Source organism: Kribbella swartbergensis (assembly GCF_054784135.1).
In genome coordinates this window covers 1-54,044 of the sequence record NZ_BAAGPM010000008.1, presented here as the reverse complement: position 1 = coordinate 54,044, position 54,044 = coordinate 1, and the positions used below count along the sequence as shown (strand labels likewise).

Genomic DNA, 54,044 nt, shown 5'->3' with positions numbered 1-54,044 from the left:
CGCATACAGCCGCGCTGCGTCCACACTCCTGTGATACCGACTCGTGGACTTTCCGTCACTGCACTCACCGCGGACGACTACGACGTTGGGGCATTCAGCGGTGGTCACGGAATCGTCGGGTTCTCAGTACGTCAGGTATCCGTGCTCGCCGTCGTCGCGGCGGTTCTCGTCTTGGGTCACGCCCCATGATGTAGGGGGCTCGGTGTTGCGCTGGGTGTGAATGTCGCTGTCCATCGTTCTGCCCGACATCTCACGCCACCGCTCGACCAGCTGCTGGAGCGCGCGCCCGTGGGACTCGTCGAGGCCGAGGTCATACTCGTGGCCGAACGGCTGCCTCACGTAGGACGGCTGCTGGAACTGCGATGGTTCGCCTCGGACGTCCTGGCAGATCTGGAGGGCTTCAAGCGTGAACTCCAGGCGCCCCCCGGATCGGCCGGTCCGGCGCGCCTCGGCAAGGACCTCCAGCGCGAGCCTCGCCGCCCCTTCCAACACGTGGTTCGCGTCGTGGTCCTTGCCCAGTTCTATGACGCGTTGTAGGTGCCTGGCTGCGTCATCGACAAGGGCGACGGGAACAGAGAAGCGTGAGTACTTTTCTGCCAACTGCGACACCTGGTGTTGTGCGATCGCCAGGTGAGCGGCGATCGCTTCGTCTGGTGTCGTCAGTGTGCTGTCGGCGGTGTCTTCCGCGGCTGGCGGGCTGAGCAGCAACGTGTCGCCGATGGCGGTGGCAGTAGCCCAGTCCGCCGCGCGTTGCGCCAACTCCTCGACGCTCTTCACGCCCGCTTTCTCAATCATGTTCTCCAAGGCGCGAGAGAAGCCTGACCCGAGCAGGTACCCACCACTGATCCAGTGGCCGGACGGAAGGAGCGCCTCCAAGGCGGTGCCTGCTGCTATGCCCGCAACAATCGGGATGGTTTTCCGCGCAACTCGGCAGATTCGTCGGCCGAGCGCTTCGGGTGCCGCAGCGGGAGTGTCGCCGGTGAGTTCCAGTTGCCGCCGGGTTCGCATCAGGAAAAGGATCAGGTGGCGCTGAGCCTGGTGCACCCGGTCGGGTCGCGGTCCTTCGACGAGGGCGTTGGCGATCGCGTAGCGGGTGTCGGAGATCAACTCGTCGACCGGTGGCGGTGGTGGACTGTGGTAGCCGCATGCGGTGAGCAGAGCGCCGAAAGCGTCATCGTTGAACCAGCCGAGGGCGACGATCTCGTGTTGGGCGAGGACGTGTGCACGATCGCTGAGGTCGTTCCAGAATGCCTCGTCAGCAGCGATGAATTCCAGCGTCTCCACGAGGCCCTCGACGCTGCGGCGGACCTGCCGAACGGCGTCCAGGTCGTACCGGTTGCGGCTGTGACGGTCGAGGGCACGTCGAGCCCGTTCCTCATCCCTGATGAGCGCTGTCGCTCGACGTAGGTTGTTGTCCATTGCGACCTCCCCCGCTATGTCCGTCGACTACAACGTCGCGAACTGACGGGTGTCAAGGGAGCGAGGATCGTCCATGGCTGGGGAACGATGGTCGTCAGAGAGATCTGCTGGTCTTCGAACCCGACCTTGCCGGTCGGCACGACGCGCGACCGTTGGTTCGGCTGCCCGTCGCGTCTCCAGGGTCACGATTCAGCCTGCGGCATGCTGGTGGTGTGGCCGGCCGTGGCGCCGCAGGAATACGACGGGGCGGATGTTCCCGAGCATCATCGGTTCTGCCCGCACCGTGACCCGAGGCTCACCATGAAACCCGTGCTGATCGTGGTGTGGCCACCGCAGCGGGGCGCGGAAACCGTGGCGCGGCGGCGCTCATGCTCATAGGTCCACGGCTATTTCGCTGGGCTCAGCTTCGGGTCGGTCGCTTTGCGTTGTACTGGTTGAGGGCCGCGACGAGGGCGAGCCCGGCGGCCTCCACGACATCGGTGGACGACGCCCGGACTGCAAGCCTGCGGCCCGGCAGCTCCACCTCGAGCTCGACCTCTCCGACCGCGTCGCTGCCCGGGCCGACTGAGTACGCCCGGAACCCGACTACCCGCGCCTCCACGCCCGTCGCCTGCGAGATCGAATGGCACACCGCGTCGATGAGCCCGGTGCCAGAACCCTCGGCGTGCACCGGTTCCCCAGCCCGGGAGAGCGTCACGTTGGCGCGCGGCCCGTCCTTCGTGCCCCCCGAGTACGTTATAGCGTCGAGCTGCCAGCCGGTGGATGGCTCCGTCATGCGATCCCCCTTGATGTCCAGCAAATCCAGGGTCGTACGGTTCTCGACAGGATATTGCGCCCGGTGCGAGCCCTCGGTATGAGCCCCGGCGTGCGCCGCGCTGGTCAGGGTTCGCAGCTATCAGGGGGCGCGGCAGGTGTGGGCATGGGTCTCGGCTGGCCCATCCGCTGACAAGATCACCGGGTACCGGAGATCGGCCTTCTGGATACGGTCGGCATGCTGGGCGACCATTCGGCAGGTGGCCGGTCCGCCACCGAACCAGCAGTCCTCGTCGAACTCCCGGATGGTGTCGATCCGCACCGGCTCGACTGGAAGATCTTCCGCCAACTTCAACAGGCGTTCGGTCAAGTCAGCTCCCCGCGCCGTCCGTGGTGCGGGTTGTGGTGCGACTGTTCAGCAGCTCATCGGCCGGCGCGTTTACCGGCAGCCCGGGCCCGCTGCGGCATCGAGGGCGGGTGGACCGGCGAGGTCCTTCGGCACGCAGGGGACGTTGGTCCGGCCCGAGACAACGTCCTGGCGGAGCTGCTCCAGCCGTGCGGCGTACGGGGTGAGGAAGCCCCCAGACCGGGTGAGTTCGATGCCGCCGTTGGACAGGTCGTACTCACGCCGGCCGGGTGACAGGGTTCCGTCGAGCCAGGCGCGCAGGCCGTCGTAGATCGCCACATCGAAGCGGACGACCATCGAGGTCAGCACGTGCTCCCGATTTTCTGCCCTCGTCATCCAGTCGCCGTTGGCATAGACGTCGTCATCGACTCCGATTCCCCAGATTTTCCGATCAAGCTGAGTGGAGAGTACGGCGACCTCGTCCAGTGCTCCGTACTGCGCACCACCGGCAGCCGGAAAGATGACGTCTGCGCCGGCACGGACCATTTCACGGGTGGTCCGGCGCGCCTCGAGTTGGTCGAAGAAGCCGTCGTAGTCGGGAACGCGACTGAGGTACGTCGACAGCACCCGTGCATCCGGCGTGACCGCGCGTACCCCGGCGACGAACCCGGCCTCGATCCTGTGGAGCTCGGGAGTGTCGGCGCCGCCGATGAAGCCGACTGTCCCCGATGTGCTGGCCAACGCGGCCGCTGCCCCGACGAGAAACGCGCCGTCCTGGTGGGCGAAGCCGATCGACGTCACGTTCGGCTCGTCGACGACACCGGTGAACATCAGGAAGTCGACGTCCCGATGACGGCGGGCGACTGGTACCAGGTCGGTGTCGTTGGTGGTGACGATGACCAGGTCTTCGCCTTGCGCCGCGAAGCGGTCTGCCGCCGATTCGGCCGAGGTGGCATCGATCTCCGCCTTGGCCAGCGCGAAGCGGTTCTCGTCCGCGGCGCGGTCCAGGCCAACCTCGAAAAACCGGTCGATGTACCCGGTACGGTGATAGACCCAGCCGACCCTGGGAGTGTGCTCCTCGCCCGGTGAGAGCAGGCCGAGCGCGGCTGAAGCGCTGCCGATCAGCAAGGCTGCCACTGCTGTCAGCAGCCAGCGGCGTGACCGCCGCTCGAGACGCCTTCGGGTTTCGGCCAGCGCGGCTTCACGTGCGATCTCGTCGTCGGCCAGGGCCTGCGAGGCGTCGAGAAAGCGTGTCTCAGCCGCGGTCAACCGCAGAACACCCTCGGCGCGCCAGGTCTGGAACTGCTTGAGCCGCGCCCCGTGTAGCAGGTAGCCGGCATCGTGTTCCGCGGCGTGCCACTCCTCGAGCGCGGCCCGCAGCACACCGTGCCGCTCCAACGCGGTGCGGTGCCTCCGTACCAGATCTGCCAGCCAGGGCCATTGCTCGAACAATGCGTCGTGAGCCACCTCGACGGTGGCGTGTCCTGTCTGCTCGTCCCGGTCGAAGGTAACCAGGTGATGGCGACCGACGTCCCGACCTCCGAGACGGCGGCGGGGTCAACCCCGGTAAGTGCCGCGAGTTCTCGGGCCGGTGTGCGACGCCGAACGATCTGGCCGCCTTCGATGCGGACCAGCCGAAGGAAGATCTGGGTGGCCGCGGTGGCGACCTCGTCCGACCAGCCACGCCGAATCTGCTCTGCACGGCGGGTCAAGGCCGCCTGCAGGCCACCGATCGCCTGGTAGCCGGCCAGGTCCAGCGCCGACGGGCTGCGGTCGAACAGTTCGGTGAGGGCGAATTGCAGGAGCGGCAGTTGTGCTGGTTGGTCGGCTGTGGCGGCAACGAGTTCGGCGAGCAGCGCAGGCTCGACCGCGACACCGACCTGGGTTGCCGGGGCGACCACGGCGGCTTCGACTTCCGCGGGAGTCATCGGCAGCACGTTCACCACCCCAGTGGCGAACATCTCGGCGAACCCCCGATGCCGTAGAGGCCGGTCGTAGAGGTCGGCTCGAAGCGCGAGTAGGACGCTCACCCCGGCCTGGCCTGACACACGCGCCAGTCTGTCGAGAAAGACGCGCACGTCCGCCTCGTCCAGCGCCAGCAGATGTTCCTCGAACTGGTCCATCACCACGAGCACGGGCAGTCCGGCGGACCGGTGTGGTCCGGCCTCGCCGCCGGCGTGCGCGGCCGCCACCCGCGACTCGATCTCGTCAGGGTCGTGGAAGTCCGGCGGTATCTCGACGACGGCCGGCGGCCGCTCTTGGTCCGCCAGCAACCGCGCCAGAACTCCAGCTGCCAGGACACTCGACTTTCCGGACCCGGACGGTCCGACCACGGCGACCAGTGGGTGGCCTTGGCCAAGGCGCGACAAGATCTCATCGGTCAGAACCTCGCGCCCGAAATAGTCGTCGGAGTCCGCGACCTCGAAGGGCCGGAGGCCCTTGTAAGGGTTCCGATGGGGCACTGAGACGGCGGCCGCTGCTCGCCCTGGCTCAAGCGTTGGATCGTGGAGAAGGATGCGTTCCTGCAAGCCTGCCAGCGAAGGTGTGGGGTCGAGGCCGAGCTCGTCGCGCAGGCTCTCCCGGTACACGGAGTAGGTCCTCAACGCCTCCCGATGCCGGCCGGCCCGGTACAGCGCCAGCATGAGCAGTTCCCGGCTGCGCTCGCGGTACGGGTCCTCGCGGCAGGCACGTTGGGCCCAGGTGACTGCTCGGGCTGGATCGCCGGACGACAGCCAGGCCTGGGTGAGATCCTCGAGGACCCGCAGCCGCAGGTCCTGCCACCGTCGGACTTCCGGCTGAGCGATGGTCTCGAGCGCTGTGTCGGCGAGCGGTTCCCCCTGCCACAACTCGAGTGCGGCGGTGAGCAGATCCGCCGCTGTCGGGCTCATCTCCGTGACGGAGTGGTGTCCTTCCTCGGCCAACCGCTCGAACCGGACGACGTCGACCGCCTCGGCGGGCAGATCCAGAAGGTAGCCCGGTTTCTGCGTGACGATGACCCCCGGACCATGGGTGCCGAGCGCTCGCCTCAGGTTCGAGATGTAGAGCTGAACAGAGTGTTCGGCGGTTCGAGGAGGGTGGTCGCCCCAGAGCAGGTCGATGATTCGGGCGGTGCTGACCACGTCGCCACGGTGCAGAAGCAGGATGCCGAGGACGCTGCGCTGCTTGGGTGGTCCCAGGTCGACCTGCCTGCCGTCGACAGTGACGCGGAGCGAGCCGAGCATTCGCACGCGAATGCGGTCATCCGGTTCTCCGATCGGGCTGGGGAACCGTCCGCCGACCACGTCACCCACGGGGCACCTCCCTCCAGGGCAATGTACGACGAGGGCGGAGTGGACGCTCCGCCCTCGGACCTCCTTTTCAGTTGAGCGCGACCATTCCGCGCAGAGCGTCGACGATGCCGACGGCCTCGTCACACGGCCCTGGGTAGTAGGTGCCAACCAGTTGCCCGTGACCGGACAGGTCGGCGTACGCACCTGTGCCTGAGACGACGCTCCACGTGCCGCGGTCGGCCGGGTCGCACGGTGACCAGCGGGCGAGGATGTGGACGACGAAGGTCCCGGATCCGTCGTCGCAAGTGAACACCTTGTCGACGTCGAACGTGAACATGTTGCGACGTTCCGTGATCTGTTGCCGGATCAGCGCTGTGGTGCCGCTCGGGCACAGCCCGCCTCCGCTCGCCTGGAATGTGCCAGTGCCGGCGTCGAACGACTCGGTGTTGAGAATCTCGACGTACCCCTCCCGCGGCGCCGCGGCCGACGCCGGAACCGACGCCGACAAACCGGCTGCCGTGATGACCGTTGCGACCGCGATCCGCACAGTCCACCCAAGATGCCGCATGACCAGACCTCCTCACGATGGGCGGTGTCCATCGCCGCCCCCTATGGGAGGAGAAACTTCCAGGCGGCTCTCTACGGATGCTCTATCCCAGGGCCGGCAGTCGGCGCCGCAGGAGCTGAGAAGGCACGCGAGCACGCGCCGTCATTCTCGCGGCAGGTCGAGGGAGCTGACGGGGCCCGCGCCGACGAACTCGGAGGGAGCTGCCATGAGCGGTGTCAGCAGCCGGTCGACCTCTGGCACAAGGCGGGAGAACGCCGCCTTGCTGTCCTCCTCGCTGTGCCAGAGATTGATCATGAAGCGGCGTCCGGCTCCCAGGTCTACGACGATGCTGCCCTCATAGCCGGGCTGGGCGGCATGGATTCGATCGAACTCCTCCACCTGGGCACTCGACACCGCCAGCTTGTCCTGGTCGAACGAGTTGAGTCGGAGTACGGCGTACATCGTGTCCTCCTCGCGTGGATCGGTGGACGGTCACGCCGCGAGAGCGAGCACGTGACCGTCGGCAGCCGGCGCGTTGTCGAGCGCCTCTTTGAGCACCTCGGCCAGGGCGGCGACCAGCTCTGGGTCCGGCCGCCCCTCGCTGAGACGCTGATGAGCCCTGGCGACACTGAGCCCCTGAGGAGCGACGTCAGCGCCAATGTGGCCGAGCACGGTGCGCAGGTGCGTGGCGGCGCGGATGCCGCCGTACCTGCTGGGCGATGCGGACAGCACCACCACGCGCTTGCCGCGCAGTACCGAGTCGTGGGGTGGCCGTGACAGCCAGTCCACGGCGTTGCCCAGCAGGCCAGGCACGCTGCCGTTGTACTCCGGTGTCACGACTACCAGGGCGTCGGCCTCGGCCACCGCCTCACGTAGCTCCAGCACGGGAGTCGGAACGCCCGCTGCCTCCAGGTCTCCGTCGTAGTAGGGCAGTCGGTCCAGGTCACTCACCACGGTCACGGTGTCGCTGTCGCGCGTGGTAGCCGCCAGACGCGCGAGTCGGGTGTTCAGGGACTCCCGCCGCGTGGACCCGGAGATCATCAGGATCCTCATCGTGGGCCTCCTCGGACGATGATTTATATGCGTGAGCATACATCTAAATCTATGCGTGCGCAAGCATCAGTTGTACGATGACCCGCATGCCACCCAAGCGTCAGCGGGCTGATCGAGGCGAACTCGGGCCGGCCTTTCGCGCCGCCCGTGAAGGGATCAGGTATCCGGCGCCTACCTATGCCGCGGCGTTCCTGGGTCTTGTTCGCGCGGCGGAGTATCTGGAGCGGACCTTGGACGCAGAGTTGCGCCGGGTCCACGGCATCGGGCTTCGCGGGTTCGAGGTGCTGCTGCATCTGGGAGCGTTCTCGCCCGACGGCTCTCTGCCCTTGACCCAACTGGTCCGGCAGGCCCCGCTGAGCCAAAGCCGGATGTCACGACTCGTCGCAGAGTTGGAGAGGGAGGGGTTCGTCAGCCGCGAGGTCGACGAGCGCGACACCCGTGCAGTGATCGTCGCGATCACTCAGAAAGGGCTCGCCATGCTGCGGGAGGCTCAAGAGACTCACTACACCGGCCTCGAGAGTCATCTGTTCTCCCGGTTGACTCGAGCCGAGATTTCGCAGCTTGCCGCGGTCACCAGGAAGCTGCTGGACGGCGTGCCGGACAACGAGCTTTCGGCGGGGTAACGCATCGAAATGCGCAGCTCGCCGTCTTGCCTGCAGTCGTCCCGCGGGTCGATCGGGCCGGTGAACACGGCAGGTGTACCGGGCGCCGTTCGGGTCCCGCGGTACGGCGCTTTCGGTGGGGTCAATCGAGGTGGGTGCTGCTCACCAGGCCGAGGGTGAGGCCGGTGGGGATCAGGATGGCTGCGAGGAAGAGGCGCTCTCGGACGGCCGAGATGAGGCCCCAGATGGTGAGGACCAGGGCGATCGACCAGAGCAGCAATCCCAGTGACACTCACGCACCTTAGCGGCTGGTCAGTGTTCCAGCGGCTGTTCTTGCAGGTCTCTAACAGGCACCGTCAGGTGAGGTTGGCTACCTGTTCGACTTCGGTGGTTTTGCCGGCCACGATGAGGACGTCGCCGCGGTGGACGACGGTTTCGGCGGTGGCGTAGGTGAAGCCTTCGCCGGGTCGCTTGATGCCGACGACGGTCACGCCGTACTTGCTGCGCAGCCGGCTCTGACCCAGTGGCAGGTCGTGGGCTTCGGCCGGTGCGGTGGTCTTGACGATCGCGTAATCGTCCTCGAACTGGATGAAGTCGAGCATCCTGCCGGTGACCAGGTGCGCGACCCGCTCTCCCATGTCGTGCTCCGGCAGTACGACGTGATGGGCGCCGATACGTTCGAGGATTCTGCCTTGTTGCCGGTTGATCGCCTTGGCCCAGATGTTGGAGATGCCGAAGTCGACGAGTAACGAGGTGGTCAGGATGCTGGCCTCGAGATTGGTGCCGATCGCCACGACCGCGCGGTCGAAATCGGGTACGCCGAGTTGACGCATCGCCTGCTCGTCGGTGGTGTCGGCCACCACGGCGTGGGTGAGGTCGTCGGCCAGTGACTGCACACGGCGGGGATCCGCGTCGATGCCGAGGATCTCGTAGTTGCGGCGGGCCAGCTCTCGTGCGAGGGAGCTGCCGAACCGGCCGAGGCCGATCACGACGACGCGAGTGGGGCGCTGTTTGTCAGCCAACGACGGGTCGCTCCTCTGGTAGTTCGTAGCGGCGGGGACGCTCGCGCAGCGCCAGCGCCGAGGCCATGGTGATCGGTCCGAGCCGGCCGACGAACATCAGCGCCACGAGCACGAGTTGGCCGGCCTCGGGGATTTTGGCGGTGATACCGGTGGACAGCCCCACGGTACCGAAGGCGGAGACGGTCTCGAACAACACGTCATCGAGCCGGAACGAGGTCATGGCCAGCAGAATCAAGGTCGCGGTCATCACGGCGCCGACCCCGAGCAACGCGACGGTGAGGGCTTGGCGTTGCACCTGGCCCGGCAGGCGCCTGTCGAGTACGTGCACGCTCGGCTCGCCGCGGATCTCGGCGAGGATGACGAACGCCAGTAGCGCGAAGGTGGTGACCTTGATTCCGCCGGCCGTTCCACCGCTGCCACCGCCGATGAACATCAGCACGTCGTTCACCAGCAGTGTCGTGGGCTCGAAGTGGGCCAGGTCGAGACTGTTGAACCCGGCGGTGCGGGGCATCACACCATGGAAGAACCCGACAAGCAGCTTGTGGTGCAGGTCCATCCTGCCCAGCGTCTCAGGGTTGCGCCATTCGCTCAGCGTGACGCCGACGAAACCGACGATGAGCAGTACGCCGTAGGTGAGGAGAGTGATGCGGGTGTGCAGCGACCAGCGCCGGCCGCGGCGGAGATGTCGTCGCAGGATCTCGTGGATGACCGGATAGCCGAGTCCGCCGATGATCACCGCTGCCATGATCGGAACGCAGATCCACGGGTCCGTCGCGAAACCGATCAGGTTGTCGCTGAACAGGGCGAAACCGGCGTTGTTGTACGCCGACACCGCATGAAAGAGCCCCAGGTACGCGGCATCGCCCAGCGACTCGTGATAGCCGAAGCTGAAACGAGCCGTCAGCAGAACGGCGACGACCAGTTCCACGGCCAGGCTCAGTTTGATCACGCCGATGATCACCTGCCGCACATCGCCCAGTCCGAGCGCCTTGGTCTCGGTCAGCGCAGACAACTGCAGCCGCAGCCCAAGGCGCCGTGCGACGAGCAGGGCCAGCAAGGACGCCAGGACCATCACGCCCAGTCCGCCGATCTGAATCAGTCCGAGGATGACGGCCTCGCCGAATCCTGACCAATGCGTCGGGGTGTCGACGACTACCAGGCCGGTGACGCAGACCGCCGACACGGCCGTGAACAACGCCGGTATCAGTGCCGTCGGTTCACCGCTGTGCGCGGAGATGGGCAGCATCAGCAACACACAGCCGATCGCCGTCACCGCCGCGAAGCCGACCACCACGAGCCGACCGGGATGTCTCCAGGACGCAGAAAGCGGCCGCCTGCTGACCGGTCGGGCCACCATCGGAGTCGTCGGGTCCATCGCCACCGCCAATCGGATGCGCTCGCTCGACCGAGCAGCCTACGTGGCCCACGGAGTCCCTCGACGGACCGGCTTCGCCTGCCGGCAGATCACCCAGGTGCCGGCAACGGCGTCCGGTCAGGACCGCGATCAGCTGGTGTAGCGGCATGAGGCGGCCTCGCGCGCTGTGTCCTCAACGCGCGAGGCCTGAGCGCCCGCTGGTCTCGAGCTCAGCGGACGTCGATACCTCAAGTGCCCGCCATTCAAACGCTGGTATCACCCAGTCCGTTGTCGTCGCGCGGGCGGCACCGCCGGGCGTCAGTTGTCGAGAGCTGTGATGGTGGCGGTGATGGAGCCGTCGATATTCGCGATGCGCTCGGCCGCGTCATCGTGCATACGGCCCAGGACGACGATGCCGTTGTAGTAGGACTGGTCGCCGTAGTAGAGGACCAGGTCGTTGCCAGGTGCGTAGTAGCCGACGTCGCCGACGTCGGGATCCGCGCCGTCGGGCTGACCGTCCAGGGACAAGGGCGAAGGCAGAGGTCCTGTCTTCTCTACCGAGCCGTGGTCGCTCATCTCGACGCTGAGCGGCAGTTGCGCAGCCAGATCCCGGGTGGCCGGGCTGTCGTCGAGGGTGGCTTGGAACTGCTGATCACCGATGCTGATGCGAATTCTCATTCCATCCTCTTGCGTACTGCGTGGGGCTTGCGAGCTTGGCGGAGTCGTTTGCCGGCGGCCCGCGTCGCCGGGGCCGGCGGTGGGTCCGCAGGCGGCCAGGGCCAACGCGACGCCGGCGGTCAGCACGATGGTGGCGGTACGGCGGACGGCTTTCATTGATCCTCTCCGCAGGGTTGGGACCGACATGTCACGCACGGCCCCTCAGGCAGGCGCGGACCTACTGAAGAGGCCCACGTGTCGAGTGAACCGGGTGTGCTCGTCGCGTGGAAGTTCCTGCCAATGGGTGCACTCACAGGGCACCCTTCACCGCTCTCCCAGCGCTGCTGGCGGACTACTCTCGTGGTCGGGGACAACCGCCAGGCACACGGACGAAGAACACGCAGAGGGACCTGATGCAGATCACCCGCAGCTCACTCGACACCACCAAAGGGCCCGCCGACTGGTTCACTGGCGATGTCTACATCGACGCCGTCGCCGCGTCCCCGCCACCCTCGCGGATCATCGCGAACCTGGTCCACTTCATGCCCGGCGCCCGTACCCACTGGCATCGCCACCCGCTGAGTCAGACGGTCTTCGTCACTGAAGGCATTGGGCTGTGCCAGCGACGCGGCGGCCCCATCGAGGTCATCCGCCCCGGCGACCGCGTCCTCTTCGAGGCCGACGAGGAACACTGGCACGGCGCGGCTCCGAACCGCCTGATGGTCCACCTCGCCATCAATGAGGCCGACACCGACCACGACTCCGTCCACTGGCTCGACCCGGTCACCGACGAGGAGTACCGAAGCGCGCCGCCCATCGGATCGTGAGCCGGCACGTCAGCCGTGGCGATCAAGGTGCCGTTGGTGATTCGGGCGCCTCCTGGGTCGGGGCGGTCCTACAACGTGATTCCGGGGGCTTGCGCTCTGCACGGTGTCAGGGGCGCGGCGGGATCGTCGTGGTCGATCTCGTACTGACACTCGCCGCAGCCCTCCTCGTGGGTGTGTTCACGCCAGTCGTGACCGCAGGCCGTGCAGTTGCCGTAGTGGGCATTGCGTGCGCGGCGAGCTCGGTAGTCGCCCCACCGAGCACCCAGCCACTGGATCGGATTCACGGGTTCAGCGAACCACAGGTTGTCAAAGCGGGGGACGCCATCAAAGGGGGTGTAGGCGGGGGTCGATGTGGCCGTTGAGCCAGGTAAGGATCATCGTGTCGAAGAGGTGGGGGTTTTCGATGTTCCAGATGTGGTGCATGCGTGGGGCGAGGCGGGTCTCGGCGTGGGGTACGACGGGGGCGACGGCTCGGAGCGAACGGCGTACCACCCTGGGTTCCCGTTCCCCGGCCACGAGGAGCATCGGACCGTCGTACGCACCGAGGTTGTCGGGCACCCCACCGGTGTGGACGTCGTCGAGCATCCGCCGGGCTGTCTCACGCTGAACCGATAGGCCGTGGCTGACATACAGATCGCGCGAGTCGACGGGCAGTCTGAAGCCGGCCGCCAGCGCCTTCCAGAACCAAGGCGACTCCCAGAACGTCAACTGCATCCGCGCCAAGAGCCGTGAAAACCCCCTGACCGGCAGGAGCGGCGCACCCGTGACAAGAACCGACGTGGCAACGTCCGGATGGCGAGCCGCGAGGTGGAGCGCGACGGCTCCGCCCAAGGAAAGGCCGACGACATGGAAGCGCCGGCGCCCGGTCAATTGCTCGACGCGTACGACGACATCGTCAGCCGCGCCACCGAGTCCGGGCCAGGGCTCGCCGGTACGGCGTCCGAAACCTGGCAGATCTGGCGTGACCACGGTGCGATGCTTCAACGCCTCGAGCTGCGGCTCCCACATCCAGTTCGCCACGTTCCCACCGTGCAGGAGGACAACGGGGTCGTCGTCGTGCGCAACAACCGGCGCCGGTGGGTGGATCTCGGGGAAGGCCGTGGTCATCGCAGCGTCTCCTCGAGGCTCTCGAGCCACTCCAGTTCGGTGCGGGTATGGCGGAGTCCGTTGTCGAGCGTGGCGAGTCGAAGGCGCCCGGCGCGATCGGTGGGTTCGGGGCTGTTGGCGCGGATCGCTTCCAGGGTGGCGAGCGTGGTGCGGGCCGCATGCCGCCGCCGCTCGAGCAGCGCCGACGTCTCCGAAGGGTCCAGGTCGCCTGCGAAGAAGACACGTGCCAGGAAGGCGTCTCGTTCGGGTTGCCGGTCCAGGTCGGAGGTCAACCATTCGTGCAGTGTCGCCCGCCCGGCCGCCGTCAGGCGGTGCACCTGGCGGTCCGGTCCGGCCTCGCCCGGCACCTTCTCCACTTCGACGAGACCGTCGGTCACGAGGGTCGCAAGCGTGCGGTAGATCTGCGCCTTGTCGGCCGACCAGAAGTAGTTGATGGTCGAGTCGAAGTGGCGCTTGAGGTCGTAGCCGGACATCGGGGCGATCGAGAGCAACCCCAGGATGATGCGCTGCAGAATCACCCTGCTAGTAGACAATACAACTAGATGACTTGTCCACTAGCTGCGGGACCATGGTCGAGCGAGTCGGACAGCCAGGTCCAGTCTGTGGTGTCGGAGAGGGTGAAGGACCAGGCCGTGGGGCTGGAGGTCTGGAGGTAGGCGAGGGCCGGGACCGTGATCGGTGGGTAGGCGAGTTGGTGCAGGAGTCGTACGGCGTCCTGCGGGGTGAACCAGGCTGCGTCGGTGACGGAGTCGTCGGGGTCGTCGATCTGGAGCGTCGGGTCTGTGGCGGTGGTGATGTAGTTCCAGGCGGCGCCCCAGGGCTCGTAGTGCTCACGAACCAACGCGATCTTGCCGTCGTACTGGGCAAGCACTCCGGCATATCGATGCATCCGCCGAGCATAGGCGCGTCATCCGCTACGTGTGACGCGCCCGGACATCACGCCTAGACGATTCGGAAGCCGCGGGACTGGTAGTTGGGGAGGGCGTGCGGGTGTTCGTCCGGGGTGGTGTGGAGGTAGACGCGGGTGGTGGGTGTGTTGAGGCGCCACGCGGTTTCGGTGGCGAGAGTGAGGAACGCGCCGCCGAACCCCTGCGACTGGAATTCGGGGACGAGGCCGAAGACGACGATGCCGACGTCGCCGGTCGGTTCCGCGGAGAGTTCGACGAAGCCGGCGACCTCGTCGGCGATCACCGCCAGCCAGGTGTGCACTTCCGGCGACGACAGCTCGGCGGTCCACTGCTCGTCGGTCCACGCGGTCCGGCCGCTGGGGCCGAGTGGGCCCCAGATCCGGTTGTAGAGCGTGCGGATGAGAGGTGCCGAGTCCGGGCCCACCTCCTCGAGGTTCAGCCGGGCAGCCGGTTCGCTGGGGACGAGCTGGTCCGGGGAAGTCATCTCTAGGCGGATCACCGGATCAGACTATTCCGGAAGGGGAGTGTCCGGAATGGGGTTTACCGTGGCCGGTATGAGTGAAACTCCTTGGGAACCGCCGGTGGCGGGGGATGAGGTTGCCCACCTGGTCGGGATGCTCGAACGATTGCGTACGACGTTCCGCTGGAAGGCCGACGAGTTGGACGCGGACGGGTTGCAAACGCGGATCGGAGCGTCGTCGTTGACGCTGGGCGGATTGCTCAAGCATCTGGCAGCGAACGAGGACTACCTGTTCAGGGTGAAGTTCCGCGGCCAAACGATCGGCGAGCCGTGGGAGAGCAACGGGTGGAACGGCGACAACGACTGGGAGCTGACTTCCGCGGCCGACGACTCACCCGAAGAGCTCTACGCCCTCTGGGATGGCGCGGTCGAACGCTCACGGGCCTGCCTGGCCGAAGCGATCGCCGACGGCGGACTCGACCAGCCGTCGGCGGTCAGCTGGCCGGACGGCCGCCACGCCAGCCTTCGTCGCCTGGTCTGCGACCTGATCGAGGAGTACGGGCGCCACACCGGCCACGCCGACCTCCTCCGCGAAGCCGTCGACGGCCGAGTCGGCGAAGATCCGCCTCCCGGTTGGCACCCCGTAGGAGCCAAGGCCTAAACCTTCGTCGAAGCGGCCCCGGGTGACTACTTCACTCGCTGCAGCGTCCCGTCCGGGGCGACCGCGATCGTGGTCTTCACGCTGTCCACGACCAGATGGACCAGCATTCGGCCGCCTCGCCAATCGGTGGTGTAGGTGACGGCGGCGTTGGTTCGCGTGGGGACGATGACCGACAGGATCGTCGCCGACCGGCCGGAGCGGTTGAACTTGACCACCGGCGAGGGCTTGCGGGTGTTGATGGTCTGGTAGTGCCACCCCTGGACGGGGTCGGTGGCACCCGTCACGACCTGCAGCCCGTCGTCCGGGATGTCTTGCTGGAAGGGGATCTGTAGCAACGTGGTCTTCACCCGGTCACCGGGGGCCTGCGCGACCGCCGCCTTGTCGCCGTTCACCGTCACCTTCTGGTCCGACGGCAGGTGCCACAACGTCTGGTACTCCTCGCTCGACACCGACCTGCCGCGATCCAGCACCACCATGAGGTCCGGGTCCTTCAGCACCAGCACACCCCGGGTCCGATCGATCCCCGCGCCCGGCGAGTCCTTCAACTCGTAGAACTCCGACGTCGCACCGATCGACGACCGGGTCAAGCGGGTCACCGGGTGTTCCGCCGCCGTCGAGAGCACGGTCATCTGGTTGTGCGAGAACTGGCTCTTCGCCCAACTCCGCCAGTCGTCCCACTTGTAGCCGGAGTGACCGCCGTCGATCAGGATGTCGCGACCGCGTGAGGTGTACGTGACCGACGTGTGGTCCTCGTGCCCGTGCAGCTTGCGCGAGGGACCGAACCGGATGCTGTACGTCGACTCCTGGGTGAACGGCCGGGTTTCACCCCACCCGGTCCGGCCGAAGATGTACCCGGCGTCGAACACCCCGATCCGCTGGGTCGGGCGGATCCCTTGCGCACCGAGCGTCCCGGCGTACTCGAGCACCGTCCCGGGGACCGGCACCGTGCGGACCACCTCGGAGTCGCCGATCTGGTGCAGGTTGCCGAGTGAATTGGTGGCGAGCGCGAGCCACTTGGCGAGTTCGCGCCGGCGGGCCCTGATCGTCGTACCCGGGTCGACCCCACACTTCTGCAGTACGTCGATCGCCCGTCCCCATAGCGAGTAGTTGAACTGTGCGTACGCCGTCGACTGCTCGTTGGTGGAGCCTTGGGTGTCGATCGACGTTTTGATCGCACCGGTCAACCGGTCGGCGGCGATCTTCTTCAGGTCCGGCCGGTCGAGTGTGCAGCCGATGCCGAAGAGGGCGAGGCTCTCGTCGGTGCCGTGGTTCCAGTCACCGCTCCAGTTCTTCTGCAGGAACCAGGCGTGCTCCTGCAGCGCCTTGTCCAGCCAGGTGTACGACATCGGCAGCTTCGCCACCTTCAGCGCGCTCAACGTTGCCTGCCGCAAACAGATGAGGACGTTCGTCCGGTGCATCGTCGACTCGTACGCCCCGACGTTCGATTTCCACGTGTACGGGTTGTCCTTCACCCAGTCACGGGTGATCGCGCTCACCCGGGCCAGCGCCCGCTTGTCACCCTTGCCGGCTGCAGCGATTCCCTTCCCCAGCCAGCGCAGCGAGTGCAACCACATGTACCAGCTCGGATTCTGATACGGGTTCAGGCTCCAGTCCACGTCACCCTTGCCGTTGCCCACCTGGTACGGCGCCGAAGTCCCCCACGCGAACGTGTCCCGGTAGAGGTTGGCCAGCGGGTTCGTCCGATCGATCCCGCTGTACGCCGGGCAGGTGTAGACGTCCCGCCTCGGCGCCTGAGTGACCGTCGGCGTCGGCGGTTCAGGAGTGCGGGCAACGGTCGGATCCGGTGCGGCCTCCGGCGTCGAGCCACCCCAAGGGATCACCAACGACGTCACGACGGCGAGCGCGGCCAGCAACAGGGCGACACTGAGTCGCAGGGTGGTGCCGGCCTTGCGCAGACGGTGCACAGGCATCGTTTGTTCCTCACCGCAGTCCTCAGGGCCTGCTCATTTGTGGTATAGACCTGAATTTGAGACAAGGAGATCCCTGGGACAGGTCAGGTGGTTTTCGTCGCGATGTCCGAGTGACGGCTCAGGACGGGTACTGCTGTGTCAACGCGCGTCGGCCGCCAAGTGGTTGCATCCGGCATCGAGTTGGTGCCGCGGCCGAGGCGTCGTACCGCTGGTCACTCCAGCTTGGTGTTCGCCGTCATCGGTTCCCCCCGGAGTCGAATGAGTTCCTCTGCCCCTACTGATGTCCGCAGAGACCACAAAGTTGTCCGGACTCCGTACTCCGGTTCCCTCGTTGCCCGTACGGGCACGGCCGGTGGGCCGGAACCCGCGGTATCAGCGCGAGTCCTCCAGCGCCCCGGCGATCAGCTCGTTGCGAGCGTTCTGGCCGAGCGGCTCCGAGGTGTGAACGCCGTCCCGCAGGTAGCTTGCCGGCCCGCCCGGCTGCGCGGCGAGGTACTCGGCCCAACGGATGATCCGCAGGTTCGGGTGGCGTACGGCGGCCTGCTCCAACTGCTGGTTGATCCACGCGCTGTTGGCCTGGTCGGCAGCCCGGACCTCGGCCGGCTGACGGGTCCGGCCGACGTACACGTTGACCCAGTAGACCGTCCGGGACGGGCCGGCGATGTGCAGCGCCCGCTCGACCTGCGCGGCGAACCCGGGCGGGTCGAAGATGTCGTTGGAGCCCACTGCCATCACGATCCGGCTGGGCAGGCCGAACCGGTGTTCCCAGTCCTCCAGCGCGTCGACGGCCGCCGACGTCGGCTGCCCCGACCAGTCGTGGACGGCGATGGCGTCACCGGTCCGGTTCCGGAGCAGGTGTTCGAGGGCCGGGCCGTCCTGGACGGCGATGCTGTCGCCGAACATGAACACCCCGTTGAACATCAGCGCGTCCTGGATCTCGTCGTCGGACGAGATGTGCTTGCGCAGGTTCTGCCACGGCCCGAGCGTCCCGGAGCCGAACTTGCCCGGATGCACCGACCGTGCCCCGGTGTCGGGAACGCTGCTGCTGATCGGCGCGGTGACGTCAGGTTTGCTGGGCTCGAGCAGCACCAGCAGCCCGCCCACCAGCGCGAGGACGGCCAGCGACACGGTCATGGCGACGAACGGGGCGACGACGACCTCGCGGAATCCGCGCCGACGAGTCAACGGCCCCACCCCCACAGTCGATTGCCTACCCCTCTACATGTCTCGACGTGTCGAACGGTTCCATCCGTTGCATCACGGAGGAATTCGCACGCACCGGGCTGTCCGCGCACCACAGAGTCAACCAAGCCGCACAAGGGACTTGCCAACGGTCGTTCCACAACATGATGACGCCCGGGTGGGGAAAGTTGCTGCATCGCCCGATCAATCGCGCAACGTGCACACCTCCACGCTCTCCGTGAAAAACGCATGCGAATCGCCCGGTTGCGGGATACGTTCCCCGCGTGACGGAGTTGGCTGCGCTCGTACGACGTACCGACGGATTCCTGCTCGACTTCGACGGACCGGTCTGCGACCTGTTTCCTCCCGGCAGCGGTACGACGATCGCGGACGCTGCCCGTGAACCACTCCACGCCGCCGGAGTCGCCGTACCCCATCCGGTCGCGAGCACGAACGAGCATCTGGTCGTGCTCCAGTTCGCGGCTCAGCACGCACCCGCAGTACTCGAAGACGTGGAACGCGCGGCGATCAAGGGCGAGACCGAGGCAGCCGAGACCGCGCCCGCCACCCCCGGTGCCCGCGAGTTCCTCGCCGCTTGTGCGCGCACCGACCGGCCGGTCGTCATCGTCAGCAACAACGCGGCTGCTGCCGTCGAGTTGTTCCTCGACCGGTACGGACTGACGGATCAGGTCCGCGCGGTTCTCGGCCGGCCGTACGCGCGTCCCGACCTGATGAAGCCGAACCCGCATCTGGCGCGGCGAGCGGTGGAGCTGGCTGACCGGGACCGGTGGTGCATGGTCGGTGACTCGGCGAGCGACATCGAGTTCAGCCGCCGCGCCGGGCTGATGTCGATCACCTACGCGAAGTCGGCGCGGCACGAGGCGCGGCTGGGCGGGGCGGATGTCGTCATCAGGACGATGAGGGCACTCGCGGACTGTGTGTGAAGGTCAGCTGGTGCGTTCGGAAGGACTGCGTTCTACGCAGAACTCGTTGTGTTCGGGGTCGTGCATCGTGACCCAGCCGCGGCCGTCGGGCTGGCGGTGGTCCTCGTAGATGTCGGCGCCGAGGGCGAGCAGCCGGTCGACCTCCTCGTCGCGGGTGCGCTGGTCCGGGACCCAGTCGAGGTGGACCCGGTTCTTACCCGACTTCGCCTCGGGTACGGCGATGAACAGCAGCCCGGGGACCGGAGCCGGCGCGACCACCAGCACCTCGTCGTCACCGGGCTCGTCGCCGTCCGCGATCGGCCAGCCGGTGACCGCGCTCCAGAACTGCGCGAGCTCGTACGGGTTGCCGGCGTCGACCGTGATGTGTCGCAGGATCATGTCGAGACCCTAGCCGCGTTCCTGGGTCTCGCGGACTGTCGGTGGCCGGGTCTAGTGTGCGGCCAAGAGTGGTTTCACCGAGGGGGAAGGGGAGTCAGATGGCGTCTCGCCTCAATCCGTACATCCAGTTCGACGGCAATGCCCGGGAGGCGATGGAGTTCTACCAGAGCGTCTTCGGCGGGGACCTGGCGACCAACACGTTCGCCGAGTACGGCGCCAGCAGCGGTCCGGACGACGAGGACAAGCTGATGCACGCCCAGCTGGAGACGCCGGCCGGGTTCACGTTGATGGCCTCGGACACACCGCAGGGCATGTCGTACAACCCGGGTCAGAACATCGCGGTCAGTCTCAGCGGCGACGACGAGGACCTGCGCGGTTACTACGAGAAGCTGTCCGAGGGCGGCACCGTGACGATGCCGCTGGAGAAGCAGATGTGGGGTGACGAGTTCGGCATGGTCACCGACCGGTTCGGCATCAACTGGATGGTCAACATCAGCGGCCAGAGCTGAACACCGAACCGACCACCGGGTTGATGCGCCTGCCGGACCGACGGCTGGCGCAGTACTGGCACGGCGGCGCGGCCGGCGGGATGCCCGTGTTCTTCCTGCACGGGTGCCCTGACACGCGGCACGCGGCGTTCGCCGGTGACACGGCGGCTCGGCGTGCCGGCGTGCGGCTGGTCGCGGTGAACCGGCCGGGCTACGGCCTGTCCGACGCTTGCCGGTCGACCCACCTGTCGGTGGCGGACGACGTCGCGGCGGTGGCCGATGTGCTCCGGATCGACCACTACGCCGTACTCGGCATGTCGATCGGCGGCCCGTACGCGCTCGCCTGCGCCGCACGCCATCCGGACCGGGTGACTGCGGTCGGTGTGGCGGCGAGCCCGGCGATCGTTCCGGAGCTGGATCCGCCGTACCACCGAGACGACCTCGGTCCCGAGCAACAGACGTTCTTCAGCCGCCTGGCCGAGCTCGCGCCGGACGAGGCGGTCGAGCTGATGCGTCCCGATTTCGCGGCGTACGTCGACGAGCTGAACCCCGGCGACCCGGACGATGCTGCGCTCGTACGACGCTTCCTCTCCCGACTCGACCCGCGTGACGCCGAACTGACCACCAGACCCGGGCCCACGGTCGAGGGCCGCATCCTCGGCTCTGACAGGGCGGTCGCGGCCGCTGTGCGCGAGGCGCTCGCGAACCCGGACGGCTACCTTCGGGATGCCGCGATCTCGTTCCGTAGCTGGGATTTCCGGCCCGAGCTGGTCGGATGCCCGGCGTACCTCTGGTACGGCGAGCTGGACGCGAACGTCTCCGTTCGCAACGGCCGCCGGCTCGCCGAGCGGATCCCGCACTCGACCCTGGTGATCCGCGAGCAGACCACGCACCTCGCCGTCCTGCACGATCACTGGGACGACATCCTCACCACGCTGACGTCCGGAAATTGAGTACCGCGACCGGGGGGCCACGGGGCTACCGTGAAGGGCATGGGACTCAACGACGTGTTGTACGACCCGATCCGGCACAACAACTGGGCGACGAAGAGCCTGATCAAGTTCTGCCGCGACCAGAACCTGACCGCCGAACAGCTGGAAGTCACCGGTGTCGGCACGTACGGCGGGATCCTCGCCACCCTCGACCACATCGTCCGGTGCGACGCCGGCTACCTGCGCCGGCTCGCGGACAGTCCGCTCGACTACGTGGACGGTCCGGCGGCGACCGACTTCGACACGCTCGAAGCCTGGAACGACGAGGCCGGCGCGCTGTGGGAGGAGTTCCTCTCCAAGCCGATCGACGTCGAACGCGTGATCATCGTCGACAACAACACCCGGGGCACCCGCGCCGGCATCTTCATCGCCCAGGCGCTCAACCACGCGAACCACCACCGCGAGCAGGTCTGCGCCATCCTCACCGGCCTCGGCATCCAGCCGCCGGACATCCAGGCCTGGGAGTATGCCTGGACCCACAACCGCATCTGGGACCTCCCCGAATCCGAGCCCCCCACGCCCTGAACCAGCTCGAGTCAGGCTGGGGGCTTCAGCAGCGGCGCGGACTCGGGGACCGGGGTGACCGGGGTGCCGTAGGCGAACCAGTTGACGAGGTTTTCGACCACCAGGTCGGCCATGGCTGTGCGGGTGGGGATGGTGGCGGATCCGACGTGGGGGAGGAGTACGGCGTTCGGGAGGTCGAGAAGTCCCGGGTGGACGTTGGGCTCGTCCTCGTAGACGTCGAGTCCGGCGCTGAGGATCGTGCCGGCGCTGAGGGCCTCGACCAGGGCCGCCTCGTCGACCACGGTGCCGCGGGCGACGTTGATCAGGACTCCGTCAGGGCCGAGCGCTTCGAGCACTTCGGCGTCGACGAGGTGGCGGGTGTCGTCGCCACCGGGGATCACGATCATCAGGATGTCGACGTTGCGGGCCATCTCGAGCAGGGACGGGTAGTAGCGGTAGGCGATGTCCTTGCGGCGGCGGTTGTGGTAGGCAACGGAAACTCCGAACGGTTCGACCCGGTCGGCGATCGCCTGACCGATCCGGCCCAGCCCGAGGATGCCCAGCCGGCGGCCGTGTAACGTTGCCTTGGTCAACGGATATGGTCCGTCCTGCCACTTCCCGGCGCGGAGGTACCGCTCGGCCTGCGGCAGTTCGCGAACCGTCATCAGCAGCAGCCCGAGCGCCGTGTCCGCGACCTCGTCGTCCAGTACGCCGGGGGTGTTCGTCACCACGACACCGCGTTCGGCCGCGGCAGTCGCGTCGATCTGGTCGTACCCGACCCCGAAGCTCGCCACGATCCGCACCGCGGGCAGCCTGTCCAGGAACTCACCGTCGATCCGCGTCCCGCCCGCCGCGACGGCGACGATCTCGTCCCGTCGCTCGGTCAGGACGGCCTCCGGGTCCGCCTCCTCCCACAGCCGGATCAACTCGACCTTCCCGTCCAGCCCCTCCGCCACCGCGGGATTCATCGGGCCCGGCATCAACACCACTGGCAGTCCCATAGCTCTCCTCACCCAGGTCTTCACCGGTCCCCTCGAATCCTATTTCCTCCAGGTAGCGGCCAGAGGCCGACCGCTACGTCGGCGAGGCTGGGGGTATGACCGAGAAGAACAGCAGCAGTACGACAGCCACCTTTCATGCGTACTTCGCTTACCGCGACGCGGTTGGCGCGTTGCGGTGGTTGGAGAAGGCGTTCGGGTTCGAGACCACGACGGAGGTGCCGGACGACAAGGGCGGCATCATGCACGCCGAGATGCGGTACGGCGGTGTCGCGTTCACGGTGTTCACCGACGAGGAGGGCTACGACAGGCCGATCCGCAAGGGCGAGACGGTCGGCCACGGCAGCTACATCGCGTTCGACACCCGGGACGAGGTCGACGCAGTCCACCAGACCGCGGTCGCGGCCGGTGCCGAGTCGGTCTGGGAGCCGGCCGAGACCCCGTGGGGCAACTACCGCTGCCGGGTCGCCGACCCCGAAGGCTACGAGTGGACCTTCGGCACCCACCGCCCAGGCGTCCCCGCCTCCTGGTAGACAACACGGGTGGATCCGCGGCTGATCGTCATCAGGGGCAACTCGGCTCAGGCAAGAGTTCCGGCATCCTGCCGAAGGTCCGGTACGGCGGCATGCTCGCGCGACTGCCGGGACGAGTACGGCGGGTCGTCGTACTTCTACTAGCTGGAAATCCCGTTCGAGGAGACGATCCGTCGGCATGTGACTCGGGCGAAGGCCGGCGCCTCAGGACCAGCCGCCGAGCTTCAGGTCGGCGATTGTGACGGGTTGTCCTGACTCCAGCGACTGGTTGGCGGCGATGCCCACGGCCACGGCCCGGACGCCGTCGTGGACGTCGGCGGCGCGGCCGAGTGGATCGTTGCCCGCGCCTTGGAACAGGTCGCCGTACAGCAGCCGGTCCCCGCCGCCGTGACCGCCGACGCCGCGGGGGATCTCGACCTCGACCGCCGGCGCCCAGTGCTTCTGCAGCACCAGCCGCTCACCGTCGGACCGAACCTCCCCGGCGACCACGCGCTCGGACGGGTAACTCGGGTCGATCTGGTCGTCGATCACGGCAGCGCGCTCCACGACCTCCAGCTCGGCGCGGCCCTCGGTGCCGTTGACGCTGACCCGGTAGCCCTCCCAGGGCGAGTGGGCGTTCAGCGAGTAGCTCAGGCGGGCCCCGTTCGCGTACTCCGCGATCACCGCCAGGTTGTCCTCGATCGTGATCCCCGGCCCGAACACGTCCTGGTCGCGGATGTACCCGTCGTACTGCTCGCACTCCAGGTACAGCTGCCGGTTCACCTCGTCCTTGCGCAGGTCGAGCAGCCACGGGTCGTTCTCCGAACCGTCCACCGTGCCCCGCGCAGGTCGTTGCCCAAGGCCACGAGCCGCCGCGTTGGCGTCGCCGTAGAAGAACAGGCCGCCGGAGGCGAAGACGCGGGTCGGCGTGGAGGCGATCCACCAGTTCACCAGGTCGAAGTGGTGGGACGCCTTGTGCACCAGCAGGCCGCCGGAGAACCGCTTCTCCCGGTGCCAGCGGCGGAAGTAGTCCGCGCCGTGCCGGGTGTCCAGCACCCACTGGAACTCGACGCTGGTGACGGCGCCGATCTCCCCGTCGGCGATCAGCTGCCGCAGCGCGCTGTTGCGGGGCGAGTAGCGGTAGTTGAAAGTGACTACGACGGACCTGCCGGACTCGTTCATCGCATCGACGATCTGCCGGGTGCCGTCGGCGTCGATGGTCAGCGGCTTCTCCACGATCACGTCCGCGCCGGCCCGCAGCACCCGGGAGACGACGGCCGCGTGGGTGTAGTCCGGGCTGGTCACGATCACCCGATCGACGGACTGCTCCTTGATCATCCGCTCCAGGTCGTCGGCGCCGTACTGCGGCAGCTCCGGCCCGCCGAGCTCCTTCACCCACCGGTCGTGGAACGCGAGCCGGCCCGGGTTCGGGTCGAGCAGCGCGACCAGCTCGGCGTCCTCGGGGTGCTCCTGGAAGATCGCGCGGACGTACTCCCGCGCCCGCGATCCGGTTCCGGCCACTGCATAGCGTCTGGGCACGACGGACCCTTTCTACTCGTGTAGACACGCACGCTAGCAACCGCTTTCCGGAGCGGTCAACCGTCGTACCATCGGCTCATGCCCAAGGTTCCGGTCACCCGCAACGACGTGGCGGTGTACGCCGGAGTCAGTACGGCGGTGGTCAGCTACGTGGTCAACGAGGGACCGCGGAAGGTGGCACCGGAGACCCGCGACCGCGTCCTGGAGGCGATCCGTGTCCTCGGCTACCGGCCGAACGCGACCGCCCGTGCGCTCCGGATCGGGACCACGCGCACCCTCGGCCTGATCACCCCGGACGGCGGGAACCCGTTGTTCGCCGAACTCGCGAAGGCGATCGACAAGGAGGCGTCGGCCCGCGGGTACGTCGTCCTGCAGACCAGCGCCGACGGGGATCCGGCGACCGAGCAGGCCAAGATCGCGGAACTGCTGATCCGCCAGGTGAGCGGTCTGCTGCTGGTCGCGCCGACCGAGGATCCGGACCTGACCGAGGTCGGGATCCCGGTGGTGGCGATCAATCGCGTGCTGCCGAGTGCCTCCTCGGTCCGCCCGCAGTACCGGGAGGGTGCCCGCCGGGGCGTCGAGCACCTGATCGCACACGGCCACCGCCGCATCGGCCTGGTCATCGGCGGCGGGCGCCGCAGGACCGGTCCGTCGGAACGCGAGCTGGGCTGGCGGGATGCACTGCGCCAGGCGGGGTTCGAGGACGGCCCGATCGCCCGCACGACCTTCAGTCGCCAGGGTGGTCACGACGCGGGCGGAGAGTTGCTCAAGGCAACGAAGCCGCCGACGGCGATCTTCGCCAGCTCGGACCTGCAGGCGGTCGGTGTGTTGCGGGCGATCCACGAGGCCGGGCTCAGAGTTCCCGAGGACGTGGCGGTGGTCGCATTCGATGGGACCGCCGAGACCGAGTACAGCTGGCCGCCGCTGACGGTCGTCCGGCAGCCATTGGAACAGATGGCACGCGACGCCGTCGGCCGGCTGATCGACGGACAGCAGGCCGTCGAGGCGGTCACGTATCCGGCCGACCTGATCCTCAGAAGGTCCTGCGGCTGCCCCTAGAGCGTGCCGAGATCCTCGAAGATCAACGCGGTGCGGGTGGCGAGCACCTCGGGGATCGCCTGCAGCTTCTCGAGGACGACGCGGCGCAGGCCCTCGTTGTCGGCCGCGCGGACCAGCAGGATCGCGTCGAAGTCGCCGCCGACCAGGGCCATGTGCTTGACCTCGGGAATCGCCTGCAGTTGTTCCCGCAAGGTCCGCCACGAGCTCTGACGGAGACTCAGAGTGACGTACGCCGACGTGGCGAGGCCGAGCTTCAACGGGTCGACCGTGGCCGTGAAACCCGTGATCACCCCGGTCGTGGTGAGCCGCTCGAACCGGGCGTAGGCGTTGGCGCGGGAGATGTGCACCTGGTCCGCGAGGGCGCGGATCGAGAGCCGTCCGTCCCGGCCGAGCGCCTCGACGATCTGCCGGTCGACCTCGTCCAGCGCCGGTGCGACGACCATCTGTCCAGGTAGCGCGGGGTTGACCGTCACGTCGTCGGACATTTTGCTCCTTGTGCGGCGGCTTCAGAGACCAAGTGTCTCGCGATTTTCCCAGGTCTGGATCCGATTGGCCAGAAGTATGACGATGAGGCCACCGTCCGTCTCCTGCGCAGGAGGGTCACATGACTACCGTCGCGGAGCGTTTGCTCCCCTCCGCCGAACCCGTCCGGTTGATCGACCAGGACGGAGTACCGCACGACCATCCGTCGTACCGGCTGCCCACCAAGGAAGCTCTGGTCGACGGTTACGTTCAGTTGATCAAGGGGCGCCGGATCAACGACCAGGCCGGCGCACTCGTCCGGCAGGGCCGCCTCGCCGTCTACCCGTCGTCGCACGGGCAGGAGGCGTGCCAGGTCGCGGCCACGATGGTGCTGCGTGAGGACGACTGGCTGTTCCCGACGTACCGCGACACCGTCTCCATCGTCAACCGGGGCGTCGACCCGATCGAGACCCTGACCCTGCTCCGCGGCGACTGGCACTCCGGCTACGACCCGTACGCGCACAAGGTCGCGCCGCAGTCCACTCCGCTCGCGACTCAACTGATCCACGCGGTCGGTGTCGCGCACGCCGCTCGGCTGAAGGGCGAGGACACCGTGGTGATGGCGCTCTGCGGTGACGGCGCCACCAGTGAGGGCGACTTCCACGAGGCGCTGAACTTCGCCGCCGTCTTCCACACGCCTGTCGTCTTCTTCATCCAGAACAACGGGTACGCGATCTCCGTCCCGCTCGCTCGGCAGAGCGTCGCGCCGTCCCTGGCCCACAAGGGGATCGGGTACGGCGTCCCCGGAGAACGGGCCGACGGCAACGACCTCGCCGGGCTCCTCGCCATACTCGGAAGGGCCGTGGACAGGGCGCGCGCCGGTGAAGGTCCGCAGCTCGTGGAGGCACACACGTACCGCGTGCACGCGCACACCAACGCCGACGACGCGACCCGGTACCGCAACGACGACGAGGTCAAGCCATGGCTGGAGCGCGACCCGATCAAGCGGCTGGAGACCTACCTCACCCACGAGGGGCTGCTTGACGACACCGTCAGGCAGCGGGCGGAGTCCGCGGCGGCGGAGGTTGCCGACGTACTGCGCGAAGGGCTGATGCCGGAGCCCGAGGTGGACCCGGCGGAGCTGTTCGAGCACCTCTACACGTCGCAGACCGGGCAGTTGAGGGAACAGGCCGCGTTCCTGCGGGACGAGCTCGCGCGAGAGGAGGGCTGAGCCGTGACGCACGTGAAGATCACCATGGCGCAGGCCCTGAATCAGGCTCTGCGGGACGCGATGAAGGCCGACGACAGCGTGCTGATGTTCGGTGAGGACGTCGGCGCGCTCGGCGGGGTCTTCCGGATCACCGACGGGCTGACCGCGGAGTTCGGCGAGGATCGTTGCTTCGACACCCCGCTGGCCGAGTCCGGCATCGTCGGGATGGCGGTCGGGCTGGCGATGAACGGGATGCGGCCGGTGGTCGAGATGCAGTTCGACGCGTTCGGGTACCCGGCGTTCGAGCAGATCGTCTCCCATGTCGCCAAGATGCGGAACCGGACCCGCGGCCGGATCACGCTGCCGATGGTGATCCGGATGCCGTACGCCGGTGGCATCGGGGGCGTCGAGCACCACTGCGACTCGTCCGAGAGCTACTACGCGCACACCCCGGGGCTCACCGTGGTCGCGCCGGCCACGGTGGCGGACGCGTACGCGTTGTTGCGCAAGGCAATCGAGTTCCCGGATCCGGTGGTGTTCATGGAGCCGAAGAAGCTCTACTGGGCCAAGGAGGAGGTCGACCTCACCGAGGACCAGCCGGGGATCGGGACGGCCGTCGTACGGCGGGAGGGCGCGGACGCGACGCTGATCGCGTACGGGCCGACGGTGCCGGTCGCGCTGGAGGCCGCCGAGGTCGCGGCGGCGGAGGGGCGGCAGTTGGCGGTGGTGGATCTGCGGTCGCTCGTGCCGTTCGACGACGAGACGGTGTGTGCGGCGGTACGTCGTACCGGCCGGGCTGTCGTGGTCGCGGAGGCGAGCGGGTTCGCGAGTGTGTCGTCGGAGATCGTTACCCGCGTGACCGAACGGTGCTTCCACTCGCTGGCCGCGCCGATCCGGCGGGTGACCGGGTTCGACATCCCGTACCCGCCGCCGAAGCTGGAGAAGTACCAGCTGCCCAGTGTGGACCGGATCCTCGACGCGGTCGACGACCTTCAGTGGGAGGACTCGTGAACACCTTCCTGCTGCCCGATCTGGGGGAGGGGCTCACCGAGGCGGAGATCGTCCGCTGGCTGGTGAAGGTCGGCGACGTGGTCACCGTCGACGCCCCAGTCGCCGAGGTCGAAACCGCCAAGTCGATCGTCGAACTCCCGTCTCCGTACGCCGGCGTCGTCGAACAACTCCACGCCGACCCAGGCACAGTCCTCCCCGTCGGCAAACCCCTCATCACCATCGCGGAGACCGACGCGGGTGCCGTCTACCGTGAGGAGGAGAAGGCCGGCTCGGGCAACGTACTGATCGGCTATGGAACCGGTGACGGAGCGGCTTCAGGGCGGCGTCGCAAACCGCGCACCGAGGTGCGCACAACCGAGCAGACCGGTAGCGACCCGAAGGTTCCGTTGGTGATTTCGCCGTTGGTGCGGCGGATGGCTCGGGATGCGGGGGTGGATTTGAAGAGCCTGGTGGGGTCGGGTGCCAACGGGTTGATCGTGCGGCGGGATGTGGAGGAGGCGATCGCGCGGCGGGTGAAGAGGCCGGAGTCGACGGCCGATTCGCGGACTGGGTTGCCGGAGCTCAAGCGGGTGCCGATGAGTGGGTTCCGGAAGGCGGTGGCGGCGACGTTGAGCCGGAGCCGGGCCGAGATCCCGGAGGCGACGACCTGGGTGGATGTCGACGCGACCGCGCTGGTGGAGCTGCGGGAGTCGTTGCGCTCGGCAAAGGACCCGGGACCGGGCCTGCTCGCGTTGATGGCCCGGTTCGTGGTGGCCGGGCTGCAGAAGTACCCGGAGCTGAACGGTTTCGTCGACACCGAGCGCGAGGAACTCGTCCAGTACGACGGGATCAACCTCGGCCTGGCCGCCCAGACCGACCGCGGTCTCGTCGTACCGGCGGTGCCGAACGCGCACCGGCTGACCACCCGCGCCCTGGACGCCGAGATCAAGCGGCTCACCGAGGCCGCGCGCGCCGGCCGACTGACACCGTACGAGCTCAGCTCCGGGACGTTCACGCTGAACAACTACGGCAGCTTCGGCGTGGACGGCAGCGCCGCAATCATCAACCATCCGCAGGTCGCGATCCTCGGCGTCGGCCGGATCATCGACCGCCCGTGGGTGGTCAACGGTGAACTCGCGATCCGCAAGCTCACCCAGCTGTCACTCGTCTTCGACCACCGTGTCTGCGACGGCGGTACCGCAGCCGCCTTCCTCCGTTTCGTCGCCGACGCGTTCGAGAACCCTGCGTCGGTCTTCGCGGATCTCTAGGACAGCTGCCGCGGCCGCAACCCGATCAGAATGGCCCGGAGCCCGCTGGTGAAGCGGGCTTCCGGGCCGGCCAGGTTCTCCCGGCTCAGGTACGCCGCCAGGCTCGCTGCCCCGATACCGAGTTGGTCGCCGGCCGCCGTCGCCCATTCGTCTTCTTTCAGACCACTCCGCCGTACCGTCGCCGTCCACGCCGCGTCGGTGACGGCCGCGCCGATCAGATAGTGGAACACCGCCGACACCGCCGCATCCAGGTGCGCGCCCTTGAAACCGGCTGAGCTCAGCACGTTCAGGATGCGCTCCGCCAAGGCCTGGTAGTTCGGGCCCAGCCCGGCGTGTGAGGCGAGCAGTTGCGGCGCCCACGGATGCGCCCACAGCGCCTCGTACGCCGCCGTCGCAAGAACCGTCACCTGTTCGCGCCAGTCACCGTCCTCGGCCGGCACCAACGCCTCGCCCAGCACCTCGTCGACGGCGAGCTCGAGCAGGTCGTTCTTGTTCGCGATCCGCCAGTACAGCGCGGAGGTCGCCGCGGTGCCGAGCTCGGCCGCCATCCGCCGCATCGAGAACGCCTCCAGGCCGTCCCGGTCCAGCACCTTGACCGCCGTGCGGACGATGTCCTCGCGGCTCAGCGGCGCCCGCGTCGCCTCCGGATCGGCCCGCAACCACACCGATCCGAGCACTGTCTTCCGGTCCGCCTCGCGTGCCACCCGGCAGAGCATAGCGAATACAGCGTTTCACGAACTAATACAGTGTATTAGTGGCGAAAGGCAACTACTTTCCGTCAGGACCGGAAACGGTTCGGTTGCGAAATGTAAGGAACGCGGCGAGTCGGGGTCCGCGTACTTGCGCGCGGCAACTCCCTGACACCAGAATGCCGAGGTCCATCGTTCCTGCAGGGGCGGACCGGAGACCGGTCCGGGGATGACGGGCATACACCGGCGCAGAGCTGGTGATCGACGGATGGCTAGTACCGCCTGGTCCACGCTGGGGGATGTGCTCCCGGGGGATCACCGACGACTTGCCGGTCACCAGACCGGCTAAACGACTTTGGGGAAGACTTGTGAACGACACAACGGTGGACGCGCGCGGCCGCTCGAAGCGGTCCCGTGCGGTCGCGCTGCTCAGCAGTGCCGGCGCCCTGGCACTCGCGCTGGGCGGCGTCACGCTCGCGATGGCTCCGTCCGCCTCGGCCGACGGCATCGTGAAGCCGGGCAATCCGAAGTGCGCCGAACTCGTACCGGGTTCGACGTCGATCAAGTTCGAGTCGCCGAACGTTGGTTCCGACTCGAAGTCCGCAGACGGCGTCACGGTCAACCTGACGCTGCGCAACCTCCTGGCCGACGACCCAGACCACGACGGCAACCAGATCGGCAACGAGGTCGTCGACTTCACCGCTGTTGGCGGTACCGTTCTCGCCGCCATCGTCAAGGGCGGCAACAACGCGAACTTCTACGACTACAGCCCCGGTGGGACCGTTGCGGGCCTTGGGCTCCACACGCCAGTGAATGAGCAGAACGGCAAGTTCCCCGATGTCAGCCACGTGGAGTTCTGCGTTGCCAAGTTGACGACCACTCCGACGCCGACCGAGACCCCGACGCAGACGCCGACCCAGACGCCGTCCGAGACCCCGACGCAGACGCCGAGCGAGACTCCGTCGGAGACCCCGACTCAGACGCCGAGCGAGACTCCTTCGGAGACGCCGAGCGAGACCCCGTCGCAGACCCCGAGCGAGACTCCTTCGGAGACGCCGAGCGAAACGCCGTCGGAGACCCCGAGCGAGACTCCTTCGGAGACGCCGAGCGAGACCCCGTCGGAGACCCCGAGCGAGACTCCTTCGGAGACGCCGAGCGAAACGCCGTCGGAGACCCCGAGCGAGACTCCTTCGGAGACGCCGAGCGAGACCCCGTCGGAGACTCCTTCCGAGTCGCCGAGCGAGTCCCCCTCCACGACGCCGACCGAGAGCCCGACCAGCTCGACCAGCACGCCGACCGTGGCGGTGCCGACCGAGGTTGACGCGGGTCAGTCCGGTGGGCTGCAGAACGTGTCCGCGATCACCGGCAACCAGAGCGCCTGGGGCGTCGCCCTGCTGATGCTCGGTGGTGTGCTCGTGTTCGCCGGCATCCTGAAGTCACGGCAGACCCGCGGTCAGCACTCTGCCTGACATGCACGCAAAGCGTCGCCGCCCGGGCCGCGCTCGTTCATCGTGGTGGACGATCGGGGCCCTGGCGGCCGGCGCAGCACTTCTCCTGACCGGCGGATACCTGCAGTTCAGGACGAGCGACGCCGATGAGGGCCGGCAGCAGACCGCTGCCGGCCCCTCGTCTGCGTCGCCGACCCCGTCTCCACCAGCGGTGAGCAGTACGACGACGTCCGCCGTACCGGTGAAGCCGTCGTCGAAGGCCACCAGCCCGCGCAAGACTCCGCCTCCGCCGGAGGCCAGGAGCACGGCGCCGGCCCAGCCGGGGAACCCGGTTCGGGTGACTGTGCCGAGCCTGGGCATCTCCGCCCGCGTGCTCGGCATCCGTGCTCGTGGCGGCACCCTCATCCCGCCGTCCAATCCCCGCCTCGTCGGCTGGTGGTCCGACGGCGCCCGGCCCGGCGCAGCCAGGGGCTCGGCCATCATCACCGGCCACACCGTGCACGACGGTGGTGGCGCGTTCGACGACCTCGACGAGATGTCCGCCGGTGACACCGTCTCGGTGACCACCGGACGCGGCACGATCAGCTACGTGGTCACGTCGGTCACGACGTACCGCAAGAAGGCGCTGGCCAAGCAGGCCGCGCAACTGTTCGACCAGAATGTCCCGGGCCGGCTGGTCCTGGTGACGTGCGAGGACTGGGACGGTACGGCGTACCTGAGCAACGCCGTCGTCATCGCCGTACCGCAGAAGAGCTAGCTGTCCTTCACACAGTCGTGAGGGCGGGGTGTTCCACGACTGAGGTGCGGCGGCGGTCCAGGAGCCCGGAGATGAGTGCGACGGCCAGGCCGGAGGCGGCCAGTGCGGCGCCGACCCAGTTGGGTGCGGTGTAGCCGAGGCCGTGCTCGATGGTCAGGCCCCCGAGGTAGGCGCCGACCGCGTTGCCCAGGTTGAAGGCGGCGATGTTGGCCGCCGACGCCAGTGCCGGCGCACCCTTGGCCTTGTCCATCACCCGTTTCTGCAGCGGCGCCACGGTGGCGAACCCGGCGGCACCGAACAGCGCGATCGTCACCGCCGCACTCACTTGCCCCTGTGCGGTGAACACAAACGCGACCAGTACGGCGGCCAGCAGCGCGAGGATCCCGTAAAGACTCGGCATCAGCGACCGGTCGGCTGCCTTGCCGCCGAGCAGGTTGCCGACCACCAGCCCGCCGCCGAACAACACCAGCAGCCAGGTCACCGCACCCGACGAGAAGCCCGCGACCTCGGTCATCATCGGCGCGATGTAGGTGAACGACGCGAACACCCCCGCGAAGCCGAGCGCGGTCATCGCCAGCGCGAGCCATACCTGCAGGTTCCTGAACACGGCCAGCTCGCTGCGCAGGCCCGGGCCCTCGGCGCTGCCCTGGCGCGGCACCAGGAAGATGATGCCGAGCAATCCGACGATGCCGAGGGCGGTGACGGCCCAGAAGGTCGACCGCCAGCCGAACTGCTGGCCGAGCGCCGTACCGCCGGGGACGCCGAACACGTTGGCCACCGTCAGGCCGGTGAACATCAGCGCGATCGCGCTGGCCTGCCTGGCCTTCGGCACCAGCGACGCGGCGACCACCGAGCCGACTCCGAAGAACGCGCCGTGCGAGAGCGCGGCCACGATCCGCCCAGTCATCAGGACGCCGTACGACGGTGCGATCGCGGACAGCAGGTTGCCGGCGATGAAGACGCCCATCAGGGCGATCAGCACCGTCTTGCGGGACACCTTGGACCCGATCGCGGTGAGCAGTGGGGCGCCGACCACGACGCCCAGCGCGTAACCGGAGATGAGCAGACCGGCGGACGGGATGCTGACGCCGAAGTCGGCCGCGACCTCGGGCAACAACCCCATGATCACGAACTCGGTCGTCCCGATCCCGAACGCTCCGATGGCCAGCGCGAGCAAAGCAACCCCTCGCTTCGCTTCGGTGTTGGAAGAAGCATCTCCTCGCTTTGCTCGGTGGGAGGTTGGGGATCCTGCGGGCATGACGGAGTAGCTCCTCGAATGTAGTTTGGTGAGTGTTACCGGCGTGTGCGATAGTTGCAGACGCGGGCTATTGCATAAGCGTTATGATTGCGCATGCAATCGTAAAGTTCAAGTGGAGGCGTCATGGGACTGCCGGACGACGCTGCGGAGGCGCGCGCGCAAGGGTGGCGAACCCTGGCGGCCCTGCATGCCCGGATCGAGGACGAGCTGGAGCGCGCACTGCAGAAGCAGCACGGCCTGTCAGTGAGTGAGTACAGCGTGCTCGACGTACTCGCCCGGCAGGACGACTACCACCTGCGGATGAACCAGCTCTCGAACGCCGTCGTACTGAGTCAGTCCGCGACGACCCGGCTGGTGAACCGGCTGGAGGACCGCAAGCTGCTGGAGCGGTATCTGTGCCCGACGGACCGGCGCGGCATCTACACCGAGGTCACCAAGGCCGGCCGTGACCTGCTCGACCAGGCTCAGCCCACGCACGACGCAGTACTGACGGCCGCCCTGGAGAAGGCCGCCGAGCTGCCCGAGCTGGCTCCGCTGGTCGACGCCCTGGCGAAGCTGCCGCTGAAGGTTTGAGACGGCGCGGTCAGGACTGAAGGATCGCGATGAAAGCCGCAGCCAGCGGGTCCGGCTCGCCGCGGGTGTACGCCGTCAGCGTCCGGCAGACCGGTGGATCGAGACGCAGGACGTGACCATCGAAGCCCTTGGACAGGATGTTGTCGGGGACCATCGCCGGTCCTAGTCCTGCGGCGGCCAGGGCGGGTGCGGCGGCCGTCTGCTCGGTGCGTACGGCGACGCGAGGCTCGAAACCTGCTTGGGCACACGCGAGATCGAGTACGTCGGCCAGCCCGTGACCCGGCATGTAGTGCACCCAGGCCCGGTCAGCCAAGTCCTTCAAGGACACCGTGTCCGAGACGGCGGCCGGGTCATCGGCTGCGACCACCACGACGAGCTCTTCGGTCTGCACAGTGTGCGTGCTGCCAGGCCAATCGGCCGGTTCCGGGCCGATGGCCAGGTCCGCCTGGCCCGCGTTCATCGCCTCGATCAGTTCGTCGGTGTGGCGGTGCTCGAACAGCCGGATCCCCACCTCGGGATGGCTCTGCCGCCACCTGCGCAACGCCGCGGGCAGTACGCCGAGGGTGACCGAGTAGAGCGTCGCGATCTGCAACTCGCCGGCCTCGAGGCCCGCGGCCTGGCGAGCGGCGCAGCGGGCGCGTTCGGCGTCGGCGAGGGCGGCGCGGGCGTGCGGCATCATCGCGCGACCGGTCGGGGTCAGCCGGACGTTGCGCGGCAGCCGCTCCAGCAGTGGTCCGCCGGCGGACCGCTCCAGCGCCCGGATCTGATGGGACAACGCGGGCTGAGTGACATGCAGCACCTCGGCCGCCTTCGTGAACGAGCCCAGATCGACCACGGTCACCAGGTACTCGAGCTGCCGGAGCGTCGTCATGAGCTGAGTTTATGGCTTCGGTGAAAACTATGCCTTGGTCTTATCCGCGCAGCTCAGCAAGGATTGTCGGCATGGACAACGTGGCTTTGGTGGTCGGTGCGCGCGGAGTGATCGGGACGAACCTGGTCGAGCACCTGGCGTCGCTGGGTGATTGGCGAGTGGTCGGTCTGTCCCGCCGCGGCGGCGTGGACGGCCCTCGGGTCCGGCATGTCGCCGTCGATCTGCTGGATCCGGATGACACGCGGCAGAAACTGGCCGGCCTGAGCGAGGTGACCCACGTCTTCTACGTCGCGTATCAGGACCGCCCGACCTGGGCCGAGTTGGTGCCGCCGAATCTCGCGATGCTGGTCAACGTCGTCGAGGCGATCGAGCCGGTCGCCCGCGGGTTGCGGCATGTCAGCCTCATGCAGGGCTACAAGGTGTACGGCGCTCACCTCGGACCGTTCAAGACGCCGGCCCGCGAGGACGACCCGCCGCATCTCCCGCCGGAGTTCAACGTGGACCAGCAGCAGTTCCTCGAGCAGCGGCAGCAGGGGAAGTCGTGGACCTGGTCGGCGCTGCGCCCGTCCGTCGTCGGTGGCGCCGCCCTCGGCAACCCGATGAACCTGGCGGTGGCGATCGCCGTCTACGCGTCGATGTCGAAGGAACTCGGCGTACCACTGCGCTTTCCCGGCAAGCCCGGTGCGTACGACGCCCTGCTCGAGCTGACCGATGCGGGATTGTTGGCGAAGGCAACGGTGTGGGCGGCGACCGAGCCGGCCGCGGCGAATCAGGCGTTCAACATCACGAACGGCGACCTGTTCCGGTGGAACGAGCTGTGGCCGAAGCTGGCCGGCTGGTTCGGCCTCGAGGTGGCGCCGCCGCTCCGGATGTCCCTGCAGGACGTGATGTCCGACAAGGAACCGCTGTGGAAGGAGATGCAGGTGACCCACGGCCTGGCGGAGACGTCGTACGCGGAGGTGTCCTCCTGGCCGTTCGCCGACTTCGTGTTCGGCTGGGACTACGACTTCTTCGCCGACTCCTCGAAGTCCCGCCGGGCGGGGTTCCACGAGTACGTCGCCACCGACCAGATGTTCTTCACGATCTTCGCGGATCTACGGCGGCGCCGCGTCATCCCGTGAGCAGGCGATCCAGCCGTTCCGGAGCCGCGGCCATGAATATGGCATGCTCCGGGCTGTGGCGGCGATAGGTGCGGGTAGGTTGCTCGGAGCGAATCTGCGGGCGCGGCGGGACGAGCAGGGGATCTCGTTGTCCGAGCTCGCCCGGCGGTCCGGGATCGCGAAGGGGACGCTGTCGCAACTGGAGTCCGGGGCGGGCAACCCGACGATCGAGACGGTGTTCAGTCTGTCGAACGCCTTGGGGGTGCCGGTGTCGGCGCTGCTGAGCGAGGCGCCGAGCGCGGACCTGGTGCTGGTGCGATCCGCGGACATCGACGTCCTGCCCGGTGAGGCGATCGACCTGCGGATGCTGCGCAGGCTGGAACATCCCGGCGGGCTGTTCGAGATCTACAACCAGGAGGTCCGGCCCGGGGCGGTGCAGCACTCCGCCGGGCATCCCGGGACCGAGCACCACATCGTGCTGAGCGGGCGGTTGCGGGTGACTTCCCGGGGCCGGACCGAGGAACTGGGCGAGGGTGACTACCTCGCGTTCCGGGCCGGCGGGCCGCACGAGTACGAGGCGCTGGACGGCCCGGTGCGGTCGGTGCTGCTGCTCGAGTACCCGCCGGACGCCCACCCGGTCACCCCGGGCAGCCCCCATCTGCCGGGTTGACCGCGTTGACCTGACCGGGTTCGCGCCGTAGGCTCGATATCGTTCATTTTAGTGAACGGCGAGGAGACGGTGCGATGCCTGCAGCTGCGACCGCCGACGTGGTTGTCGTCGGCGCCGGCATCGTCGGCGCGGCTTGTGCGGAAGCGCTGACCGCGGCCGGGGTCAAGGTCGTCGTGGTCGATCGCGGGGTGGCGGCGTCCGGTACGACGGCATCCGGCGAAGGCAATGTGCTGGTCTCGGACAAGGAGCCCGGCCCCGAGCTCGAGCTGGCGATCGCGTCGCGCGCCGAGTGGAGCGCCGTACTGGCCCGGCTTCCTGAGCGGGTCGCGGACGTCGAGTGGGAGGACAAGGGTGGCGTCGTCGTGGCGACGACCGATCCCGGGCCGCTGAAGGCGTTCGCCGCCAAACAGCAGGCGGCCGGCGTCGACGCGCGGGTGATCACGCCCGCCGAGGTGTTCGAGCTCGAGCCGCTGCTCACCCGGAACGTCACCATAGGGGTCCACTATCCCGACGACGCGCAGCTGCAGCCGGTGCTGGCGGCGACTGCTTTACTCACCGCCGTGCGGGATCGTGGTGGTTCGGTGCGGTCCGGTGTGGACGCAGTGGCTGTGCGTACTGCGGCCGGTCGCGTCGTCGGCGTGGAGACGTCCGCCGGTGAGATCGCTTGTGGTGCGGTGCTGAACGCGTGCGGGCCGTGGGCCGGCGCTTTCGGTGCGGTCGCCGGCGCGCCGATCCAGGTGCTGCCGCGGCGCGGGATGATCCTCGTGACGGCGCCGCTGCCGGAGTGCGTACGGCACAAGGTGTACGACGCGGACTACGTCGGCGCGGTCGGAAGTGGGGACGCGGACCTGCAGACGTCGACGGTGGTCGAGTCGACGCGGGCCGGGACCGTGCTGATCGGGTCGAGTCGCGAGCGGATCGGGTTCGACGACTCTGTCCGGGTGAAGGTGCTGCAGGAGCTGGCGCGGAAGGCGGTCGGGTTGTTCCCGTTCCTGGCCGACGTCTCGGTGATGCGCACGTACGGCGGTTTCCGGCCGTACGCTCCTGATCACCTGCCGGTGATCGGCCCGGACCCGCGCGTCGGCGGACTCTGGCACGCAACCGGTCACGAAGGCGCCGGCATCGGCCTGGCCGCCTCCACCGGCCGCCTCGTCACCGAACTCTTCCTGGGTCTCGAGCCGCACGTGTCTCCTGACCCGTTCCGTGTCGACCGTCCGGCGGTGCTCGCGTCATGAAGGTCACGGTGAACGGCGAGCCGGTCGACGCGGCGCCCGGGCAGACTGTCGCAGCTGTGATGCTGACGAACGGCCGGTCCTCCTGGCGCACCACCCGAGGCGCCGGTCGTCCTCGCGGAGTGTTCTGCGGAATCGGCGCCTGCTACGACTGCCTCGTGGTGGTCAACGGCATTCCCGACATCAGAGCCTGCCAACGCACCATCCGCGAAGGCGACGTCATCACGACCCAGCAGGGCGCCGTGCTGCCCGATCCGGACGAGGTGCAGGAGACGCCGGGGTCTCGGCCAAGGACGGCTGATGTTGTCGTAGTGGGGGCAGGGCCGGCCGGCATCGCGGCGGCGCTGGCGGCGGGAGATGGTGGGGCGGAGGTCCTGCTGATCGACAGTGCGCGGGCCGTGGGCGGGCAGTTCAATCGGCAACCGCCGGAAGAGTTCCAGGTACGCCGGCCCGAACAGCTGCAGCACGAGTGGAAGGCGTTCGTCGCGCAACGGGATCGGCTGGCCGCGCATCCCGGGATCACCCACCTGGCCGAGACTTCGGTGTGGGCGTTCGAGCAGGGCCATCGGTTGTGGGTGCAGCGGGGACCGGCCGACGGAGCAGGACGTGAGGTGTTCGCGATCGACGCGAAGGCGGTCGTGCTCGCGACCGGGGCCTACGATCGCGTGCTTCCCTTCCCTGGTTGGGATCTGCCGGGCGTCTACACGGCGGGCGCCGCGCAGGCGCTGGCCAAGGGGCAGCGGATCCCGGTCGGGAAGCGGGTGCTCGTCGCAGGCACCGGACCGTTCCTGCTTCCCGTGGCGGAGTCGCTGGTCGGCGTCGGAGCACAGGTCGTCGCGTTGCTCGAGGCCAACAGCCTGACGACCGTCCGCAGAGGCTGGGCAACCGACCCGTTCGTTGCCACAGGCAAGATCCGCGAGGCGCTCGGGTACGGCGTGCTGCTTGCCCGGCACCGGATTCCACTGAAGCACGGGTGGACGGTGACCGCGGCCCACGGTGACGAGCAGGTCGAAGCCGTCACCGTCGCACGGCTCGACCACGACTGGCGCCCGATCAAGGGATCCGAACGTCGCATCGAGGTGGACGCGGTCTGCCTGGGGTTTGGGTTCACGGCTCAGTTGGAGCTGGCGGTGTCGGCGCGCTGCCAGCTGACCACCGGTCCGGACGGCGGGCCGGCTGTCGTCGTCGACGCGAACCAGCAGACCAGCACACCTGGTGTGTTCGCAGCCGGTGAGCTCACCGGGATCGGCGGCGCCGATCTGGCTGCGGCAGAAGGGCGCGTGGCCGGTGCCGCGGCCGCCGGGCGCATCCCGGCAAGCCAAGACCGAGCGACGGTGAGCAAACGCCGGCGGTTCGCGGCTGCTCTGGCGAAGGCCTACCCGGTCCGCGAGGGGTGGCGCGGTTGGAGCCGGCCGGAGACTGTGGTGTGCAGGTGTGAAGAAGTCACGCGGGGCGACATCGAAGGGGCTGTCGTCGAGCGGGGTGTGGACGACGGGCGGGCGCTGAGACTCACCAGCCGCGCCGGTCTCGGTCTGTGTCAGGGACGCGTGTGCTCCCGGACCGTGTCCGGGTTGGTCACCGAACAGAACGACGTACCCGAATCATCCATGAAACGAGCGATCGCCGTGCCGGTCAGGCTGCGCGATCTGGCCGGGGCTGAGGCCGGAATCAAGGAGGAGCTGTGAGCGAGAAGCTGGACGGCGTCATCGTCGCCACCGCATTGCCGTACGCCGAGGACGCGAACGCGCCGGCCGGGTTGCGGCCCGACCTGGACAAGTTCGCCGAGCACTGCCGGTGGCTGGTCGAGAACGGCTGCCGCGGTGTCGGACCGAACGGCTCGCTGGGGGAGTACTCGTCGCTGACCGACGACGAGCGGCGGGCCGTCGCGAAGACAGCGATCGAGGCGGTCGGCGACGACGGTGTGGTGGTCGTCGGGGTGCACGGCGCCGGGGCGCACCAGGCGCGGGCGTGGGCGGAGAAGGCGGCCGAGGACGGCGCCGACGGGGTGCTCTGCCTGCCGCCCACCATGTACCGGGCGAACCGCGGCGAGGTGATCCACCACTTCAGCGAGGTCGCCAAGGCCGGGCTGCCGGTGATGGTCTACAACAACCCGATCGACACCAAGGTCGACCTGACCCCGGACCTGCTCGCCGAGATCGCGCAGATCGAGAACGTCGTCGCGGTCAAGGAGTTCTCCGGTGACGTCCGCCGGATCCTGGAGATCCGCGAGCTGGCCCCGGACCTGGCCGTCGTCGCCGGTGCCGACGACCTCACCCTGGAGGCGTTGCTGATGGGCGCGACCGGCTGGTTCGCCGGGTTCCCGAACGTGTTCCCGAAGGAGTCGGTGCGTTTGTACGACCTCGCCGTACAAGGCAAGCTGGAGGAGGCGCGGGCGCTCTACGAGCCGCTCGTCGCCGCGTTCCGGTGGGACTCGCGGACCGAGTTCGTCCAGGCGATCAAGTACGGCATGGACTACGTCGGCCGGTACGGCGGCCCGTGCCGCCCGCCGCGTGGACCGCTGGTGCCGGAGCACCTCGCCCAACTGGAGCAGGACATGAAGAAGGCCGTGGAGAGCTTGCGATGAGGTCGGTCCGGACGATCACCGCGATCGACTCGCACACCGAGGGGATGCCGACCCGCGTCGTCACCGGCGGTGTCGGTGTGATCCCGGGGACGACGATGGCCGAGCGGCGCGAGTACTTCGTCAAGCACCTGGACGACCTGCGGTTGTTCCTGATGAACGAGCCGCGCGGCCACTCCGCGATGAGTGGCGCGATCCTGCAGCCGCCGACCCGGTCCGACGCCGACTGGGGAGTGCTGTACGTCGAGGTGTCCGGCTGCCTGCCGATGTGCGGTCACGGCACCATCGGCGTCGCCACCGTGCTGGTCGAGTCGGGCATGGTCGAGGTGACCGAGCCGCACACGTCGGTCCGGCTGGACACCCCGGCCGGACTGGTCGTGGTGGACGTTGCCGTGAACAACGGCCGGGCCGAACACGTGACGCTGCAGAACGTCCCGGCGTACTGTCACGCCCTCGACGCGACCGTCGACGTGCCGGGCCTCGGCACGGTCACCTACGACCTGGCGTACGGCGGCAACTTCTACGCGATCCTGCCGCTCGAGCAACTCGGGATCCCGTTCGACCGGGCCGAGAAGGACCGGATCCTGACGGCCGGGCTGGACATCATGGCGGCCATCAACGCCACCGACCGGCCGGTGCATCCGCTGGACCCGGGGATCCATAGCTGCAAGCACGTCCAGTTCACCGCACCCGGCCAGAACGGCAGCCACTCGCGCAACGCGATGGCGATCCACCCCGGCTGGTTCGACCGGTCCCCGTGCGGCACCGGGACCTGTGCGCGGATGGCCCAGTTGCATGCCCGGGGCGAGCTCGCGCTGAACACCGACTTCGTGAACGAGTCGTTCATCGGTACGACGTTCACCGGCCGGCTGCTCGAGGAGACCACGGTCGGTGACCGGCCGGGCGTCGTACCGACGGTTCGCGGCCGGGCCTGGATCACCGGGATGGGGCAGTACCTGCTCGACCCGGACGATCCGTTCCCGGCCGGTTTCGTGCTCTGATCAGCGGTTGAGCTTCGACTTCCAGTCGGCGGGGACGTTCCCGCCGGGGACCGGCTGGTCCTCGGGCCGCGAGTCCGGCGGGGCGAGGGCGGGGCCGTCGTAGTACTGGTTCTCGCCGTAGTGCCAGAACCAGTCCTCGCCCGGCTCGAAGCTGCGCACGATCGGGTGACCGCTCTCCCGCGCGTGCACCGACGCGTGCTGCGCCGGGGACGAGTCGCAGCACCCGATGTGCCCGCACTGCGCGCACCGGCGGAGGTGGAACCACCACCCGCCGATCTCCAGACACTCCACACATCCGGTCCCGCTGGGCGGCACCGCGCTGTCGATCCCCGGAATCTCCGTCATGCCCGCCATCCTCGCCCGCCCGGTGGCGCCGGGACAAGCGGCCCGGGTTCGCTGCGCCGGCCGCTGCTACGTCGCGTCCCCGTGTCGTCTGCTCACCGGTCGTGCCGACGCGAGGATCTACTCGGGCCAGTCGGAGTTCTTGATCACCTCGACGAAGTCGCCGCGCCGGAAGCCGGGGACGAAGTGCTCGAGGACGTCGGCCTTGACGTTTCCGAACGTCGTCTCCGGGCGGTCCTTGATGCCGTCGGTGAAGGCGGCGAGGATCCGGTTCTTGAAGTCGGGGCGGGGATGCGCCGCGACCACCGCCGCGCGCTCCTCGTCGCTGATCGTGTCGTAGCCGATGCCGAGCACGTCGAGTTCGACCCCGCGGGTGACCAGCGCGACCTCGGGTGCCAGGTGCAGCGGGATCTCCGGTGTGGTGTGCAAGGCGATCGCGGTCCAGACCCGGTCGGCGAGCATCCCGGTGACGCCGTGCGCGTGCAGGAAGCGGCGGGCCTCGTCGGCTCCGTCGATCTCGAACCGCTGATCGGTACGGCGGAACCGCTCGGTCAACCCGAGGTCGTGGAACATCGCGCCGACGTACAGCAACTCGGGGTCGAACGCGAGGCCCTGCTGCCGGCCGCGCAACGACCCGAACAGGAAGACGCGGCGGGAATGGTCGAACAGCAGTGGCGAGGCGGCCTCGCGAACCAACTCGGTGGCCTCCTTGGCCAGAACACTGTCCGGGACCTTGACCCCGGCGATCTCCTCGGTCATGGGTGCTGCCTTTCCGTTCGTCGTTGCGCTCCAGCCTCGCGGGTGCGGGTACGCTGGGGCCATGTCCTTTGGGCCACATGAACCACAGATCCGGACACAGCGGATCGCGCTCGTGGTGTTCGACGACGTGACGCTGCTCGACGTCAGCGGTCCGCTCGAGGTCCTGCACCAGGCGAACCGGGACAGCCGGCGCTACGAGCCGGTGCTCGTGTCTCCTCGCGGTGGCACCGTGACGACGTCCTCCGGTCCGACTCTGGCCGGCACGATCGCTGCGCTCGATGCCGGTGCGTTCGACACCGTGCTGATCGCCGGGGCCGACCACCTGGTCGAACGAGTCCCGGACGACGTCCTGACCGCCGTCGCCGCTCTCGCGGACCGGGCCGGTCGGGTTGCCTCCGTGTGCACGGGCGCGTTCGCGCTCGCGGCTCTCGGTGTGCTCGACGGGCGTCGGGTGACCACGCACTGGAGGCACGCGCAGACGCTCGCACTGCGGTACCCGGCGGTGCAGGTAGAGCCCGACGCGTTGCACATTCGCGACGGCAAGTACGTCACCTCGGCCGGGATCAGTGCGGGGATCGACCTGACGCTCGCGCTGGTCGAGTCCGACCACGGGGCCGACCTGGCGCGCGGGATCGCCCAGGAGTTGGTGGTCTTCCTGCAACGGCCGGGTGGTCAGTCGCAGTTCTCGACGGCGATGGCGACGCCGCCGGCCCGCAGCGATCCACTCCGCGCGGTGACCGCTCACGTGGTCGCCGATCCGGCCGCCGACCACAGTCTGCCAGCGATGGCGGCGTACGCGTCCGTCAGTTCACGGCACCTGACCCGGCTGTTCCAGAACGAGTTCCACACCACCCCGGGACGCTGGGTCGAACGCGTCCGGCTCGATCGTGCTCAGCAACTTCTCCTCGACGGTCACAGCATCACGTCGGCCGCCCGGCTCAGCGGCCTGGGCAGTGACGAAACCCTCCGCCGGGCCTTCGCCCGCCACCTCAATACGACCCCAACCCACTACCTCCGCCGCTTCCGAGCCACCGGGTAGTTCCCAGGCGTGCTCGATCGTCGGCAGGGCGACTCGTCACGACGGCGAGGACGCCAGCCACGCCAGCAGGCGGCCCTGCGACCAACAGCGGCCGACCGCCTCGGCGTGCACAGCCGACTGCTCGAACACCGCCAGGCCGAGGATGCTGTGACCGGAGGCGCGGCGATCGCCGAGTGTCGGTATGGCCGGCGCGACTCCGACCCCCTCCGCTGACACCCACGCCACCGTCCGGTGGGCTGCGGCTTCGTCGAGGCGGTGCAGGAAGCGCAGACGGTTCTCGAGCGAGAACTGCGCCAGCGCCCACGTCGTGGTGACGACAGGCAGGGCGTCCGCGGGGATCTGGGCGAATGCGTCGGGCAGCACCTCGACGGCGTCACCTTGCAGGAGCTGCGGAGGGGCCGCCGCCGCCAACGCGAGCTCCGCTTCGAGTCTCGCGGCCCGCTCCGGCTGGTCCGGCCACACGCAGGCGCGCAACCATCGCGCCTCGTCCGCGCCGGTCACGTCGACCGGATCGGTGTCGACACCGACCCGGGCGACGACCTCGGGCATCGGCTGCGTCGGGACGGGCCGGTCTCCCACGATCGAAGCCGACAGCTGCACCGGAGATGACGGGTCGCCCAGCGACTGTTCGTTGCTGTACGTAATGCCAACGCGGTCGACGGTGAGATTGAACCCGGCCGAACAGCCCACGTCGATGAGCCCAACCGCGTTCGCGCCGACCCGGCGCGCCGCTTCGGCGATGGCCGGATACAGCACGGCACCGCGTCCGGTTTCGTTGGGCCGCGTCCGACGGCGTACGGCGATGGCCACGACGGAGTCGGTCAGGTGCAGCAGCGTGTCGATCGCCGCGGCCGCTGCAGCGTCGGCGTCCGCAGCGGCATAGGCCGCAGCAAGCTCCGGGGCGCGTCCGGCAAGGGCAAGGTCGTGCAGCGCGGCGAGGATCACCGTGGGATGCCGCTTGCGTGCCGGGGCCGTCTCGATGGCGCGCAGTGCCTCGGCGGACTCGCTCAGGGCGACGGCGACGCGCTCGTACAGCGGCGAGGTTCCGGCGGCGTCGACCTCAGCGAAGCGCCGGTACACCTGAGCGAGTGTGCGGGCCCTGCCGGCATTCCTGGCGCTTGCTGCGGTCGACCTCGGCATTCCGGCGATTCTAGCCACAGGAACGACAAACCCTTCAGTTGTTGGTGAAGCGAAGGGGTTGGCCGGGCCGGAGTTGGGCGCACATCGGGAGGTCGGTGCTGGTGACGTAGGCGATGACCGGGTAGCCGCCGGTGACGGGGTGGTCGGCGAGGAAGACGACCGGGAGGCCCGACGGCGGGATCTGGATGGCGCCGAGCTCCATGCCTTCACTGGCCAGTTCGCCTTCGCGGGCGCGGTCGAGGGGTTCGCCTTCGAGGCGTACGCCGACCCGGTTGCTGTTGCTGCTGACGACATACGACTGGGAAAGGAACGACATCCATCCGGCGTCCGTGAACCAATCCCGGCGCGGTCCGGGAGTCACGCGTACGACGACCTCGCCGCCAGGCGGATCGGCGACCGGAGCAAGGTCGACGCCGGGCATCGGGCCGCACTCACAGCCGACCGGCAACGTCTGCCCGGAGGTCAGCGGCGCAGGCCCGAGCCCGGACAGCAGATCGGTGGAACGCGAACCGAGGACCGGCGGAACGGCCACACCACCACGAACGGCGACGTACGTCCGCAGACCGGTCCGGGGAGGGCCGAAGCGAAGCACCTGACCGGCCTTGACGATCGTCGGCGCGTTGAGCGGGACGCCGGAGCAGGGGGCGCCGGTGACGGCGACGACCAGATCGGTGTCCGCGTGCAGGACGAGGCCGCCGAAGGTGACCTCGATCGCGGCCGTGCCCGGGGTGTTGCCGACCAGGCGGTTGGCCAACGCGTACGACGGACGGTCGCAGGCGCCGGACGCCGGGATGCCGAGGGACGCCTGGCCGATCCTGCCGCCGTCCTGGATTGTTGCCAACGGCCCCGGTTCGAGGATGGTGAGGCTGCTCATCCACGACCCGCGTCGACGAACCGCACCGGGCGTCCCGGGTGGAACAGGGCGGCCGGTTCCCGCTCCTGATCGAAGATCTTCACGTCGGTGCGGCCGATCAACTGCCAGCCGCCCGGCGACTCGCGCGGATAGACCCCGCTGAACTCACCGGCCAGCGCCACCGCCCCGGCGGGCACCTTCGTCCTGGGTGATCTCCGCCGGGGTATGTCCCAGTCACCGCCACTGGTGAGGTAGCCGAATCCTGGCGCGAAGCCGCAGAACGCCACCGTCCATTCGTCGCGCGTGTGGCGCTCGATCACGTCGGCGACACCGCAGCCGAGCAGGCCGGCGACGTCCTGGAGATCCTCGCCGTCGTAGACCACCGGGATCTCCAGCAGGTCACCGGTTGCACGGCTGCCGACCTGAGGCTCCACCGCCTGCAGGGCCCTGGACAGAGCGCCGAGATCACCCGCGGTGGACACCATGACCGTGCGTGCGGCAGGGACGATGTCCACCGCGTCCGCGGGTGGATCGGCGCTGAGCGCGGCGTAGTAGCCGAGGACCTGGTCGAGGTCGTCGAGTTCGACCAGGAGCGCGTGGTCGCCGGAGGGCAGGATCCGCATCACCGGCTGAACGGGCTCAACGTCACACCCGCCCCCTCCAGCGCGGACCGGACCCGCCGCGCGATCTCGACCGCGCCCGGCGTATCGCCATGCACGCAGATCGACGCCGGCTCCACTTTCAGTTCGCCACCCGCACTGTCCCGGATCGGCTGACCGGTCGCCATCGCCGTACAACGGGCAGCGATCTCATCGGCGTTGTGCAGCACGGACCCGGGCTCTCGCCGCGACACCAAGGTCCCCGACGGTGTGTACGCACGGTCCGCGAAGGCTTCGTGAACGACGGTCAGACCGGCGTCGGCGGCGAGTCGCAGCCAGGCCGATCCGGGAAGACCGAGCACCGGGAGCGAACGGTCGTAGTCCACGACCGCGCCGACGACGGCCGCGGCCTGCTCCTCGTGATGCCCGATCGTGTTGTACAGCGCGCCGTGCGGTTTCACGTACCGGACCTTGTCTCCCGCGACCCGGGCGAACGCGTCCAGTGCGCCGATCTGGTAGACGACCTCGTCGCGGAGGGCAGCCGGCTCGATGTCGACGAACCGGCGGCCGAAGCCTGCCTTGTCGGCGTACCCGACGTGCGCGCCGATCGCCACCCCGCGCTCGACCGCCTGCCCGGTCACCCGGCGCATGATCGACGGGTCGCCGGCGTGGAAACCGCAGGCCACGTTGGCGCTGGTGACGACGTCCAGCAGGGCGCTGTCGTCACCCATCGGCCAGGATCCGAAACCCTCGCCCAGATCCGCGTTGAGGTCCATGAACACTCCTACAACCTAGAACAATTCGACCATGGGCTTGATCGAGCGAACAGCCAGGTAGGCCGTGAGGCCTGCTGGAAGCGTTCCGCGCGCTGATTCCCGAGTTTCGATAAGGGCTTGCGTCACCCCGCTCTCTCCTGAGTTGATGGCTGTGACCGTCAGCTGCAAAGGGGAGCACAGCACATGACCGACGACGACCGGACCGACGAGACACCGAAGTCCTACCGCCCGATCGACGCCAAGGGGTTCCGGGAGTTCATCTCGCGCGGCTGGGGGCCGGTGGACCGCTCGGTGACGCTGCCCGAGGGGTTGGCGGAGGCGGCGGCCGAGCACCGGCGGAAGCTGGCGGCGGCGCTGCCCGGACGGCGGATCGCGGTCGCGGCCGGGCGGGCGCCGGTCCGCTCGAACGACACCGACTACCTGTTCCGCGCCGACAGCGACTTCGTCTGGCTGACCGGGTGCCAGGCCGAGGGCGCCGTCCTGGTGATGTCGGCCGACGGCGACGCGACCCTGTACCTGCGCGAGACGGCCGGCCCGGACGAGCCCGACTTCTTCGCCAACGCGCGGGACGGCGAGCTGTGGATCGGTCCCGTGCCGGGTCTGAAGGACTGGTCGGACGCGTTGCAGATCGCCTGCCGTCCGATCGAGGAACTGCCGGCCGCGGTGCGCGGCGCCGTACCGTTCATGCTCTCCACCCCAGGCGTCGAGCCGATGCTGGACGCGCTGGTCCGCACGTCCCCGACGGACGGGAACTCGCTGCGGCAGACGCTCGCCGAGCTGCGCCGGATCAAGGACGACTGGGAGCTGGACCAGTTGCGCGAGGCGGTCGCGGCCAGCGTGCTCGCGTTCGGCGACGTCGCCCGGGAGCTGCCGGAGGCCATTCGCGGCGGCGGCGAGCGGTGGCTGCAGGGCACGTTCGACCGGCGGGCGCGGACCGCCGGCAACGGCGTCGGCTACGCGTCCATCGTTGCCGCTGGCAAGCATGCGCCGGTGCTGCACTGGGTCCGCAACGACGGGCCGGTGAACGAGGGTGACGTCATCCTGCTCGACGCCGGCGTGGAGACGCGCACGCTCTACACCGCCGACGTGACCCGGACCTTCCCGGCCACCGGCGAGTACACCGACGGCCAGCGGCAGGTGTACGACCTGGTGCACAAGGCACAGTTGGCATCACTCGATGCGATCAAGGTCGGCGCGCCGTACCGGGCCTTCCAGTACGCCGCTCTGCGCGTGCTGGCCGAAGGGCTGCGGGACTGGGGTCTGCTCGACGTGTCGCTCGACGAGTTGCTCGGTCCGGACGGGCAGCAGCACCGCCGGTACATCGTCTGCGGCACCGGGCACTACATCGGTCTCGACGTCCACGACTGTGACGCTTCCCGCCCGGAGGCCTACTTCGCCGGCGACATCGAGGCGGGGATGGCGCTGGCGGTCGAGCCGGGGCTGTACTTCCACCCGAACGACAAGACCGTCCCGCCGGAGTTGCGCGGGATCGGTATCCGGATCGAGGACAACGTCGTGGTGCACTCCGACCGGCTGGAGATCCTCACCGAGGACCTGCCGATCACGGCGTCCGGCCTCGAGCAGTGGACCCAGTCGCACATCAACAGTCGGTAGTCATCGGGTCACGCAAAATTACTGGTCACGACCAGTAACACCGACGCCGTCGGCAACGATGTAGCGAGCGGGGGAGGGTCGAACTCGGCCCGGCGCGTGGGTAGTGGGGGGCCGCGACCACGCGCCCGGCCGAGGCCCGACTGGGGCCCGGGGGGACTCCAGGATCCCTGGAGACACGGGGGTAATGAGCATGAACCTGCGAGTGCGAGTGATGCACTGCGGCCGGCACTGGTACGCCGACATCGACGACGCCGACGATCCGCAGCCCGACGATCCGTTCTGGTACGTCGACAACTGCCGATCCCAGACGCAGGCACTCGAGACCGCCTGCGCCGAACTTCGCCTGCTGTCACGCCGCGCGATCCGCGGCGACCAGCTCAACCGCGTACTCGAGGTCACCGGCGTACCGGTCTGAGCCCGCAGACACCCAGGCAGGCGTCTGGTTGGGAGACGCCTGCCTGGGTGCAGTTCTCAGGTGACCGGCGGTACGGCGGGACAACTGGTGCCGCGCCTGGGAACGTCGAGCGAGACCAGATAGGCGTCGATGGTGTTCTCCATGCACGGTCCGCCGTCGTAGCTGCCGTGTCCCCAGCCCTCGTAGGTCAGCAGCACGCCTTCCCTGCCGAGCTGGCGCGCCACACTCTGGGCCCAGTTGTAGCCCGTCGCCGGGTCGTGGACCGCGTTCGCCAGCAGGATCGGCTCGTCCAGGTCACGGACCTTCAGCCGGTGCTGCGGGTTGTCCGCCGGCGGCATGCCGAGGCACATCGAGACGGCGATCAGCTGGCCGGGGTAGCGCATGTCCGGGTTGTTGCGGGCGAGTCGCGCGAGCAGACCGGCGTACTCCTGGTAGTTCCGCACCGGAAGGTTCCAGTCCTGGCAGAACACCGAGAGCGTGTTCGACGCCAGTCCGGTCGGCACCGGCGGCTGCCCGGTCGGCGGTGAGCTGGTGTCGAGGTTTTTCAACATGTCCGCCAACGCCGGCCACTGCGGTCCGTAGAGCGCCCGGAACACGGTGAAGCTCAACCAGTACGGCGTGATCGACAGGCCCGGTTTCTGCGGATCGGGCACCTCACCGCGATCCGCCCGGGCGAGCAGGTCCGCCCACAGCGCACGGATGTCGCGACCGTGCAGTGAGCAGTTCGGCGCCGCATCGCACCAGGTCACGAACTCGTCGAACGAGTCCTGCGCCGCGGCTGCCTGGGCGTCGAGGAACGACCGCGCTGACGGGGCACTGTGGTCGACCATGCTCTCCAGCACCATCGCGCGGACCCGGCTCGGATAGGTCTCGGCGTACTGCGCTCCGAGCAGCGTCCCGTACGAGCTGCCGTGGAACGAGATCGTCGACTCCCCGAGTGCGGCTCGGATCGCGTCCACGTCTCGCACGGTCTGCCAGGTGTCGAGGTGGTCGTAGACCGGGCCGGTGTTCTTCCGGCAGTCCTCGGCCAGCTCGCGGTTGTAGCGGACCGTGGCGTCGAAGCCGGCCTGGCTCTTCAGGATCGGTGACGGCTGCCTGGCCAGCAGTGCGGCCGAGCACTTCACCGGGTTGCTGCGGGCGATCCCGCGCGGGTCGAAGCTGACGACGTCGAACCGGTCCTTCAAGTTGTCACTGAACCGGCCCATCCCGGTCTTCACCCGGTCGACGCCGGAGTCACCCGGACCACCCGGACCCCACACCAGTACGCCGACGCGGTCGCCCGACTGCTTCGCCGTACGACGCGCGATGGCGAGACCGAAGGTGGGGCCGTCAGGGTTGCGCCAGTCGACCGGGACCTGCAGCGTCGCGCACTGCGAACCCTTGACCACCTCGGGCTTGTCCTTGCCCTCCGGCTTGCACTCGGACCACTCCCCCTGTCCTTTGGTTTCGGCCGCTGCTACCGGGAGCGTGGTGAGTCCGGCGGCCGCGACGCCCAGCGCCACACCGCCGGCGATGACGCGATGTCTGAACCTCATACGGAAGATCTCCTGTCTGGAAGCTTCCTCGATCCTCGGCAACCGCTTGCTCCACCACATCGGGGACGAGCCCCGGCCCGACCCCTGCCGGGCCTTGGGGGGCTTGTTAGGGTCGGTCGCTGATGACTGAGACGAGTGGCGGGAAGCACGCGGCGTGGTTCCGGTGGGTGGCGATCGCGGAAGCGGTGTCCTGGACCGGGTTGCTGATCGGCATGCTGTTCAAGTACGTGCTGTCCGACAACGAGATCGGGGTGAAGATCTTCGGCCCGATCCACGGCGGCATCTTCATCGTCTACGTGCTGACGGTGCTGGTCGTGCGCGGTCCGCTGCGCTGGTCCTGGCCGGTCACACTGGCCGCCCTCGCGGCGAGCATTCCGCCCCTGTTCACCTGGTTCTTCGAGATCTGGGCGACGCGGACCGGCCGGATTGACGACGGCCGGGCGACCGCCGTACCGTCACCGACGACAGCTAACTCAACAGCCGCATGAACCCGTGCGGGAGAGTCCCGGGCACGACCCGGGCGCCGTAGGAGCAACTCTCCCCAAGAATCTCTCAGGCACCTTCACCGTACGGGCGAGGCACCTCTGGAAGACCTCCGTCTGACAGAGCGGGGAGGACACCAAACGGTCAACGACGACCGGAAGGAACCTCCACACGATGGCGATCAGCGTCTTCGACCTGTTCAGTATCGGGATCGGCCCGTCGAGCTCCCACACGGTGGGACCGATGCGCGCCGCCCGCACCTTCGCACTCGGCCTCGCCGCCGACGGCCTGCTCGGGCGTACGGCGACCGTCCAGGCCCAGCTCTTCGGCTCCCTCGGCGCGACCGGGCACGGGCACGGCAGCAACAAGGCCGTTCTGCTCGGTCTCGAGGGCGAGGACCCCGAGACCGTCCTGACGCAGTCCGTCGACGCGCGGGTCGAGACGATCCGGGACCGCGGCCGGCTGTTGCTCGCCGGCACGCACGAGATCCGCTTCGACGAGAATACCGACCTGGTGATGCACCGGCGCAAGACGTTGCCATACCACCCCAACGGCATGACCTTCGCGGCCCGTGCGCCGGACGGCGACGTACTGCGGGAACGAACCTACTACTCGGTCGGCGGCGGCTTCGTGGTCAACGAGCAGGCGGCGGCCGGCGACCGGATCGTGCCGGACACGACCCCGCTGAAGTACCCGTTCACGACCGGCGCCGAACTGCTCGACCGGTGCCGCGAGTCACAGTTGTCGATCAGCGAGGTGATGCTCGCGAACGAACTGGCCTGGCGGACCGAGGACGAGATCCACGCCGGACTGCTGCGGATCTGGCAGGTCATGCAGGACTGTGTCCGCGAAGGCTGTGAGACCGAGGGGATCCTGCCCGGCGGTCTGAAGGTCCCGCGACGGGCGCACGCGCTGTACAAGAAGCTCTCGCAGGACCCGTGGTCGGTGGATCCGCTCAAGGTGATGGACTGGGTCAACCTGTTCGCGCTCGCGGTCAACGAGCAGAACGCGTCCGGCGGCCGGATCGTCACCGCGCCGACGAACGGTGCCGCCGGCATCGTTCCCGCCGTACTGCACTACTACCGGCGATTCGTGCCGGGGGCGACCGACGGGGGAGCGGTCCGGTTCCTGCTGACCGCCGGCGCGATCGGCGTGCTGTACAAGGAGAACGCGTCGATCTCCGGTGCCGAGGTCGGCTGTCAGGGCGAGGTCGGGTCGGCCTGCTCGATGGCTGCGGCCGGTCTGTGCGAGGTCCTCGGCGGTACGCCGGAACAGGTCGAGAACGCCGCCGAGATCGCGATGGAGCACAACCTCGGCCTGACCTGCGACCCGGTCGGCGGGCTGGTGCAGATCCCGTGTATCGAACGGAACGCGATGGCCTCGGTGAAGGCGATCAACGCGGCCCGGATGGCGATGCACGGCGACGGCGTGCACGTGGTCACCCTGGACAAGGTGATCAAGACGATGCGCGAGACCGGCGCGGACATGAAGATCAAGTACAAGGAGACGTCGCGCGGCGGCCTCGCCGTCAACGTCATCGAGTGCTGAACAGGCCCGGATCCTCGACGTGGGCGTTGTGTCCGAGTCCGGGGAGCACGACGACGTGATCGTGCAGGGCGCGTAGTTCCTCGTCGGTGTTCATCGCGTCCCGTTCGCCGCGGGCGAGGACGACCTCGGCCTTGCTCTCCGCGATGAGCCGTGGCATGTCGGGTACTCCGACGCCGAAGGTGCCCGGGTCCATGGCCAGTCGCCAGCGGCCGTCGGCCTGGGTGAGCCCGTGTTCGACGACCGGAGCGCTCGGGTCGACGAGTCCCTGCAGACCGGAGACCTTGAGGAACCGGGCGGCCGCGTCCTCGCGGTTGTCGAACCACGCGACCGGCTTCTGCGCCAGCGCACCGGCCCGGCCCAGGTCGTCCGCGGACCAGGTGACCTTCACGCCGAGGGCGATCACCCGGTCCACTGCGATGCCGTAGCGGCCGCTTGCCAGTTCGAGTGCGATCACGCCGCCGAGTGAATGGCCGACGATCTCGACGTCACGTCGTACCCGAAGCGTCTCGGCGACGGCCGCGGCCATCGAGGCGAAGGTGTACGACGGCAGGGCGGCGGCCGAGCCGTGTCCGGGCAGATCGGGGGCGAACCGCGGTTGCGGCCAGGCGTCCCACACCCGGCCGTTCGCGCCCAGGCCGTGCAGCAGCACCAGAGAAGACATGAGAGCAGGCTGGCACAGGAACTGCCGCGCCGCCCGGGCGATAGGCGCGCCTTCAGTTAACTCCTTGCGATTCTACGAATGCGTACTGGAACGAAAGTGCCCGTCCATTGCGATCTAGCGTGGAATTTCTTCCAAGGGCTGTTTGAAACGCTGGTGTTGCCGATAACCTGCGGGACTTGTGAAGCCGAACTCTGCCGCGGCAGACCGCCGCCCGCCCTGGCAGAACCGTCCGCGGCTGCTCCAGGCTGTCGTCGCGGCCGGGGCCCTGCTCCTCCTGTACGCCGTCCTCGTCGTCATCGCCCTGCTCGGCGGTCCCCGGATCGGCGCCTCCTTCCTGCCGCTCCCCGGCGGCGGCCCGGACCCGGCCAGCCCGGTCGCCGGCCTCAACCCCGGCCCCCTCCCCACCGGCGGCCCGACCCTCCCCCGCGGCCCCGAAACCCAGGCGCCAACCACTGCGCCGACGACCGTCCCGGCCACCGCGCCCCTGATCCCGGGCGCCACCTCACCGTTGCCCTTAGCAACAACCGCGACCGGTCAGCTCACCCAGGGCACCCCGAACACCCCCTGCCCCACACCGAACCCGACCCCGCAACTGGTCGACCACAAAGACCCCACCCTCCCCCCACCCACCAAGCTCCCCCCGAAGCCCACCACCACG

General features: G+C 68.5%; 59 protein-coding genes, 3 pseudogenes and 1 riboswitch (1 of these 63 running past the window's edge). Of the genes and pseudogenes, 28 read left to right on the top strand and 34 right to left on the bottom strand.

What is annotated here, in order from left to right; all coding sequences use genetic code 11:
- A protein-coding gene (locus ACYVOK_RS03915; RefSeq protein ID WP_460661250.1) for an aminoglycoside phosphotransferase family protein crosses the window boundary here: on the top strand, positions 1 to 34 show its final stretch. It extends 308 nt beyond the left edge of the window; 34 of the gene's 342 nt are visible here — the last part of the coding sequence; its start codon lies beyond the left edge, outside the window; the stop codon is at positions 32 to 34.
- Positions 35 to 123: 89 nt separating this feature from the next.
- On the opposite strand, the gene ACYVOK_RS03910 is transcribed toward ACYVOK_RS03915, so the two are convergent.
- The 9 genes and pseudogenes from ACYVOK_RS03910 to ACYVOK_RS03870 form a co-directional block, all read right to left on the bottom strand.
- Positions 124 to 1,419 carry a hypothetical protein gene (locus ACYVOK_RS03910; protein WP_460660836.1) on the bottom strand — a complete coding sequence of 432 codons (1,296 nt, stop codon included), beginning with the start codon at positions 1,417 to 1,419 and terminating at the stop codon, positions 124 to 126.
- Between the two features lie 400 nt (positions 1,420 to 1,819).
- Complete coding sequence (locus tag ACYVOK_RS03905; protein ID WP_460660835.1) at positions 1,820 to 2,218, bottom strand: alpha-isopropylmalate synthase regulatory domain-containing protein; 399 nt, start codon at positions 2,216 to 2,218, stop codon at positions 1,820 to 1,822.
- A 96-nt stretch (positions 2,219 to 2,314) separates the two neighbouring features.
- Positions 2,315 to 2,542 (bottom strand): hypothetical protein, encoded by a 228-nt coding sequence (locus tag ACYVOK_RS03900; protein ID WP_460660834.1) that lies wholly within the window; start codon positions 2,540 to 2,542, stop codon positions 2,315 to 2,317.
- Positions 2,543 to 2,611: 69 nt separating this feature from the next.
- Entirely contained in the window at positions 2,612 to 3,787 is a 1,176-nt protein-coding gene (locus ACYVOK_RS03895; RefSeq protein ID WP_460661249.1) for a BMP family lipoprotein, read from the bottom strand.
- A gap of 126 nt (positions 3,788 to 3,913) precedes the next feature.
- Positions 3,914 to 3,985, bottom strand: a pseudogene (locus ACYVOK_RS03890) (hypothetical protein); the annotation flags it as partial.
- Positions 3,986 to 4,104: 119 nt separating this feature from the next.
- Positions 4,105 to 5,739, bottom strand: a pseudogene (locus ACYVOK_RS03885) (AfsR/SARP family transcriptional regulator); the annotation flags it as partial.
- A 136-nt stretch (positions 5,740 to 5,875) separates the two neighbouring features.
- On the bottom strand, positions 5,876 to 6,355 hold the full coding sequence (locus ACYVOK_RS03880) for a hypothetical protein (RefSeq protein WP_460660833.1): 480 nt from the start codon (positions 6,353 to 6,355) through the stop codon (positions 5,876 to 5,878).
- A 141-nt stretch (positions 6,356 to 6,496) separates the two neighbouring features.
- A complete protein-coding gene (locus tag ACYVOK_RS03875) occupies positions 6,497 to 6,796 on the bottom strand; it encodes a hypothetical protein (RefSeq protein WP_460660832.1) in 300 nt (99 codons plus the stop codon).
- A gap of 30 nt (positions 6,797 to 6,826) precedes the next feature.
- On the bottom strand, positions 6,827 to 7,387 hold the full coding sequence (locus ACYVOK_RS03870; RefSeq protein WP_460660831.1) for an NADPH-dependent FMN reductase: 561 nt from the start codon (positions 7,385 to 7,387) through the stop codon (positions 6,827 to 6,829).
- An 86-nt stretch (positions 7,388 to 7,473) separates the two neighbouring features.
- Here ACYVOK_RS03870 and ACYVOK_RS03865 point away from each other — a divergent pair, with 86 nt between their 5' ends.
- Positions 7,474 to 8,010 (top strand): MarR family winged helix-turn-helix transcriptional regulator, encoded by a 537-nt coding sequence (locus ACYVOK_RS03865; RefSeq protein WP_460660830.1) that lies wholly within the window; start codon positions 7,474 to 7,476, stop codon positions 8,008 to 8,010.
- A gap of 121 nt (positions 8,011 to 8,131) precedes the next feature.
- Here ACYVOK_RS03865 and ACYVOK_RS03860 read toward each other — a convergent pair whose 3' ends face one another.
- The 4 genes from ACYVOK_RS03860 to ACYVOK_RS03845 form a co-directional block, all read right to left on the bottom strand.
- On the bottom strand, positions 8,132 to 8,281 hold the full coding sequence (locus ACYVOK_RS03860; protein ID WP_460660829.1) for a hypothetical protein: 150 nt from the start codon (positions 8,279 to 8,281) through the stop codon (positions 8,132 to 8,134).
- A 64-nt stretch (positions 8,282 to 8,345) separates the two neighbouring features.
- Complete coding sequence (locus ACYVOK_RS03855; RefSeq protein WP_460660828.1) at positions 8,346 to 9,011, bottom strand: potassium channel family protein; 666 nt, start codon at positions 9,009 to 9,011, stop codon at positions 8,346 to 8,348.
- On the bottom strand, positions 9,004 to 10,305 hold the full coding sequence (locus tag ACYVOK_RS03850) for a TrkH family potassium uptake protein (RefSeq protein ID WP_460660827.1): 1,302 nt from the start codon (positions 10,303 to 10,305) through the stop codon (positions 9,004 to 9,006). Before ACYVOK_RS03850 ends, ACYVOK_RS03855 begins: the two co-directional genes overlap by 8 nt.
- A gap of 378 nt (positions 10,306 to 10,683) precedes the next feature.
- Positions 10,684 to 11,199 (bottom strand): cyclophilin-like fold protein, encoded by a 516-nt coding sequence (locus ACYVOK_RS03845; protein ID WP_460660826.1) that lies wholly within the window; start codon positions 11,197 to 11,199, stop codon positions 10,684 to 10,686.
- Between the two features lie 236 nt (positions 11,200 to 11,435).
- On the opposite strand from ACYVOK_RS03845, the gene ACYVOK_RS03840 reads away from it, so the two are divergent.
- Positions 11,436 to 11,849: a (R)-mandelonitrile lyase gene (locus tag ACYVOK_RS03840; protein ID WP_460660825.1), complete on the top strand. Its 414-nt coding sequence runs from the start codon at positions 11,436 to 11,438 to the stop codon at positions 11,847 to 11,849.
- Between the two features lie 324 nt (positions 11,850 to 12,173).
- On the opposite strand, the gene ACYVOK_RS03835 is transcribed toward ACYVOK_RS03840, so the two are convergent.
- From ACYVOK_RS03835 to ACYVOK_RS03820, 4 genes are read right to left on the bottom strand one after another with little or no spacing between them, the layout of a single operon-like run.
- Positions 12,174 to 12,956 (bottom strand): alpha/beta fold hydrolase, encoded by a 783-nt coding sequence (locus ACYVOK_RS03835; protein ID WP_460660824.1) that lies wholly within the window; start codon positions 12,954 to 12,956, stop codon positions 12,174 to 12,176.
- A complete protein-coding gene (locus tag ACYVOK_RS03830; RefSeq protein WP_460660823.1) occupies positions 12,953 to 13,474 on the bottom strand; it encodes a PadR family transcriptional regulator in 522 nt (173 codons plus the stop codon). The genes ACYVOK_RS03835 and ACYVOK_RS03830 overlap by 4 nt, the downstream gene beginning before the upstream one ends.
- 20 nt (positions 13,475 to 13,494) lie before the next feature.
- Positions 13,495 to 13,845: a hypothetical protein gene (locus ACYVOK_RS03825; protein WP_460660822.1), complete on the bottom strand. Its 351-nt coding sequence runs from the start codon at positions 13,843 to 13,845 to the stop codon at positions 13,495 to 13,497.
- Positions 13,846 to 13,898: 53 nt separating this feature from the next.
- Positions 13,899 to 14,363, bottom strand: coding sequence for a GNAT family N-acetyltransferase (locus tag ACYVOK_RS03820; RefSeq protein WP_460660821.1), 465 nt, complete (start codon positions 14,361 to 14,363; stop codon positions 13,899 to 13,901).
- A gap of 55 nt (positions 14,364 to 14,418) precedes the next feature.
- Here ACYVOK_RS03820 and ACYVOK_RS03815 point away from each other — a divergent pair, with 55 nt between their 5' ends.
- Entirely contained in the window at positions 14,419 to 14,985 is a 567-nt protein-coding gene (locus ACYVOK_RS03815) for a mycothiol transferase (protein ID WP_460660820.1), read from the top strand.
- Positions 14,986 to 15,011: 26 nt separating this feature from the next.
- Here the strand turns inward: ACYVOK_RS03815 and ACYVOK_RS03810 are convergent, their stop codons facing one another.
- Positions 15,012 to 16,916: a heparinase II/III domain-containing protein gene (locus tag ACYVOK_RS03810; protein WP_460660819.1), complete on the bottom strand. Its 1,905-nt coding sequence runs from the start codon at positions 16,914 to 16,916 to the stop codon at positions 15,012 to 15,014.
- A 372-nt stretch (positions 16,917 to 17,288) separates the two neighbouring features.
- Positions 17,289 to 18,101, bottom strand: a complete 813-nt coding sequence (locus ACYVOK_RS03805) for an SGNH/GDSL hydrolase family protein (RefSeq protein WP_460660818.1) — start codon at positions 18,099 to 18,101, stop codon at positions 17,289 to 17,291.
- Between the two features lie 281 nt (positions 18,102 to 18,382).
- Here ACYVOK_RS03805 and ACYVOK_RS03800 point away from each other — a divergent pair, with 281 nt between their 5' ends.
- Complete coding sequence (locus ACYVOK_RS03800) at positions 18,383 to 19,042, top strand: HAD family hydrolase (RefSeq protein WP_460660817.1); 660 nt, start codon at positions 18,383 to 18,385, stop codon at positions 19,040 to 19,042.
- 3 nt (positions 19,043 to 19,045) lie between these two features.
- Here ACYVOK_RS03800 and ACYVOK_RS03795 read toward each other — a convergent pair whose 3' ends face one another.
- Entirely contained in the window at positions 19,046 to 19,420 is a 375-nt protein-coding gene (locus tag ACYVOK_RS03795) for a VOC family protein (RefSeq protein ID WP_460660816.1), read from the bottom strand.
- Positions 19,421 to 19,518: 98 nt separating this feature from the next.
- On the opposite strand from ACYVOK_RS03795, the gene ACYVOK_RS03790 reads away from it, so the two are divergent.
- The 3 genes from ACYVOK_RS03790 to ACYVOK_RS03780 are packed head-to-tail and all read left to right on the top strand — an operon-like array spanning position 19,519 to position 21,425.
- Entirely contained in the window at positions 19,519 to 19,929 is a 411-nt protein-coding gene (locus tag ACYVOK_RS03790) for a VOC family protein (protein ID WP_460660815.1), read from the top strand.
- Positions 19,930 to 19,952: 23 nt separating this feature from the next.
- A complete protein-coding gene (locus ACYVOK_RS03785; RefSeq protein ID WP_460660814.1) occupies positions 19,953 to 20,861 on the top strand; it encodes an alpha/beta fold hydrolase in 909 nt (302 codons plus the stop codon).
- Positions 20,862 to 20,900: 39 nt separating this feature from the next.
- Complete coding sequence (locus ACYVOK_RS03780; RefSeq protein ID WP_460660813.1) at positions 20,901 to 21,425, top strand: DinB family protein; 525 nt, start codon at positions 20,901 to 20,903, stop codon at positions 21,423 to 21,425.
- An 11-nt stretch (positions 21,426 to 21,436) separates the two neighbouring features.
- Here the strand turns inward: ACYVOK_RS03780 and ACYVOK_RS03775 are convergent, their stop codons facing one another.
- A complete protein-coding gene (locus ACYVOK_RS03775; protein WP_460660812.1) occupies positions 21,437 to 22,405 on the bottom strand; it encodes a 2-hydroxyacid dehydrogenase in 969 nt (322 codons plus the stop codon).
- 95 nt (positions 22,406 to 22,500) lie between these two features.
- Here ACYVOK_RS03775 and ACYVOK_RS03770 point away from each other — a divergent pair, with 95 nt between their 5' ends.
- Complete coding sequence (locus ACYVOK_RS03770) at positions 22,501 to 22,935, top strand: VOC family protein (protein ID WP_460660811.1); 435 nt, start codon at positions 22,501 to 22,503, stop codon at positions 22,933 to 22,935.
- Positions 22,936 to 23,139: 204 nt separating this feature from the next.
- Here the strand turns inward: ACYVOK_RS03770 and ACYVOK_RS03765 are convergent, their stop codons facing one another.
- The gene (locus ACYVOK_RS03765; protein ID WP_460660810.1) at positions 23,140 to 24,453 is read right to left on the bottom strand and encodes a Gfo/Idh/MocA family protein; all 1,314 of its coding nucleotides are present in this window, start codon (positions 24,451 to 24,453) and stop codon (positions 23,140 to 23,142) included.
- A gap of 78 nt (positions 24,454 to 24,531) precedes the next feature.
- Between ACYVOK_RS03765 and ACYVOK_RS03760 the strand changes: the two genes are divergently transcribed.
- Positions 24,532 to 25,512: a LacI family DNA-binding transcriptional regulator gene (locus ACYVOK_RS03760; RefSeq protein WP_460660809.1), complete on the top strand. Its 981-nt coding sequence runs from the start codon at positions 24,532 to 24,534 to the stop codon at positions 25,510 to 25,512.
- On the opposite strand, the gene ACYVOK_RS03755 is transcribed toward ACYVOK_RS03760, so the two are convergent.
- Complete coding sequence (locus tag ACYVOK_RS03755; protein ID WP_460660808.1) at positions 25,509 to 25,997, bottom strand: Lrp/AsnC family transcriptional regulator; 489 nt, start codon at positions 25,995 to 25,997, stop codon at positions 25,509 to 25,511. The two genes, ACYVOK_RS03760 and ACYVOK_RS03755, sit on opposite strands and share 4 nt — an antisense overlap.
- Before the next feature lie 119 nt (positions 25,998 to 26,116).
- Here ACYVOK_RS03755 and ACYVOK_RS03750 point away from each other — a divergent pair, with 119 nt between their 5' ends.
- The 3 genes from ACYVOK_RS03750 to ACYVOK_RS03740 are packed head-to-tail and all read left to right on the top strand — an operon-like array spanning position 26,117 to position 29,442.
- Positions 26,117 to 27,205, top strand: a complete 1,089-nt coding sequence (locus ACYVOK_RS03750) for a thiamine pyrophosphate-dependent dehydrogenase E1 component subunit alpha (RefSeq protein WP_460660807.1) — start codon at positions 26,117 to 26,119, stop codon at positions 27,203 to 27,205.
- 3 nt (positions 27,206 to 27,208) lie between these two features.
- The gene (locus ACYVOK_RS03745) at positions 27,209 to 28,195 is read left to right on the top strand and encodes an alpha-ketoacid dehydrogenase subunit beta (protein ID WP_460660806.1); all 987 of its coding nucleotides are present in this window, start codon (positions 27,209 to 27,211) and stop codon (positions 28,193 to 28,195) included.
- Positions 28,192 to 29,442, top strand: a complete 1,251-nt coding sequence (locus ACYVOK_RS03740) for a dihydrolipoamide acetyltransferase family protein (RefSeq protein WP_460660805.1) — start codon at positions 28,192 to 28,194, stop codon at positions 29,440 to 29,442. Before ACYVOK_RS03745 ends, ACYVOK_RS03740 begins: the two co-directional genes overlap by 4 nt.
- Here ACYVOK_RS03740 and ACYVOK_RS03735 read toward each other — a convergent pair.
- A complete protein-coding gene (locus ACYVOK_RS03735; RefSeq protein ID WP_460660804.1) occupies positions 29,439 to 30,146 on the bottom strand; it encodes a TetR/AcrR family transcriptional regulator in 708 nt (235 codons plus the stop codon). The genes ACYVOK_RS03740 and ACYVOK_RS03735 overlap by 4 nt on opposite strands.
- Positions 30,147 to 30,499: 353 nt before the next feature.
- Between ACYVOK_RS03735 and ACYVOK_RS03730 the strand changes: the two genes are divergently transcribed.
- Positions 30,500 to 31,600: a hypothetical protein gene (locus ACYVOK_RS03730; protein WP_460660803.1), complete on the top strand. Its 1,101-nt coding sequence runs from the start codon at positions 30,500 to 30,502 to the stop codon at positions 31,598 to 31,600.
- A gap of 1 nt (position 31,601) precedes the next feature.
- The gene (locus ACYVOK_RS03725; protein ID WP_460660802.1) at positions 31,602 to 32,336 is read left to right on the top strand and encodes a class F sortase; all 735 of its coding nucleotides are present in this window, start codon (positions 31,602 to 31,604) and stop codon (positions 32,334 to 32,336) included.
- Between the two features lie 7 nt (positions 32,337 to 32,343).
- Here ACYVOK_RS03725 and ACYVOK_RS03720 read toward each other — a convergent pair whose 3' ends face one another.
- Positions 32,344 to 33,513 carry an MFS transporter gene (locus ACYVOK_RS03720; protein WP_460660801.1) on the bottom strand — a complete coding sequence of 390 codons (1,170 nt, stop codon included), beginning with the start codon at positions 33,511 to 33,513 and terminating at the stop codon, positions 32,344 to 32,346.
- Positions 33,514 to 33,717: 204 nt separating this feature from the next.
- Between ACYVOK_RS03720 and ACYVOK_RS03715 the strand changes: the two genes are divergently transcribed.
- Positions 33,718 to 34,167, top strand: coding sequence for a MarR family winged helix-turn-helix transcriptional regulator (locus tag ACYVOK_RS03715; protein WP_460660800.1), 450 nt, complete (start codon positions 33,718 to 33,720; stop codon positions 34,165 to 34,167).
- A gap of 10 nt (positions 34,168 to 34,177) precedes the next feature.
- On the opposite strand, the gene ACYVOK_RS03710 is transcribed toward ACYVOK_RS03715, so the two are convergent.
- The gene (locus ACYVOK_RS03710) at positions 34,178 to 35,038 is read right to left on the bottom strand and encodes a LysR family transcriptional regulator (protein WP_460660799.1); all 861 of its coding nucleotides are present in this window, start codon (positions 35,036 to 35,038) and stop codon (positions 34,178 to 34,180) included.
- 71 nt (positions 35,039 to 35,109) lie between these two features.
- Here ACYVOK_RS03710 and ACYVOK_RS03705 point away from each other — a divergent pair, with 71 nt between their 5' ends.
- The 6 genes from ACYVOK_RS03705 to ACYVOK_RS03680 all read left to right on the top strand — a co-directional run bounded on the left by ACYVOK_RS03705 (position 35,110) and on the right by ACYVOK_RS03680 (position 41,622).
- Complete coding sequence (locus ACYVOK_RS03705) at positions 35,110 to 36,159, top strand: SDR family oxidoreductase (protein WP_460660798.1); 1,050 nt, start codon at positions 35,110 to 35,112, stop codon at positions 36,157 to 36,159.
- Positions 36,160 to 36,238: 79 nt separating this feature from the next.
- The gene (locus ACYVOK_RS03700) at positions 36,239 to 36,808 is read left to right on the top strand and encodes a helix-turn-helix domain-containing protein (protein WP_460660797.1); all 570 of its coding nucleotides are present in this window, start codon (positions 36,239 to 36,241) and stop codon (positions 36,806 to 36,808) included.
- Positions 36,809 to 36,882: 74 nt separating this feature from the next.
- Positions 36,883 to 38,043, top strand: a complete 1,161-nt coding sequence (locus tag ACYVOK_RS03695) for an NAD(P)/FAD-dependent oxidoreductase (RefSeq protein WP_460660796.1) — start codon at positions 36,883 to 36,885, stop codon at positions 38,041 to 38,043.
- Complete coding sequence (locus ACYVOK_RS03690) at positions 38,040 to 39,725, top strand: FAD-dependent oxidoreductase (RefSeq protein WP_460660795.1); 1,686 nt, start codon at positions 38,040 to 38,042, stop codon at positions 39,723 to 39,725. The genes ACYVOK_RS03695 and ACYVOK_RS03690 overlap by 4 nt, the downstream gene beginning before the upstream one ends.
- Positions 39,722 to 40,624, top strand: coding sequence for a dihydrodipicolinate synthase family protein (locus ACYVOK_RS03685; RefSeq protein ID WP_460660794.1), 903 nt, complete (start codon positions 39,722 to 39,724; stop codon positions 40,622 to 40,624). Before ACYVOK_RS03690 ends, ACYVOK_RS03685 begins: the two co-directional genes overlap by 4 nt.
- Positions 40,621 to 41,622: a proline racemase family protein gene (locus ACYVOK_RS03680; protein ID WP_460660793.1), complete on the top strand. Its 1,002-nt coding sequence runs from the start codon at positions 40,621 to 40,623 to the stop codon at positions 41,620 to 41,622. Before ACYVOK_RS03685 ends, ACYVOK_RS03680 begins: the two co-directional genes overlap by 4 nt.
- Here ACYVOK_RS03680 and ACYVOK_RS03675 read toward each other — a convergent pair whose 3' ends face one another.
- Complete coding sequence (locus ACYVOK_RS03675; protein WP_460660792.1) at positions 41,623 to 41,967, bottom strand: UBP-type zinc finger domain-containing protein; 345 nt, start codon at positions 41,965 to 41,967, stop codon at positions 41,623 to 41,625.
- A 117-nt stretch (positions 41,968 to 42,084) separates the two neighbouring features.
- On the bottom strand, positions 42,085 to 42,723 hold the full coding sequence (locus ACYVOK_RS03670; RefSeq protein ID WP_460660791.1) for an HD domain-containing protein: 639 nt from the start codon (positions 42,721 to 42,723) through the stop codon (positions 42,085 to 42,087).
- 61 nt (positions 42,724 to 42,784) lie between these two features.
- Between ACYVOK_RS03670 and ACYVOK_RS03665 the strand changes: the two genes are divergently transcribed.
- On the top strand, positions 42,785 to 43,762 hold the full coding sequence (locus tag ACYVOK_RS03665) for a GlxA family transcriptional regulator (protein ID WP_460660790.1): 978 nt from the start codon (positions 42,785 to 42,787) through the stop codon (positions 43,760 to 43,762).
- 36 nt (positions 43,763 to 43,798) lie between these two features.
- Here the strand turns inward: ACYVOK_RS03665 and ACYVOK_RS03660 are convergent, their stop codons facing one another.
- The 4 genes from ACYVOK_RS03660 to ACYVOK_RS03645 all read right to left on the bottom strand — a co-directional run bounded on the left by ACYVOK_RS03660 (position 43,799) and on the right by ACYVOK_RS03645 (position 47,130).
- Positions 43,799 to 44,842: a DUF2332 domain-containing protein gene (locus tag ACYVOK_RS03660; protein ID WP_460660789.1), complete on the bottom strand. Its 1,044-nt coding sequence runs from the start codon at positions 44,840 to 44,842 to the stop codon at positions 43,799 to 43,801.
- Positions 44,843 to 44,936: 94 nt separating this feature from the next.
- Positions 44,937 to 45,776, bottom strand: a complete 840-nt coding sequence (locus ACYVOK_RS03655; RefSeq protein ID WP_460660788.1) for a 5-oxoprolinase subunit C family protein — start codon at positions 45,774 to 45,776, stop codon at positions 44,937 to 44,939.
- Positions 45,773 to 46,378 (bottom strand): 5-oxoprolinase subunit B family protein, encoded by a 606-nt coding sequence (locus ACYVOK_RS03650; protein WP_460660787.1) that lies wholly within the window; start codon positions 46,376 to 46,378, stop codon positions 45,773 to 45,775. The genes ACYVOK_RS03655 and ACYVOK_RS03650 overlap by 4 nt, the downstream gene beginning before the upstream one ends.
- The gene (locus tag ACYVOK_RS03645; RefSeq protein ID WP_460660786.1) at positions 46,378 to 47,130 is read right to left on the bottom strand and encodes a LamB/YcsF family protein; all 753 of its coding nucleotides are present in this window, start codon (positions 47,128 to 47,130) and stop codon (positions 46,378 to 46,380) included. The genes ACYVOK_RS03650 and ACYVOK_RS03645 overlap by 1 nt, the downstream gene beginning before the upstream one ends.
- A gap of 183 nt (positions 47,131 to 47,313) precedes the next feature.
- Here ACYVOK_RS03645 and ACYVOK_RS03640 point away from each other — a divergent pair, with 183 nt between their 5' ends.
- Both ACYVOK_RS03640 and ACYVOK_RS03635 read left to right on the top strand, forming a co-directional pair.
- The gene (locus ACYVOK_RS03640) at positions 47,314 to 48,744 is read left to right on the top strand and encodes an aminopeptidase P family protein (protein WP_460660785.1); all 1,431 of its coding nucleotides are present in this window, start codon (positions 47,314 to 47,316) and stop codon (positions 48,742 to 48,744) included.
- Between the two features lie 190 nt (positions 48,745 to 48,934).
- Positions 48,935 to 49,159, top strand: a complete 225-nt coding sequence (locus ACYVOK_RS03635; protein WP_460660784.1) for a hypothetical protein — start codon at positions 48,935 to 48,937, stop codon at positions 49,157 to 49,159.
- A gap of 56 nt (positions 49,160 to 49,215) precedes the next feature.
- Here the strand turns inward: ACYVOK_RS03635 and ACYVOK_RS03630 are convergent, their stop codons facing one another.
- On the bottom strand, positions 49,216 to 50,694 hold the full coding sequence (locus ACYVOK_RS03630) for an alpha/beta hydrolase (protein WP_460660783.1): 1,479 nt from the start codon (positions 50,692 to 50,694) through the stop codon (positions 49,216 to 49,218).
- 122 nt (positions 50,695 to 50,816) lie between these two features.
- On the opposite strand from ACYVOK_RS03630, the gene ACYVOK_RS03625 reads away from it, so the two are divergent.
- Positions 50,817 to 51,182 (top strand): DUF3817 domain-containing protein, encoded by a 366-nt coding sequence (locus ACYVOK_RS03625; RefSeq protein ID WP_460660782.1) that lies wholly within the window; start codon positions 50,817 to 50,819, stop codon positions 51,180 to 51,182.
- A riboswitch (glycine riboswitch) is annotated at positions 51,180 to 51,272 on the top strand. It overlaps the preceding gene by 3 nt.
- Before the next feature lie 79 nt (positions 51,273 to 51,351).
- Positions 51,352 to 52,725 (top strand): L-serine ammonia-lyase, encoded by a 1,374-nt coding sequence (locus ACYVOK_RS03620; RefSeq protein WP_460660781.1) that lies wholly within the window; start codon positions 51,352 to 51,354, stop codon positions 52,723 to 52,725.
- On the opposite strand, the gene ACYVOK_RS03615 is transcribed toward ACYVOK_RS03620, so the two are convergent.
- On the bottom strand, positions 52,712 to 53,386 hold the full coding sequence (locus ACYVOK_RS03615) for an alpha/beta fold hydrolase (protein ID WP_460660780.1): 675 nt from the start codon (positions 53,384 to 53,386) through the stop codon (positions 52,712 to 52,714). The genes ACYVOK_RS03620 and ACYVOK_RS03615 overlap by 14 nt on opposite strands.
- A gap of 178 nt (positions 53,387 to 53,564) precedes the next feature.
- Here ACYVOK_RS03615 and ACYVOK_RS03610 point away from each other — a divergent pair.
- Positions 53,565 to 54,044 (top strand): annotated as a pseudogene (locus ACYVOK_RS03610) (hypothetical protein); the annotation flags it as partial.

What these genes read in the sequence shown, in the direction of transcription:
- ACYVOK_RS03910 (WP_460660836.1), bottom strand. Translation starts at nt 1,419, where the DNA reads ATGGACAACAACCTACGTCGAGCGACAGCGCTCATCAGGGATGAGGAA.
- ACYVOK_RS03880 (WP_460660833.1), bottom strand. Translation starts at nt 6,355, where the DNA reads ATGCGGCATCTTGGGTGGACTGTGCGGATCGCGGTCGCAACGGTCATC.
- ACYVOK_RS03875 (WP_460660832.1), bottom strand. Translation starts at nt 6,796, where the DNA reads ATGTACGCCGTACTCCGACTCAACTCGTTCGACCAGGACAAGCTGGCG.
- ACYVOK_RS03870 (WP_460660831.1), bottom strand. Translation starts at nt 7,387, where the DNA reads ATGAGGATCCTGATGATCTCCGGGTCCACGCGGCGGGAGTCCCTGAAC.
- ACYVOK_RS03865 (WP_460660830.1), top strand. Translation starts at nt 7,474, where the DNA reads ATGCCACCCAAGCGTCAGCGGGCTGATCGAGGCGAACTCGGGCCGGCC.
- ACYVOK_RS03845 (WP_460660826.1), bottom strand. Translation starts at nt 11,199, where the DNA reads ATGAAAGCCGTCCGCCGTACCGCCACCATCGTGCTGACCGCCGGCGTC.
- ACYVOK_RS03840 (WP_460660825.1), top strand. Translation starts at nt 11,436, where the DNA reads ATGCAGATCACCCGCAGCTCACTCGACACCACCAAAGGGCCCGCCGAC.
- ACYVOK_RS03835 (WP_460660824.1), bottom strand. Translation starts at nt 12,956, where the DNA reads ATGACCACGGCCTTCCCCGAGATCCACCCACCGGCGCCGGTTGTTGCG.
- ACYVOK_RS03825 (WP_460660822.1), bottom strand. Translation starts at nt 13,845, where the DNA reads ATGCATCGATATGCCGGAGTGCTTGCCCAGTACGACGGCAAGATCGCG.
- ACYVOK_RS03815 (WP_460660820.1), top strand. Translation starts at nt 14,419, where the DNA reads ATGAGTGAAACTCCTTGGGAACCGCCGGTGGCGGGGGATGAGGTTGCC.
- ACYVOK_RS03810 (WP_460660819.1), bottom strand. Translation starts at nt 16,916, where the DNA reads ATGCCTGTGCACCGTCTGCGCAAGGCCGGCACCACCCTGCGACTCAGT.
- ACYVOK_RS03795 (WP_460660816.1), bottom strand. Translation starts at nt 19,420, where the DNA reads ATGATCCTGCGACACATCACGGTCGACGCCGGCAACCCGTACGAGCTC.
- ACYVOK_RS03790 (WP_460660815.1), top strand. Translation starts at nt 19,519, where the DNA reads ATGGCGTCTCGCCTCAATCCGTACATCCAGTTCGACGGCAATGCCCGG.
- ACYVOK_RS03785 (WP_460660814.1), top strand. Translation starts at nt 19,953, where the DNA reads ATGCGCCTGCCGGACCGACGGCTGGCGCAGTACTGGCACGGCGGCGCG.
- ACYVOK_RS03780 (WP_460660813.1), top strand. Translation starts at nt 20,901, where the DNA reads ATGGGACTCAACGACGTGTTGTACGACCCGATCCGGCACAACAACTGG.
- ACYVOK_RS03775 (WP_460660812.1), bottom strand. Translation starts at nt 22,405, where the DNA reads ATGGGACTGCCAGTGGTGTTGATGCCGGGCCCGATGAATCCCGCGGTG.
- ACYVOK_RS03770 (WP_460660811.1), top strand. Translation starts at nt 22,501, where the DNA reads ATGACCGAGAAGAACAGCAGCAGTACGACAGCCACCTTTCATGCGTAC.
- ACYVOK_RS03760 (WP_460660809.1), top strand. Translation starts at nt 24,532, where the DNA reads ATGCCCAAGGTTCCGGTCACCCGCAACGACGTGGCGGTGTACGCCGGA.
- ACYVOK_RS03755 (WP_460660808.1), bottom strand. Translation starts at nt 25,997, where the DNA reads ATGTCCGACGACGTGACGGTCAACCCCGCGCTACCTGGACAGATGGTC.
- ACYVOK_RS03750 (WP_460660807.1), top strand. Translation starts at nt 26,117, where the DNA reads ATGACTACCGTCGCGGAGCGTTTGCTCCCCTCCGCCGAACCCGTCCGG.
- ACYVOK_RS03725 (WP_460660802.1), top strand. Translation starts at nt 31,602, where the DNA reads ATGCACGCAAAGCGTCGCCGCCCGGGCCGCGCTCGTTCATCGTGGTGG.
- ACYVOK_RS03715 (WP_460660800.1), top strand. Translation starts at nt 33,718, where the DNA reads ATGGGACTGCCGGACGACGCTGCGGAGGCGCGCGCGCAAGGGTGGCGA.
- ACYVOK_RS03710 (WP_460660799.1), bottom strand. Translation starts at nt 35,038, where the DNA reads ATGACGACGCTCCGGCAGCTCGAGTACCTGGTGACCGTGGTCGATCTG.
- ACYVOK_RS03705 (WP_460660798.1), top strand. Translation starts at nt 35,110, where the DNA reads ATGGACAACGTGGCTTTGGTGGTCGGTGCGCGCGGAGTGATCGGGACG.
- ACYVOK_RS03695 (WP_460660796.1), top strand. Translation starts at nt 36,883, where the DNA reads ATGCCTGCAGCTGCGACCGCCGACGTGGTTGTCGTCGGCGCCGGCATC.
- ACYVOK_RS03690 (WP_460660795.1), top strand. Translation starts at nt 38,040, where the DNA reads ATGAAGGTCACGGTGAACGGCGAGCCGGTCGACGCGGCGCCCGGGCAG.
- ACYVOK_RS03680 (WP_460660793.1), top strand. Translation starts at nt 40,621, where the DNA reads ATGAGGTCGGTCCGGACGATCACCGCGATCGACTCGCACACCGAGGGG.
- ACYVOK_RS03675 (WP_460660792.1), bottom strand. Translation starts at nt 41,967, where the DNA reads ATGACGGAGATTCCGGGGATCGACAGCGCGGTGCCGCCCAGCGGGACC.
- ACYVOK_RS03670 (WP_460660791.1), bottom strand. Translation starts at nt 42,723, where the DNA reads ATGACCGAGGAGATCGCCGGGGTCAAGGTCCCGGACAGTGTTCTGGCC.
- ACYVOK_RS03665 (WP_460660790.1), top strand. Translation starts at nt 42,785, where the DNA reads ATGTCCTTTGGGCCACATGAACCACAGATCCGGACACAGCGGATCGCG.
- ACYVOK_RS03655 (WP_460660788.1), bottom strand. Translation starts at nt 45,776, where the DNA reads ATGAGCAGCCTCACCATCCTCGAACCGGGGCCGTTGGCAACAATCCAG.
- ACYVOK_RS03650 (WP_460660787.1), bottom strand. Translation starts at nt 46,378, where the DNA reads ATGCGGATCCTGCCCTCCGGCGACCACGCGCTCCTGGTCGAACTCGAC.
- ACYVOK_RS03645 (WP_460660786.1), bottom strand. Translation starts at nt 47,130, where the DNA reads ATGGACCTCAACGCGGATCTGGGCGAGGGTTTCGGATCCTGGCCGATG.
- ACYVOK_RS03640 (WP_460660785.1), top strand. Translation starts at nt 47,314, where the DNA reads ATGACCGACGACGACCGGACCGACGAGACACCGAAGTCCTACCGCCCG.
- ACYVOK_RS03635 (WP_460660784.1), top strand. Translation starts at nt 48,935, where the DNA reads ATGAACCTGCGAGTGCGAGTGATGCACTGCGGCCGGCACTGGTACGCC.
- ACYVOK_RS03630 (WP_460660783.1), bottom strand. Translation starts at nt 50,694, where the DNA reads ATGAGGTTCAGACATCGCGTCATCGCCGGCGGTGTGGCGCTGGGCGTC.
- ACYVOK_RS03625 (WP_460660782.1), top strand. Translation starts at nt 50,817, where the DNA reads ATGACTGAGACGAGTGGCGGGAAGCACGCGGCGTGGTTCCGGTGGGTG.
- ACYVOK_RS03620 (WP_460660781.1), top strand. Translation starts at nt 51,352, where the DNA reads ATGGCGATCAGCGTCTTCGACCTGTTCAGTATCGGGATCGGCCCGTCG.
- ACYVOK_RS03615 (WP_460660780.1), bottom strand. Translation starts at nt 53,386, where the DNA reads ATGTCTTCTCTGGTGCTGCTGCACGGCCTGGGCGCGAACGGCCGGGTG.